Genomic DNA, 50,670 nt, shown 5'->3' on the forward strand with positions numbered 1-50,670 from the left:
CAATGTCCGCGACATGGCGATCGAGCTCACCGGGCTGAAGACGCTGAGCGCCAGCGACTTCGTGCTCTGATCCGACACGGCGGGCGCCGAATGCGGCGCCCGTCCCTTCACCGCGGCGGCACCGCCCCCTGCGCTACGGCCAGGAACTCCGGCCGCCGTGCGGCGAAATCCGCCACTTCGCCGACACAGACCGTGGTGGTGCGGCCGCGCGGTGTCTGGACGATGACGAAGAGGGTGCGGATCTCCTGCGCCCTTGCAGGCAGGCCGTCACGCGGGCGGATCATGCCCTCCAGCAGCAATCCCACCAGCTCGCCCTGCCGGTAGCTCTCATGATGCTGGATGTCGTAGATCGGCGACATCGCGCGGATCGCCGTCTCGCGCCAAAGGGGGCTCTGGATCGTCTCGTTCAGCTGCGCCTGGCTCAGGCTGGCGGTCACCGGGTCCTCGGCGAAGCTCACCCGGCAGCCGGTATCCTCGTCCGATGGTCGTCGCACGCTGAAGATGGTGGCGTAGGGCGGGCGAGGGGGCAGGGGGCTGGCCTCGTAGCCCGGCGGAGCCACCACGGAGAGGCCCGCACCCGGCTCGGGCACCGCCTTGGCCATCGCCACGCCTGCCAGCGCGCAAAGCGCCGCCACCATCGTCGCCGTCCGCATCGTCCTGTCCCGTCCTGCCACAAGGCAGAGATCGCCACAGCGCCGCTGGCGTTGCGTGGCGCCACGGAACGTGAAGCGCAGCCTCAGACCGGGGCGAGGCCCACCGTCAGCCCACCGCAGACATAGAGCACCTGGCCGGTCACGAAGCCGCTGCGCGCATCGAGGAAGAAATCCACCGCATTCGCCACATCCTCCGGCGTGCCAAGCCGCTTCACCGGCACCCCCTCGATGATCGCGCGGGTGCGCGGGCTGTTGTCCGGATTGGCGCGCTGGAACAACTCGGTCGCGATCGGCCCGGGCCCGATGGCATTCACCGTGATGCCATCGGCGGCCAACTCCAGCGCCCAGGTCCGCGCCAGCCCGATCAGCCCGGCCTTGGAGGCGCCATAGGCGCTGCGCAATTCCTTCCCCAGTGCGGCGCGGGAGGCGATGTTGACGATGCGCCCGAAGCCCGCGGCGCGCATTGCCGGCAGCAGCGCCTGCGCCGCCAGCACCGCGCTGCGCAGGTTCACATCCATGACGGTGGCGAGGTCCTCGACCGAGGTTTCCTCCAGCGCGGCCGGCTTCACCACGCCGACATTGTTCACCAGCCGCGTCGGCGCGTGTCGCGCCGCGACCCGGGCCAGGACGTCGCGCGCCTGGGCCAGGTCAGCAAAGTCGCAGGCGAAAAAATCCTCGGTGGGCAGCGGCGTTGCCGGCGCGCGCAGGTCGAGGTTCACCACGCGCCAGCCGGCCGCCGCCGCGCGCTGCGCGATGGCCCGGCCGATGCCGCCCGAACCGCCGGTCACCAGTACCGTGTCATTCACCTGAAGGTTTCCTCCAGCCATCCCGCCAGGCGATCCGCCAGGGCTTCCCAGCCCAGGTCGAGCATCATCGCATGGCCCATGCCGTCCAGCAGCGCGAAGGGCGCGGCGTGCCAGGCGGCGGTGCGCACCACGGCATCGGGCGGCACCAGAGGGTCCCGCCTTCCGCCGAAGACCACCATGGGCCGGCCGAGGCCCCAGGCCGGCGGCACCGGCTGCGGCGCCTGGGCCTCCAGCAGCGCCAGGCGGCTTTCCGCGCCCATCCGCGCCAGGTGGTGCAGCGCCACCGCCTCCGCCATGCCGGGGCCGAAGAGGGCGCGGCGCAGCAGCGTGGCCTCCGCCGCGGTGCCGCCCGGCTCCGTCATCCGCGCCACGGCGCGCCAAAGCGGCGGATCGGCCATGGCAAGACGCCAATTCGCCCAGGCCAGGCCCTCCGGCGGCGCCGAGGCGAGCAGGGCGAGGCCCGCGACTTCCGGCGCATCCAGCAGCCGCTGCGCCACCAGCCCGCCCAGCGAATGGCCCAGCAGCACCACGCGGCGTTGCAGCGCCGCCATCGCGGCCCGGGCATCGGCGGCATAATCGGCCAGTCCGGCGGGGCGGTCGGGCGTGCCGCGGTTGAAGCCGGGGGCGAAGACGGCGTGGCCCGCCGCCGCCAGCCGCGCGCCGAATCCCTCGGCCCAGACCCAGCTGCCGCAGGCCGCGCCGTGCAGCAGCAGCAGGGCCGGCGCATCGGGCGGGGCGGCGGGCGGGTCCCAGGCCAGCATGCGGCCGCGGGCGAAATGCATCTCGGTGGGGTCGGGCGCGCGCATCGCCTGCCATGGTGGCAAGCCGCGGGCGTGGCGACAACTGTTCCAAGGCCCGCGGGCCGCCGCTATAGATGTTGCCATGCCGCACGGACCAGATCCCATGCTGGCGACGATCGTCGCCTGCATCCTGCTTGCCTTCGTCATGGGGTCCCTGGCGCGGATGCTGCGGCTGCCGGCGCTGATCGGCTATATCGCCGCGGGCATCCTGATCGGCCCCTATCTGCCCGGCGCGGTGGCGGAGCGCGGCATGGTCAGCGCCATGGCCGAGATCGGCGTGGCGCTGCTGCTGTTCAGCATCGGCCTGCATTTCCGGGCGGCGGACCTGCTGGCGGTCTGGCGGGTGGCGGTGCCGGGGGCGGTGGCGCAGATCGCGGTGGCCGGGCTGGCAGGCGCCCTGGTGGGGCAGGCGCTGCTCGGCCTGGCGCCGGGCATGTCCTTCGCCTTCGGCCTGGCGCTGGCCATCTCCTCCACCGCCGTGGCCACCAAGTCGCTGGAGGAGCGCGGCAAGCTGGGCGGCGCGGCGGGGCGGCTGGCGCTGGGCTGGCTGGTGATGCAGGACCTGGTCGTGGTCTTCGCCCTGGTGCTGCTGCCGGCCGTGGCCGGCGGGGCGGGGGGCGGGGCCGCTTCCATGCTCTGGGGTCTCGGCCAGGCGGCGCTCTCCCTGGCTGCCTTCGTGCTGCTGATGGTGGTGGTCGGCCGCCGCGCACTGCCCTGGGCGCTGACGCGCGTGGCGCGCGGCGGGTCGCGCGAATTGTTCACCCTGGCGGTGCTGGCCGCGGCGCTCGGGGTTGCCGCGATCGCCTCCTCCCTGTTTGGCGTCTCCTTCGCGCTGGGGGCCTTCTTCGCCGGCGTCCTGCTGGGGGAGAGCGACCTGGGCCACCAGGCGGCGGCGGAGGCGACACCGCTGACGCGCATCTTCTCCGCCATCTTCTTCGTCTCGGTGGGCCTGCTGCTGGATCTGGGGCAGGTCGGCGGCACGCCGCTGGCGGCGCTGGCGGCCACGCTCTCCGTCATCCTGGCGATCGGCGGCAGCGTGCTGGCGCTGCTGCTGCTGTTCGGCGTGCCGGCGCGCACCGCGCTGCTGGTGGCCGCCGGCCTGTCGCAGATCGGCGAATTCTCCTTCCTGCTGACCGAGGTTTCGATCCGCCAGGGCCTGCTGCCGGAGGGGGTGCGCGGCCCGGTGCTGATGGCTGCCATCGGCAGCATCATCGCCACCCCGCTGCTGCTGAAGGCGGCGGAGGCGGTGGCCCCGGCGCTGGAACGGCGGATTGCGGCGCGCGCCGCCCGTCGCCCCGGCGGCGCGGCCACGCGCCAGGCGCCGCCGCCGGTGCCCTGGCCGCTGCTGGAGAACCACGCCATCGTCGTCGGCGCCGGCCGTGTCGGCGCCACCATCATCGGCGCGCTGCGCCGCCACCACCTGCCCCTGATCGTGATGGAGGAGGATCGCGCCGCCGCCGAGCGCCTGACGGCAGAGGGCATTCCCGCCATCTGGGGCGATGCGACGCGGCCGGAGGTGCTGGCCGCCGCCCATCCCGAGCGCGCCCGGATCCTGATCCTGGCCCTGCCCGGCGCGCTGGAGGCGCGGGAGGTGCTGCGCCTGGCACGCCAGGCCAATCCCGCCATCCAGACCGTGGTGCGCAGCCATTCGGAGACCGAGACCAGCTGGCTGGAGGCCGAGGCCGAGGTCGGGCTGGTGATGATGGGCGAGCGCGAGATCGCCCTCGGCATGGCCGATTTCGCCATGCAGCGGCTGGGCATCGCGGCCAGTACGGCGCAGGCCACCGTCGATGTGCTGCGCCGCCGCCGGATGCCGGATGCCGTCGGGTGACGTTTTGTGGCTGCACCGCCTGGACGGTTGACGAACCGTCCGGACGGTATAGCTACTGCGCATGACCGACGCAGCCCCCGTGACAGGCGATGCCCGCAGCCGGATCCTCGATGCCGCCGAGGCCATCGTGCAGGCACGCGGCGTGCCGGCCCTGACGCTCGAGTCCGCGGCGCGGGCGGCCGGCGTCTCGAAGGGCGGCCTGCTCTATCATTTCGCCAGCAAGGAAGCCCTGCTGAACGGCCTGCTGACCCGCCTGGCGCAGGCCATGTCGGCGGATTTCGACCGGGCCATGGAACGGGAGCCGGAAGGGCCGGGCCGGGTCGCGCGCGCCATGCTGGGCTGGGCCTTCAGCGACCAGATGCCGGGCCGCGACATGCACGACCGCGCCGCCGCCGTCTTCCTCGCCGCCTTCCACCACGACCCGGCGCTGCTCGACCCGGTGCGGGAGCTGATCGCCGCCATGCGTGTCGCCATGGCCGCGGACGGCCTTCCGCCGGGCGTCGCCCAGGCCATCATGTGCGCGACCGATGGGTTGTTCATGTCCCATGTCTTCGGCCTGTATCGGATGACGCCGGTGGAGCTGGCGGAGGTGCGCGGCGTGCTCACGCGCCTTGTGGAGAGGGTGGCATGACCTTGCGCGGCAAGCTGATCGGCCTGGCGGTCCTGCTCTTGTCGGGGGGTGGCGCCTATGTCGCGCTCGGCGGCGGCGCCCCACCGGCCGCGACGCCTGCGGCGGTGGCGCCCGCCGCGCCGGCCGGGGTCGGCGCCCTGGGCCGGGTGGAACCGGCCTCCCGCATCCGCCGCCTCGCCCCGGGCAATGGGCAGGAGGGCACGCGCATCGCCCGGATGCTGGTGGCTGAGGGCGCGGTGGTGCAGGCCGGCCAGGTGGTGGCCGAGTTCAACGACGCGACACTGAAGGATGCCGCCCTGGCCCAGGCGGAGGCACAGCTGGCCCAGGCGCGCGCGCGCCTCGACCGCACCCGCGCCGCCGGCCGCCCCAGCGAGGTCGCCGCCCAGCGCGCCCGCGTCGATGCGCTGGGCAATGCCGAGGCCAGCGCGCGGCGTGAGGCGGAGCGCGCCGAGCGGCTGGAGCGCAGCGGCGCCGGCGCCGAGGCGGTGGCCGAGCGCAACCGCTTCGCCGCCAACCGCGCCCGCGCCGAACGCGCCGAGGCCGAGGCCGCGCTGGAGACGCTGCTGAGCCCGCGCGCGGAGGACCTGGCCCTGGCCGAGGCCGAGCTCGCCGCCGCCGAGGCCGCCGTGACCCGTGCCCGCGCCGAGGCCGCGCTGGCCCGGCTGCGCGCCCCGATCGATGGCACGGTGCTGCGCGTGCTGGCCCGGGCGGGGGAGGCGGTGGGCAGCGACGGCGTGCTGGAGATGGCCGACCTGACCGCCATGGACGTGGTGGCGGAGGTCTTCGAGACCGACCTTCCCCGGCTGCGTCCCGGCGCGACGGCGGAGGTGATCGTGCCCGGCGAGCCGCACCGCTACGCCGCCACGCTGCGCGAGATCGGCTGGCTGGTGCGCCGCACCACCCAGGCCGGCACCGACCCCGTCGCCGCCGTGGATGCCCGCACCGTGGAGGTGCGGCTGACCCTGGATGCGGCCGGTGTCGCGGCGCTGGCGCGGCGGTCCAATATGCAGGTGCAGGTGGCGATCCGGCCATGAGCGGCGCCGCCACCGTGGAACGTCGCGCCCCGGCCGCGCCGGCAGCCGCGCTGCTGGCGCTGCGCCTCGCCTGGCGGCAATTGTGGTCGGAGAAGGCGCGGCTGGCTTCCGCCATCGCCGGCGTCATGTTCGCCTGCGTGCTGGTCTTCATGCAGCTGGGCTTCCGGGCCGCGCTGTTCGACAGCGCGACGGCGCTGATTGGCGCCATGCGGGGCGACCTGTTCCTGATGCATCCGCTGACCACCGCGAGCTTCCGGCCCGAACCCATGCCGCGCGTGCGCGCCTACCAGGCGCTGGCGCTGCCGGAGGTGGAGCGCACCGTGCCGATCTACCTGGCCCAGGCCACCTGGCGGAATCCGGAGGATGGCTCGCGCCGCGCCATCCAGCTGATCGGCGTGGATACCGATGCGGGCGTGCTGGATTTTCCCGGGTTGGCGCCGATCCTCGACCAGCTGAAGCGCGCCGATACTATCGCCTTCGACACCCGATCCCGCCCCGAATTCGGCGCGGTGGCGCGGCTGCTGGCGGAACGCGGTCCCTTCGACGTGCAGGTCGGCAACCGGGACATGCAGGTGGTGGGGCTGATCGAGATCGGTCCCTCCTTCGGCGCCGACGGGAATATCGTGCTGTCGGACGTGAATTTCCGGCGCGTGGTGAAGGAAAGGCTGGTCTCCTCCATCGACCTGGTCGCGATCCGCCTGCGCCCCGGCAGCGACGTGGCGGCGGTGCAGCAGCGGCTGATCCAGGTGCTGCCGCCCGATGTGATGGTGCTGACCCAGGCCCAGCTGAATGCGCATGAGCGCGCCTATTGGGAGGAGGCGACGCCGATCGGCTTCATCTTCTCCTTCGGCAGCCTGATGGGATTGGTCGTCGGCATGGTCATCGTCTACCAGATCCTGTTCAGCGACATCGCCGGCCACCTGAAGGAATACGCGACGCTGAAGGCCATGGGCTATTCCAATGCCTATCTCGGCCAGGTGGTGCTGGGGGCGGCGCTGATCCTCGCGGTGGCGGGCTTCATCCCGGGCTTCATCGTCTCCGCCTTGCTGTACGACGTGGTGGGCGGCGCCACCTTCCTGCCGCTGGCCATGGACCTTGCACGCGCCGCCACGGTGTTCGTGATGATCTTCACCATGTGCGCGGTCGCCGGGCTGCTGGCGATGCGCAAGCTGCGCGATGCCAATCCGGCGGATATGTTCTGATGGACAGGCCGGTGGATCTGCGCGGCATCACCTTCGCCTATGGGGAGGGCGAGCTGCGCAAGGCGGTGCTGCGCGATGTGGACCTGACGGTTGCGCCGGGCGAGATCGTGCTGCTGACCGGCCCCTCCGGCAGCGGCAAGACCACGCTGCTGACCCTGATCGGCGCGCTGCGCGCGATGCAGGAGGGCAGCGCCCGTGTGCTGGGGCAGGAGCTGCGCGGCGCCAATGAGGCCGCCCGTGTGCGCCTGCGCCGCAGCATCGGCTTCATCTTCCAGAGCCACAACCTGCTGGGCTTTCTCACCGCGCGGCAGAACGTGGCCATGGCGCTGGAGATGGATGCGCGCCTGTCGGAGCGCGAGCGCCTGGACCGCGCGGCGGAGCTTCTGACGCAGGTCGGGCTGGCGGAGCACCTGGACAAGGTGCCGGCGCAGCTTTCCGGCGGGCAGCGGCAGCGCGTTTCCGTGGCCCGCGCGCTGGCCGCCGAGCCCGGCCTGGTGCTGGCGGACGAGCCCACCGCGGCGCTGGACAAGGCCAGCGGCCAGGAGGTGGTGACGCTGCTGCGCAACCTGGCGAAATCCCGCGGCGTGCCGATCCTGCTGGTGACGCACGACCCGCGCATCCTGGACATCGCGGACCGCGTAGTGGCGATGGAGGACGGACGGATCGTCGGCGCGAGCAGCCAGGCCAATGCCGCCGTCTGAGATCGCGCCGCAGGAAGGACCCGCCATGCGCTTCACCTATACCGCCGCACCGATGCGCGTCGTCTTCGGCGCCGGGCGGCTGGCCGAGCTGGGGGCGGAGGTGGAGCGGCTCGGCATCCGGCGCGCCGTGCTGCTGGTCACGCCATCCCAGCAAGCGCGCGGCGAAGCCCTGGCCGCCCAGCTCGGCCCGCGTGGCGCCGGCTGCATTCCGCTGGCGGCGATGCACACGCCGGTCGAGGTGACGGAGCAGGCGCTGGCGACGCTGCGGCGGCTGCAGGGCGACGGGCTGGTGGCGGTGGGCGGCGGCAGCGCCATCGGCCTCGGCAAGGCGCTCGCGCTCCGCACCGGCCTGCCGCAGATCGCCGTGCCGACCACCTATGCGGGGTCCGAGATGACGCCGATCCTCGGCCAGACCGAGGCCGGGCGGAAGCTGACCATCCGCTCGGCGGAGGCGCTGCCGGAGGTGGTGATCTACGACGTCGACCTCACCCTCGGCCTGCCGGCGGCGCTCAGCGCCACCAGCGGGCTGAACGCCATGGCGCATGCGGTGGAGGCGCTCTACGCGCCCGACGCCAATCCCGTCACCAGTCTCCAGGCCGAGGAATCGATCCGCGCCCTGGCTGCCGCCTTGCCGGTGGTGGTTGCCACGCCGCGCGACGGGGCGGCGCGGGCCGAGGCCTTGCAGGGCGCCTGGCTGGCCGGGGTCTGCCTCGGCGCCGTCAATGTCTCGCTGCACCACAAGCTGTGCCACGTGCTCGGCGGCAGCTTCGGCCTGCCGCATGCGGAGACCCATGCGGTGGTGCTGCCCCATGCCATGGCCTTCAACGCGCCCGCGGCGCCGGGGGCGATGGCGCGGGTGGCGCGGGCGCTGGGGGTGGCGGACCCGGTGGCGGGGCTGTTCGACCTCGCGCGCCGCATCGGCGCGCCCCGGAGCCTGGCGGAGCTTGGCCTGCGGGAGGCGGATCTGGACCGCGCGGCGGAAATCGCGACCGCCAGCCCCTATCCCAATCCGCGCCCGGTGACGCGGGACGCGATCCGCGCGCTGCTCGGCGCCGCCTTCGCGGGCGCGTAGCGCGCCCGGCCTCGGGGCGAGGCTTGCGGGGGCTACGGCAGGTGGGGAATCCAGTCCTGCAGGTTCTGCAGCAGGCCGAATTCGGCGATCTGGGCCTCCGTCGCCTCACCGAATTCCATCAGCCGCTGCAGCCCGGTCAGCAGCGCGATGCGGTCGCGGTCCAGGCGAAGCCCGGTCAGCGCCTCGTACTGCGCCATCATGCGGCGGGTCAGGTCGGGCGCGATGAAGCTCGGCGCCAGGAAGTCGCGGTGCAGGGGGCCGAAGCCGCTGGTGCCGAAGTCGAAGACGCCATGCAGCCGGCCTGCCGCGTGATCGAAGGCCAGGTTCCAGCCATGCGTGTCGAAATGGCCGAAGACCAGGCCGCCCGGGTCCGGCGGCAGGGCCGCGCAATCCCCGGCGAGGCGCGTGGCCGCCCTGCGCAGCCCGGCTGGCAGCCGCGGCAGGGCCTGCTGCAGGATCGCCCCCGGCGCCGGCCATTCCCACAGCGGCCCGACACCGGCCTGGCGAAGCAGCGCGGGATCCAGGCGATGCAGCGCGGCCTGGAAGCCGGCGAGATCCTCCGCCAGGCGCTGTCGCGCGGCCTCGGGCAGACGCGCATAGCCGGCCGCCAGCAGGCTGGTGCCCGGCAGCTTGGCGTGCCAGGCGAAGCAGGGCGGGCCGGGATGGAAGCGGGTGCGGGGGACTGCGACCGGCAGCGCGGGGCCGATCACCGCCAGCAGCCGCGCTTCGCGCTGCAGCGCGGCGACGCCGCGTTCGAAGCGCGGAAAGCGGAAGATCAGCCGGTCGTCGACATCGACGGCCTGGCTTTCCCAGCCATCGGTCAGCAGGGTGAAGCGGGCGTCGGCGAGGTCCGGGAAGGCGGCGAGGATGGCGGCGCGCAGCGCCGTCAGGCCCGCCTCGGCCATCAATCCGCCTTGGCGCTGGCCTCGGACCGCGTGGTGCCGACGCGCTGCGCCAGGGCCGCGGCCATGAAGTCGTCGATCTCGCCATCCAGCACGGCGGCGGGGTTGCCCTTTTCCACGCCGGTGCGCAGGTCCTTCACCATCTGGTAGGGCTGCAGAACATAGCTGCGGATCTGGTGGCCCCAGCCGATATCGGTCTTGCCGGCCTCCACCGCGTCGCTGATCGCCTCGCGCTTGCGCAGCTCCAGCTCGTAGAGCCGGGCCTTCAGCATCTCCATGGCGATGGCGCGGTTCTTGTGCTGGCTGCGGTCCTGGGTGGAGGCCGCGACCACGCCGGTCGGGATATGCGTGAAGCGCACGCCCGATTCCGTCTTGTTCACATGCTGCCCACCGGCGCCCGAAGCGCGAAACGTGTCGGTCTTCAGGTCGGCCGGGTTGATCTCGATCTCGATCCGGTCGTCGATCACCGGATAGACATAGACGCTCGCAAAACTGGTCTGCCGGCGCGCGGCGGCGTCGAAGGGGCTGATGCGGACCAGGCGGTGCACGCCGGTCTCGGTCTTCAGCCAGCCATAGGCATTGTCGCCGGTCACCTGGATGGTGGCGGACTTGATGCCGGCCTGCTCGCCCTCGGATTGTTCGGTCAGGCTCAGCTTGTAGCCGCGCTTCTCGGCCCAGCGCGTGTACATGCGCAAAAGCATCTCGGCCCAGTCCTGGGCCTCCGTGCCGCCGGCGCCGGCATTCACTTCCAGATAGGCGTCGTTCTGGTCGGCCTCGCCGGAGAGCAGGCTCTCCGTCTCGCGGTGCTTCACCTCGGCGGCGTAGGTCTTGAGGTCGGCGACGGCAGCATCAGCGACGGCGACATCGCCCTCCGCCTCGGCCAGCTCGATCATCTCCAGCGCATCGGCGACATTGCGCTCCAGCGCCTGCACACCCTCGATCTGCGCGGCCAGGCGGTTGCGCTCGCGCATCAGGGCCTGGGCGGCCTCCGCCTTGTTCCAGAGGTCCGGGTCCTCGGACCGGGCATTCAGCTCCTCCAGCCGCCGCAGCGCCTCATCCCAGTTGAGATGGGCGCGCAGCAGGGCGAGGCCCTCGGCGATCTGGGTCTTCAGGTTCTCGGCATCGGCGCGCATGGCGGCCTACCTAGTGCCGGGCCGGGCGGCTGTCGAGACAGCAGGCGCAGGCCGGCCGGCCGCCGGTCCCGAAGCCGGCGGCCGGGGGCGGTCAGTAAAGCCCGCCCAGGTTGCTGTCGACGCTGGCCGCCGCCGTGCCGGGCTCCGTCGCCAGCGGATCGACCGGCGGGCGGGCGCTGTTTTCCGTGCCGGGCTTGAAGGCCTCCAGGATGGTCTGGCCGTTCGGCAGCTGCAGGCGGACCAGCGCCACGCCCGGGGGGGCGCGGAAGGGCAGGGCCGGGCTGTCGCCCAGCGCGGCCGCCACCACGTCGCGGAAAATCGGCGCGGCATTGCTGCCGCCGGTCTCGTTCGGGCCCAGGCTGCGCGGCTCGTCGAAGCCGACCCAGACGGCCACCACCAGGTCCGGCGTGAAGCCGACGAACCAGTTGTCCTTGTAGTCGTCCGTCGTGCCGGTCTTGCCCGCCACCGGGCGGTTCAGCCCGGCGCCGGCCCGGGTGCCGGTGCCGCGCTGCACCACGCCCTGCAGCATGCTGGTCATCTGGAAGGCGGAGACCGGGTCCGTCACCTGCCGGCGCGTCTCGGTCAGCGCCGGGGGGCGGCCGGTCGGGTCGCTGTCGCAGGCGGTGCATTCGCGCGCATCGGTGCGCCAGACAAGCCTTCCCTGGCGGTCCTGCACGCTGTCGATCAGCGTCGGCGTCACCTGGCGGCCGCCATTCACGAAGCTGGCATAGCCGGCTGCCTGGCGCAGCACCGTCGTCTCCCCGGCGCCGAGCGACATGGCCAGCACGCGGGGCATGTTCGGGATCACGCCGAAGCGCGCCGCCACCTCCGCCACCGCCGGCATGCCGACCTGCTGGGCGAGGCGCACCGTCACCAGGTTCAGGCTGCGCTCCAGCGCGCTGCGCATCGTCACCCAGCCCTGCGGGGCACCGCCGCCGTAATTGCCCGGGCGCCACAGGCCCTGCGGCGTCATGATCTCCACCGGCCCGTCCAGCAGCAGCTGGTTCGGCGGGATGCCGGCCTCCAGCCCCGCCAGGTAGACATAGGGCTTGAAGGAGGAGCCGGGCTGGCGCAGGGCCTGGCTGGCGCGGTTGAACCAGGACCGCTCGAAGGACCAGCCGCCGACCATGGCGAGCACGCGGCCGGTATTCGGGTCCATCGCCACCACGGCGCCCTCCACCTCCGGCATCTGCCGCAGGGCGAGGCGTTCCGGCTGGGCGGGGGTGCGGCCCTGGGCCGCGGTGGCGGGCAGGGTTTCCACCAGCACCACGTCGCCGGGGGCCAGCACGTCCTGCATGCGCCGCGGCGCGCCGCCGACGCGGCCATCCCGCACCGGGCGGGCCCAGCCGGAGACATCGGCGAAATTCAGCGTGCCGGTGCGCGGCTGCGGCGCGGTGCGGCCATCTGGGCGCTCCAGCCAGGCCATCCGCGCCTCCCGGTCCCGCACCTCCAGTGCCACGGCCAGGCGCCATTCCGGCAGCGCGCCGGGCGGGCGGGCCTGGGCCTGCAGCGCGGGGAGCCATTCCGTGGGATTGGCGGAAATCCGCGCCACCGGGCCGCGCCAGCCGCCGCGGCGGCGGTCATAGGCCAGCAGCCCGTTGCGCAGCGCCGCCTCGGCCTCGCCCTGCAGCACCGGATCCAGCGAGGTGCGCACCACCAGCCCGCCCATCGTGGTCTGGTCGGCGCCGAAGCGGGCCACCAGCTCGCGCCGCACTTCCTCCGTGAAATACTGGCCGACCGGCACCACGTCCGGGCGACGCTGCGGGCGGGGGATCAGCGGCTCGGCCTGGGCCCGGGTGGCCTCGGCCACCGTGATGGCGCCGTCCTCGGCCATGCGGCCGATCACCCAGTCCCGCCGGCCGCGCGCAGCCTCGGGGAAGCGGGAGGGGTTGTAGTTGTTCGGCGCCTTGGGCAGGGCGGCGAGGAAAGCCGCCTCCGACACCGTCAGCTCATCCAGCGACTTGTTGAAGTAGTTCTGCGCCGCGGCGGCCACGCCATAGGCCTGCTGGCCCAGGAAGATCTCGTTCAGATAGATCTCGAGGATGCGCGACTTCGGCATCGCCTGCTCGATGCGCAGCGCGAGGATGGCTTCGCGGACCTTGCGCATCAAAGTGCGGTCGTTGCCGACCAGCATGTTCTTGGCGACCTGCTGGGTGATGGTGGAGGCACCCGCCATGCGCCGGCCGGAGCCAAGCTGCTCCAGGTTCGTCACCATGGTGCGGGCGATGCCCATGGGGTCGATGCCGTAATGGGTCCAGAAGCGCTGGTCCTCGGCGGCGATGAAGGCCTGCTGCACGCGGAGTGGAATCGCCTCGATCGGCACGAAGACCCGGCGTTCCTGGGCGAGCTCCGCCATCAGCCGGCTGTCGCCAGCATAGATCCGGCTCATCTGCGGGGCCTGGTAGTCGGCCAGCCAGCGATAATCCGGCAGCTCCGCCGAGGCGGAGCGATACAGCGCGAAGGCGGCGACCGCGCCGGTCACCCCGACGGCCACCACCAGGATGAGCACGGTCCTGGCCAGCAGGCCCATGGTGCCGAAGAGCCAGCGGCGCCGGCGGGGCTGCCGCGGCGGGCGGGCGGCCTTGGGCGGGCGGGGCGGCTGGCCGCCGGCATCGGGGCTCGCGCCTTCGGGCGCTGCCGGGCGGCTGCCCACCATCGGGCCATCAGCGCGGAGGTCGTGGGTGTCCATGGGCTTCCCATACACTGTCCGGCCGCAGGGGGCATATGCCGGCCGCATGAGGCAGCCCTGCGCCCGCGCAGACGTGTCCCGCATCTTGGGTGCCGGGCAGGGCGCTGCCAGGGCGCCTGGCGCCCCCGCGCCGGCTGGCGGTCAGCCGAAGGCCGTCGCCACGTCCCGCCCCTGCGCCAGCCAGCCATGGATCGCCCGGCCCATGGCGCGGGCCAGCTTGGCGCGGTGGTCGGCGCGGCGCAGCGCCGCCTCGTCCCGCGGGTCGGACAGGAAGCCCATCTCGACCAGCACTGCCGGCACGTCGGGCGCCTTCAGCACCACGAAGCCGGCCTGGCGATGGGCATTGTTCAGCATCGGCACATCCTCGCCCAGCTCCGCCACCACCTGCTGCGCCATGCGGGCGCTGCCGATGCGGGTCTCGGCGCGGATCAGGGACATCAGGATGGCCTGCACCTCGGGCGAGACCGAGGGCAGGCGCAGGCCGCCGGCGCGGTCCGCCAGGTTCTCCCGCCGCGCCAGGGCGCCGGCGAGGGAGTCGGAGCTTTCACCCAGCGTATAGACACTCGCGCCGCGCGCCCCCGGGGCGCTGTCCGCATGCAGGGAGACGAAGAGCGCGGCCTGGCGGCGGCGGGCGAATTCCACCCGGTCGCCGAGCGCCACGAAGCGGTCGTTGCTGCGGGTCAGCGCCACCCGGCAATGGCCGCCGGCTTCCAGCACCCTTTGCAATTGCAGCGCGGCGGCCAGCACCACGCGCTTTTCCTGCGTGCCGCTGGCGCCGATGGCGCCGGGGTCGCGCCCGCCATGGCCGGGGTCGAGCACCACCAGCGGCAGGCTGGCGCTGCGGCCGGGTGCGCCGCCGCCCTCCGCCATGGTGCCGCTGCCGCCGGCCAGCCGGGCGAAGGGCGCGGCCGCGCCGGGCTCCACCTCGATCACCAGCTGGCCACCGCTGGCCTCCGCCCGGCGCAGGGCGACGGGGCCGGAGAGATCCAGCCGCAGCCGCCCGCCTTCCATGCGGGCGGCGCGCACGGGGCCGGCGCCGCGCAGCCGGGTGGCGGCGCGCCAGGGCTGGCCAGGCACTTCCAGCAGCAGGCGGTTCGGGCTGCGCGCGGCGCGCAGCCGCCAGCGGGCGCCGGCGGGCAGCCGCAGGGTGAGGCGCGCGCCGGGGCCCGTGGCCTCCAGCGTCGCGCCGGTGACGGCGGCCAGGGCTTCGCGCGGCCTGGGCAAAGCCGCCAGGCCGAGCAGAAGGCTCGCCAAGGCACGGCGTCCGAGCATGGGCTGGGATCCCCTCATGGTTCGGGCGGCGCCAACCGATCGGCCGCTGGCCGCCGCATGGCAGGCCGCGCAGGCCCCCCCGTCGCGGCAGGCGGCACCATCCCCCGATGCCGGCCATGCCGGGAGAATGCCACAATCCGCCCGGCACTTGCCAGCGCCGGTTGAGAATCAGCTTGAGATTCGCGCCGGTGGTGTGGTCTGGCGTGGCCAGGGCCCTGCCAGGCTTTTTCAGGAGGGCCGCCGCGCCGCCTTGTGGTGGCGGAACGGGCCGCCTATGGTGACCTGCCCCGGTGGCAACCGCCGCCGGCTGGGTTTGCGTGTCGCGCGGCCGCCTGGTCCCGCATCCGCCCGCGCTGTCGCGGTGGACGGTTCACCGGGTTCATGGCCGAAGTCCTGGCATGGTGGAAGGGTTTTGGCCCACGCCGTGTTTCGCCAGGTGCCGCGATGCAGTTCCGGCCGGCGCGGTGCCTGTGCGGCCATCCCGTTCCCTTCGGTGGACCAGGATGCGCCCGCAGGCCTGCCGCCCGCCCGATTGCGCCTGCGACCGGCGCCCCTGCTGCATGGGGCATCCGATTGAAGGGTTTCCGGGGCAGCGCGAGGCGCGCCCGCCGGGACCGGTCTGCCTGGAATGCTCCAGGTGCATCGGCCCCACTGAACCCAACAGGGTCTGCCCCCGGGGTCCCACCCCAGGGCCGGCCCGCCGCGACAAGGACCGGATCGCCGCCGCATGGACGATTTCCTGCCGCCGATCCGTCGTGTCTCGGGCCCCGCCACCCCCTGTCGCCGCAGCCGGCCCACCGGTGATCCCCCTGGGCAGCGCGGTGCGGAGTCCCCTCCTCCATGACCAAGCGCATGCTGATCGACGCATCCCACCCCGAAGAGACACGGGTGGTGGTGCTGGATGGCAACCGGCTCGAGGCCTTCGATATCGAGTCGGCCAACAAGATGCCCCTGAAGGGCAATATCTACCTGGCCCGCGTCGTGCGGGTCGAACCCAGCCTGCAGGCCGCCTTCGTCGAATATGGCGGCAACCGGCACGGCTTCCTCGCCTTCAGCGAGATCCACCCCGACTACTACCAGCTGCCCGTCGCCGACCGGCAGCGCCTGATCGAGATGCAGGCGGCCGAGGCGCGCGAGGAGCAGGAGCGGGAGGAGGCCGAGGAGGCCGCCCGCGACGGCGACGAGGCCCTGACCGGCGCCCTGGCCGCGGCCATCGAGGGCGGCGCCGAGGCTGACGAATTTGCCCGCGACGATTTCGAGCAGGGCCCGTCCGACCAGGCCGAATCTGACCAGCCCGAATCCGAGCAGGGCCAGTCCGACGAAAGCGAGCCGGGCCGGGGTGCCGCCATGCCGATGGCGATGGAGGTGGAGCGCATCTCCGCCCCCGTGACGCCGGAGGGCGAGGCCGCCGAACCGGCGCCCCAGGACGCCGCCGCCGAGCAGCGCGCGCAGGAGGCGGCGGAGGACGCCGCCCTCGACGCCGAGGCGCGCGAGAATGCCGAGGCCGCGGCCGACCAGGCGCAGGCGCTGGCCGACGAGGGCGCCGAGGACGACGCCGGCCAGGTCGGCGACGCGCACCGCTTCTCCTACGACGCCGGCTCCAGCGAGTCCGATGCCGGTGAGACCGACTCCGGCGAGACCCAATCCGGCGACGAGGCCGGCGCGACCGAGGCCGGCGCCGCCCGCCGCCATGGCCGGCCGCGCCAGGATCGCGGTGGCCGGGGCCGCGGCCGGGATCGCGAGCGCGGTGGCGACCGGGATCGCGGTGGCGACCGCGACCGCGACCGGGGCCGCCAGGACGACGATGTGGAAAGCGTCGGCAATTCCGAGGCGCCGCCGCCCGAGATGGTCGGCGGCAGCACCGAGGACGATGCGCGCGAGCGCCGCATCCCGCCGCGCTTCCTGCGCCACTACAAGATCCAGGAGGTCATCAAGCGCCGCCAGATCATGCTGATCCAGGTGGTGAAGGAGGAGCGCGGCGGAAAGGGTGCCGCGCTGACCACCTATATCTCGCTGGCCGGCCGCTTCTCCGTCCTGATGCCGAACAGCCCGCGCGGCGGCGGCATCTCCCGCAAGATCACCTCGGCCGGCGACCGCAAGCGCCTGCGCGAGATCATCGACGAGCAGCAGCTGCCCCAGGGCATGTCGCTGATCGTCCGCACCGCCGGCGCGCAGCGGCCGAAGCCCGAGATCAAGCGGGACTGCGAATACCTGCTGCGCCTCTGGGACGGCATCCGCGAGCGCACTTTTGCCAGCACCGCGCCTGCCCTCATCTACGAGGAAGCCGACCTCATCAAGCGCTCCATCCGCGACGTCTACGGCAAGGACGTCGAGGAGGTGCATGTGGAGGGCGATGAGGCCTACCAGGATGCGCGCGAATTCATGCGCATGCTGATGCCCGCGCATGTGAACAAGGTGAAGCCGGTGCGCGACGGCGTGCCGCTGTTTGCCCGCTATGGCGTGGATGCCCAGCTGGACGCCATGCACAGCCCGAATGTGCAGCTGAAGTCCGGCGGCTATATCGTCATCAACCAGACCGAGGCGCTGGTTTCCATCGACGTGAACTCGGGCCGCGCCACCCGCGACCGGCATATCGAGGACACCGCGCTGCGCACCAATCTGGAGGCGGCCGACGAGGTCGCGCGCCAGCTGCGCCTGCGCGATCTCGCCGGGCTGATCGTCATCGACTTCATCGACATGGAATCGTCGCGCAACGACGCCATGGTCGAACGCCGGCTGAAGGAAGCCCTGAAGCAGGACCGCGCGCGCATCCAGGTGGGCCGGATCAGCCATTTCGGCCTGTTGGAGATGTCCCGCCAGCGGCTGCGGCCCTCGGTGGTCGAGCACGCCTATGTCGCCTGCCCGCATTGCCAGGGCCGCGGCCTGGTGCGCAGCGTGGAGAGCAGCGGCCTGCAGGTGCTGCGCGCGATCGAGGAGGAAGGCGCCAAGCGCCGCGCCGCCGAGATCGTGGTGCATGTCGCCATGCCGGTGATGCTCTGGCTGCTGAACCAGAAGCGGGAGCGGCTGGGCCAGATCGAGCAGCGCTTCGGCATGCGCGTTCTGGTGCAGCCGGACGATACGCTGATCCCGCCGGCGCTGCGCATCGAGCGCACCCGTGCCGCCAATCCGGACGCGCTGCCCGAGCGCCCCTCCGCGCTGCGGATGGATTACGCGCCGGAGCCCGAGGCCGATGAGGCGCCGGAGGCCGAGGAGCTGGAGGCCGAGCCCGCCCCGCAGGCCGAACCGCGGCCCCGGGCCGAGATCCCGGGCGAGAAGCCCGTCGATGGGGCCGAGGGCGAGGCCGGCCGCCGTCGCCGTCGCCGTCGCCGGCGTGGCGGGCGCCGCGATGGCCTGGAGGGCCAGGCGGGCGATGCCGGCACGGCCGAGGATGGCAACGCCGAGGAAGGCGGCGCCGACGAGGAGGCCGAGGAGGGCGAGGAGACGTCCGAACTGACCGCGGAGATGCCCGAGGCCGGCGAGCCGGTCGCGGAGGCCGCGCCGTCGGCTGGCGAGATGCCCGAGGCGGAGGCCGAGGAGGGGCCCGAGGATGAGGCGGCGCGCCGCCGCCGCCGCGGCCGCCGCGGTGGCCGCCGCCGGCGTGAGGAGGGTGAGCAGCCGTCCGAACTGGTCGCCGCCTCGCCCAGCCCGACCCTGCCCCAGGCCCCCCCGCCGGCGCGCCGTGCGCCGACGCCGGCCGATCCCTTCGCTGGGCATATGGACGACATCTTCATGGCGATGGAGGCGGCCGAGCAGGCGGCCGAGCGCGCCGTGACGACCCGCCGCACCACCCCGGCCCCGCAGCCGCAGGAAGCTGTGGCGGCGCCCATGCCGGCGCCGGAGGCCGCGCCCGCGGAACTGCCGCAGCCCGAGGCTCCGGAGGCCTCGCCCGTGGTGGCGCAGGAACCGGTCGCCGTGCCAGCGCCGGCGGAGCCGGCGGTGCCCGCCGACTCGGCACTCGCGGAGCCGCCTGCCGCTGCCGTGCCGGCCGCCCCGGCGCCGGAGCCGGAGCCGGCGCAGCCCGTCGCCAAGCCGGAGGAGCCGGTGGCGGCCCCGCCGGTGGCGCCGATCGTGCTGGGGGAGGGGGCCGTGGCCGATCTGCCGCGCAAGCGCGGCTGGTGGCGCGCCTGACGCCTGGGCAGCCGGGCCGGGCCTGAACCGGCCCGGCTGCATGGCTGCCTTCGCGCCCGGTCCGGTTGCCGCCGGGCGCGGCAGCGGCGAGGATGCCGCCCGATCCGCAACCGGGGGCAGCCCGGAGCGGCGGGAGGGAGACAAGGCGTGGCGCAACTGACGGTCCTCGAGCCCGAGGGAATGTATCCGGACACGCTGCTGGAGCAGGAGATCCTCGGCGCTGGAGTCGAGATCCTGCATGGCGGCGCGCCCCATACCGGCACGCTGGATGCGCTGCCGGACGCGGTCTGCGCCAAGGTCGATGGCCTGCTGATCTTCCGGCACTGGCTGCGCGCCGCGGACATCGCCCGCTTCCCCAAGCTGCGCGTCGTGGTCCGCATGGGCGTCGGCTATGACCGGCTGGACCGCGCCACCTGCGCCGCGCGCGGCATCACCGTCTGCAACGTGCCCGACTATGGCACGCAGGAGGTGGCCGACCATGCCATCTCGCTGGCCCTGGCGCTGCGCCGCGGCATCATCCTACACCACGACCTGCAGCGGGCCGACCCGCCCGCCCCCTGGCGCTATGCCGACAGCCCGCTGATCCGCAGGGCGGAGGTGCAGGGCTTCGGCATCGTCGGCCTCGGCCGCATCGGCACCGCCGTGGCGCTGCGGGCGAAGGCCTTCGGCTTCAAGGTCCGATTCTACGACCCGCACCTGCCGAATGGCGTGGACCGCGCGCTCGGCATCACCCGCGCCCGCACGCTCGAAGAATTGATGCGTGGTGCGGACGTGCTCTCGATCCACGCGCCGGACACGCGGGAGACGCGCGGGATGATCGGTGCGCGCGAGCTCGCCTGGCTGCCGGAGGCTGCGGTGGTGGTGAATACCGCGCGCGGCACCAGCCTCGATATCGACGCGCTGGAAGCTGGCCTGCGGTCAGGTCATATCGCCGGCGCGGGCCTCGATGTGATCCCGGTGGAGCCGCCGGTGGAGCCCATTCCAGGCCTGCTGGCCGCCTATCGGGCGCGGGAGCCCTGGCTGCGGGGCCGCGTGGTGATCACCCCGCACAGCGCCTTCCATACGCCGGAAGCCTGGCTGGACATCCGCCGCAAGAGCGCCGAGACCATGCGCGACGTGCTGCTGCAGGGGTTGTCGACCAACGTTATCCACCCGGAACAGGGGTAGGGGCGTGGCGGGTCACACACGCAGCAGGCGAATGTTCCAAAAGTGTTGAAAAAAAGAGATTGACCTTCAGCTTAATTTAACACAGGATTGTGAGGCCTTTCGCGGCCTCCGTCGCGACATTATTGCGGTGCACGCTAAGGAGATCAACGTGTTGCACCGCCACCGGGTGATGTTGGACCTCTGGCGGCCCCCCGTGATGCGAGGAGATTGCTAGGCGTGCATGTCTTCCTGGACATCTCCCGGCTCCTGACGGTTGCACACCGCTCGGCCCCGTCCGGTATCGACAGGGTTGAGTTGGCCTATGCCCGGCACTGGGCGACGAATGACCCGGCGAACTGCACCTTCGTCGCGGAGGTGCCGTTGCTGGGCTTCGCCGCGCTGCCCACCGCCCTGGTGCGGGAGCTGGTGGTGGCATTGGAGGAATCCTGGGAGAGCGGCACCCGGCTGGCATCCGGCGCCGCCCGGCGGGCGCGGCTGTCGCTGCCCTTCGGCCGCCCCGCGCTGAACGAGGCGCTGCGCCGGCCAGGCCCGAAATGCTTCCTGCTGGTCTCGCACCGGGCGCTGGAGCGGCCGGGGCGGATCTCCTCGATGCGGCGCAATGGCTGCCACTTCGTGCCGCTGATCCATGACCTGATCCCGCTGCACCATCCGGAATTCGCCCGCGCCGGCCAGGCTGAGAAGCACCGGCGCCGCATCATCACCACGGCCGCCATGGCAGACGCCATCATCGTCAATTCCGCGGCCACAGCGGCGGAGCTTTCGCCCTGGCTGGCGGCGCGGCCGGACCGGCCGCTGGTCGCCGTCGCGCCGCTCGGCGTCACGCCGTCGGTGGTGGAGGCGCCGCCGGTGGCGCTGCGCCCCTATTTCGTGGCGCTCGGCACCATCGAGCCGCGCAAGAACCACCTGCTGCTGCTGAACCTGTGGCGCCAGTTCGCCGCCAGCATGGGCGGTGCCGCGCCGCGCCTGGTTGTGGTCGGCCGCCGCGGCTGGGAGAATGAGAACGTGCTGGACATGCTGGAGCGGTGTTCCGCGCTGGATGGGCTGGTGCGCGAATCCGGCTCCCTGCCGGACCGGGAGGTCGCCTCCCTGCTGCGCGGCGCCCGCGCCCTGCTCTTCCCCTCCTTCGCCGAGGGTTTCGGCCTGCCGCTGGCCGAAAGCCTGGCGCTCGGCGTGCCCGCCCTGGCCTCGGACCTGCCGGCGCTGCGCGAGGTGGGCCGGCAGGTGCCGGACTATCTGGATCCGCTCGACGGCATGGCCTGGCGCAGCGCCGTACTGGATTATGCCCGCCCCGACAGCGGCAGCCGGCGCGCCCAGCTGAGCCGCATGAATGGCTGGAAGCCGCCAAGCTGGGATGCCCATTTCGTCGAGGTGGAGCGCCTGTTTCGCGATCTTCTGAAGCGCCCGGCCGAGGCCCTGACGGCGCCCCCGGCCCTGGCGGAACGCGCCGCCGAACGGCCGCTGGCCATGCCCGGCGCCCAGCGGCGCGACGAGAGCGCGCCATGAGCGCCGCCCCCTGCCATGCGAGCCGGCGCTGAGGGCGACCGCCGCATGAACCCCGCCCGCCCCCGAAGGGCGGCTGCCCGTCGCTCCGCCATGCCCATCGCCATCCTCGGCGCGGGCTGCCGGCTGCCGGGCGCCGCCAATATCCAGGCCCTCTGGTCGCTGCTGGAATCAGGCACCGACGCCGTCTCCACCGTGCCGGCCGACCGCTTCAACCAGGCCGCCTTCCTGCATCCGCGGCGCAGCGAGCCGGGCCGGTCCTATACCTTCGCCGCCGGCACGCTGGGCGACGTGCGCGGCTTCGATGCCGGCGCCTTCGGCATTTCCCCGCGCGAGGCCGCGGAGATGGACCCGCAGCAGCGCCTGCTGCTGGAGGTGACGCTGGCGGCGATGGAGGATGCGGGGCAGCGCCCCTCCGCCCTCGCCGGGCGCGATATCGGCGTCTTCGTCGGCGGGTCCTCGACCGATTACGGCGACCTCCGGCTGCTCGATCACAGCGGCGGCGACCGGTACTTCATGACCGGCAATGCGCTGTCGATCCTGTCCAACCGCCTGACCAATGTCTTCGACCTGCGCGGCGCGGCCGAGACCATCGACACCGCCTGCGCCTCCTCCCTCGTCGCGCTCCATGCCGCCTGCCAGTCCCTGGCGGAGGGGCGGCTGGAGGCGGCGGTGGTGGCGGGGGTGCAAATGCTGCTCTCGCCCTTTCCCTTCGTCGGCTTCTCCCGCGCCGGCATGCTCTCCCCCACCGGCCGCTGCCGCGCCTTCGCGGCGGAGGCCGATGGCTATGTGCGGGCGGAGGGCGCGGCCGCCTTCCTGCTGAAGCCGCTGGATGCGGCACTCGCCGCGGGCGATCCGATCCGCGGCGTGATCCTGGCAAGTGGCGTCAGCGCCGTCGGCCGTTCCATCGGCCTGTCCCTGCCGAACCGGGATGCGCAGGCGAAGCTGATCCGCCAGGTGATGGAAGCGGCCGAGGTCACGGGCGACCGGCTGGCCTATTTCGAGGCACATGGCACCGGCACCCAGGCCGGCGACCCGGCGGAGGCCTGGGCGATCGGCCAGGCGGCGGCCGGGCGCGCGTCGCCGCTGCCGGTGGGTTCGATCAAGACCAATATCGGCCATCTGGAGCCGGCCTCCGGCGTCGCCGGCCTGCTGAAGGCGATGCTGGTGCTGGAGAAGCGCCAGGTGCCGCCGACCCTGCACCAGGGCAATCCGAACCCGAACATCGATTTTTCCGGGTTGAACATCCGCGTCCCGGCGGCGCTGGAGCCGCTGGCGGATCACCCTGCGCCGGTTGTCGGCGTGAACTCCTTCGGCTTCGGCGGCACCAATGCTTCCGTCCTGCTTGGCCCGGCCCCGCCGCCGCGCCGGGTGGTGGGGCAGGCGAAGGGCGCGCCTGCGCCGCCGCTGCTGCTGTCCGCGCGGTCCGCCGCCGCGCTGGGCGCGCTGGCGGCGGAATGGGAAACCCGCCTGGCCCAGGCGACGCCGGCCGAGACCGCGGCCCTGGCGCGCGGCGCGGCGCGGCATCGCGACCTGCATCCGCATCGCCTGGCGCTGCGCGGGGCGGAGGGTCCGGCCCTGGCCGCCGCGCTCGCGGCCTGGCGGCGTGGGGAGGCGCGGCCGGGTGCTGCACCCGCCACGGGTGTCGCCGGCGCCTCCGGCGGGCTCTGCTTCGTCTTCAGCGGCAATGGCGCGCAATTCGCGGGCATGGGGCGCAATGCGCTCGCCACCTCCGCCCCCTTCCGCGCCGGCCTTCTCGCCGCCGGTGCGGCGCTGGCGCCGCTGCTCGGCTGGTCGCCGCGGGAGATGGTGGAGGCCGGCGTCACGGCGGAACAGCTCGCCGCCACGGATATTGCCCAGCCGCTGCTCTTTGCCATCCAGGTGGCCAGCCTGCAGGCCTTGGCGGCCGAGGGGCTGCGGCCGGACATGGTGCTCGGTCATTCGGTGGGGGAGGTGGCGGCGGCCCATGCCGCGGGCCTGCTCGACCTGCACGCCGCCGCGCGGCTGGTGGTCGCGCGCTCCCGCCAGCAGCACCGCACGCGTGGCCAGGGCCGCATGGCAGCCCTCGGCGCGACGCCGTCCGAGGCCGCCGCGCTGATCGCCACCGCCGGGTTGGATGGCCGCATCGAGATCGCCGCGCTGAACGGCCCCGCCGCCGTCACCCTGGCGGGGCCGGAGGCGGAGTTGGACCGGCTGCGCCAGGCGGCGGAGGCCAGGCGCCTCGCCTATGTGCCGCTCGACCTCGACTATGCCTTCCACAGCGCTGCCATGGACCCGGTGCGGGATGGGCTGCTGGAGGAGCTGATCGGCCTGGCAGGCCAGCCGGGCCAGGTGCCCATGGTCTCCACCGTCACGGGCGAGCTGCTGGAAGGCGATGCGCTGGGCCCGGTCTATTGGTGGCGCAACCTGCGCCAGCCGGTGAAGTTCGAGCCGGCGCTGCGCACCGCCATCGCCCGCGGCGCCCGGCTTTTCCTGGAAGTCGGCCCCAATCCGGTGCTGCAATCCTATCTGCGGGAGACGGCGCGCGCGGCGGGGGTGGAGGCGGCGAATCTCGTCAGCCTCAGCAAGCGCGATGTGGATGGCGCGGACCCTTTCCCCGCCATCGCCGACCGCGCCTTCGCCGCCGGCGCCGATCCGCGCGAAGGGCCCGCCTTCGCCGGCCCAACGGAGCACCGCCTGCCGCTGACGCCCTTCGACCGCAAGCCGGTCTGGCAGCCGGAGACGGTGGAGGCCAGCCACCTGGTCAATGCCGTCCAGGACCACCCGCTGCTCGGCATCCGTCGCGGCGCGGAGCCGGGGGTCTGGACCAAGTCGCTGGATACGGAACAGTCACCCTGGCTGGCCGATCATCGCCTCGGCCCGGATGCGGTGCTGCCGGCTGCCGGCATGCTGGACATGGCCCTGGCCGCCGCCCGCACCCGCTACCCGGAGGCCGCGGCGCTGGAAGTGGCGGAATTCCGCATCCTCCGCGCGGTGACGCTGGAGCATGGCCGGGCGCGCGAGCTGCGCTGCACGCTGGATGCCGCCACCGGCCTTTTTCGCATCGAGGGCCGCCGGCGCCTGTCCGAGGAAGCCTGGGCGTTGCATGCGGAAGGTGAGTTGCGTGCCGCCACCGTCGCTGCGCTGAGCCCGCCCCCTGCCGTGGCGCCCGGACCGGGCGGGACGCCGGCCGCGATGGATGGCGCCAGCCTGCGCGCCATCGCCGCGGGGCTCGGCCTGACCTATGGCCCGGCCTTCGCGGCCGTGGACTCCGTGGCGCCAACCTCCGTGCCAGGCCAGGTCCGCGTGCGGCTGGCACTCCCCGAGGCCGCGCCGCCCGACGAGGGCTACCTGCTGCACCCCTCGCGCCTGGATGGCGCCATGCAGGGGCTCTTCGGCCTGCTCGCCGATTCCCCGCCGCCGCCCGGCACCGGCCTGGTGCCGGTGCGCTTCGGACGGCTGGTGGCGCAGCCCGGCGCCGCCGCCGCCGTGATGGCGGAGGTGACGCTGACCCGCCGCGGCATGCGGTCGGCCACCGCGCGGATGGTGCTGCGCGATGCGGTGGGCCGGATCGTTGCCCGCATCGAGGATGCCGTCTTCCAGCGCTTCGCCCTGCCGGGCGCGGCCGCCGCGCTGGAGGCCGCCTATCGCATCGGCCTGGCCCCGGCGGCGGAGGGCGCGCCCCCCGCGCCCGCCCTGGCACCGGCCCTGGACGCCGCCCGCGCGGCGGCCGCGGGCCTCGACCTGACGGAAGCCGCGCTGCTGCTGGAGGCGCATGTCGCCGCCGCCGCCCAGGGGCTCTATGCCACCGAGCCCGCGCTGCACGAGGCTGCGCCCGAGGCCTCCGCCTATGAGGCCTTCCTGCGCCGCGCCCTCGTGGAGGATGGCGCGGCGGAACCGGTGCAGAAGGGCACGCCCGGCGGCATCCGCCTGCTGTCGGAGGGTGCGTTGCCGGAGGCGGGCGAGATCTGGCGCTCCGTCCTGGCGGAACAGCCCGCGCTCGCGCTCGACCTCGCCTGGGTGGCGGAGGCGGCGGAGCGGCTGCCGGAGGCGCTCGCCGGCCAGGCCCGCGACCCGCAGCCGCCGCCCGCCCAGGGCGAGGCCATGGCGCGGCTGGCGGAGGCGCTGGCCGCCGCGGTGGGCGCGCTGGCCGCCGCCTGGCCGGAAACCCGGCCGCTCCGTATCCTGGAAGTGGGGGCCGCCGGTGGCGTGCTGGCGCGGCGCGTGCTGGCGCGGCTGGCGCCGCTGGGCCGCGCCCTGGTCTATGTCGCCGCCGGCGAAGGCCGCGTGCCGCTGCCCGAATTGCCGGAGGGCATGGCCGCCGGCAGCGAGATCCGCGGCGTGGTCTGGAATCCCCTTGGGGACCCGCTGGGCACCGCCGCGCCGCCGCTGGTGGCGGACCTCGTCATCGGCCTGGCGCCCGCTGCCCGGGCGAAGGCGGGCTCCGCGCTCGCCGCCGCGCTGCGCCCGGCGCTGGCGGAGGGGGGCGCGCTGCTGCTGGTGGAGCCGCTGCCCGGCCGCGTCTGGACCTTCGTGTGTGGCCAGGACCCGGCCTGGTGGACCGGCCTGGGGCCGGATGCGGTGGGCGGTTCCGCCGGGGGCGCGCTGCCGGATGAGGCGCTCTGGCTCGGGCGCCTGTCGGAGGCCGGGTTCCGCGCCATTGTGGCGGAGCCGCTGGGCTGCGCGCCCTGGCCGGCCCTGCTGCTGGCGGCGGAACAGCCGCCGCCGCCCGCCGCCGCCCCGCCCGCCCCGCCGCGCAGCCTGATCCTGACCGATGCCGCCTCCGCCCCGCTGGCCGAGGCGCTGGCGGCGCGGCTGCAAAGGCGCGGGGCGGAGGTGGCCCGGGTGCCGCTCGGCGAATTGCCGGCGCCCGGCCAACTGCGCGGCGCCCGCATCCTGGCGCTGGCCGCACCGGCGGAAGCGGCGCTGGCCGAAACGCTCGCCGCCGTCACCCGCCTGGCCGAGGCCGCTTCCGGCACGGCGGCGGGCTTCGTCCTGGTGACCCAGGGCGGGCTGCAGCCGGCCGAGGGGCGCCATGTGCCCGAGGCCGCCGCGCTGCTCGGCCTGATGCGCGTGCTCGCGAACGAAATGCCGGCGCTGCGGCCGCGCCGGATCGACCTGGCGCCTGGCATGGCGCCGGAAGCCGCAGCGCGCCGCCTCGCCGCCGAGCTCGGCCAGGCGGCGCCGGAGCCGGAGGTGACGCTGGGCGCGGATGCACGGCTGGTACCGCGCCTGCAGCAGGGCCTGACGACGCCCGCCCCGGGCGGCCCCCTGGCGCTCGGCATCGGCCAGCCGGGCCGGCTCGGCACCCTGCGCTGGGAGGCCGCCGCGACCCGCGCGCCGGGTCCCGGCGAGGTGGCGCTGCGCGTCGAGGCCGCGGGCCTCAATTTCCGCGACCTGATGTGGGCGCAGGGCCTGTTGCCCGAGGAAGTGCTGGAGGCCGGCTTCGCCGGCCCGACGCTCGGCATGGAATGCGCCGGCGTGGTGGAGCAGGCCGGGCCGGGCGTTGCGCTGCGCCCCGGCACGCGCGTCTTCGGCTTCGCCCCGGGGGCGCTTGCCGCCCGCGTCATCACCCGCGTGGAGGCGATCGCGCCGCTGCCGGAGGGGCTGGACCCGGTGCAGGCCGCGACCATCCCCGTGGCCTTCATGACCGCGATGCATGCGCTGGAGACCTGCGCCGACCTGCAGGCGGGCGAGACGGTGCTGATCCATGGCGGCGCCGGCGCCGTGGGCCTGGCCGCGCTGCAGGTGGCGCAGGCGATCGGCGCCCGCATCGCCATGACCGCGGGCAGCCCCGCCAAGCGCGCCTTTCTGCGCGCCGCCGGCGCCGAACTGCTGCTGGACAGCCGCGACCCCGGCTTTGCCGACGCGCTGCGTGCCGCCTGGCCCGAGGGCGTGGACGTCGTCCTCAATTCCCTGGCCGGCGAGGCCATGGAGCGCTCGCTGGGACTGGTAAAACCCTTCGGGCGCTTCGTGGAGCTGGGCAAGCGCGATTATGTGGAAAACCGCCGCGCGCCGATCCGGCCGCTGCGGCGCAATGCCAGCTACTTCGCGGTGGATGTGGATGAGCTGCCGCGCGCCCGGCCGGGCCAGGCCGCGCGGCTGCTGGGCCAGGTGCGGGACCGGTTGCAGGATGGCACGCTGCGGCCGCTGCCGCATGCGCTGTTCGGGCCGGAGGAGGTGGAGGCCGCCTTCCGCACGCTGCAGGCCTCCGCCCATATCGGCAAGCTGGTGATCCGCCCGCCGGCGGAACGTCCGGCCGCCGCCGCTGCCTGGGCGCCGCCGGCCGACCGGACCATCGTGGAGGTCGGCGGCACGCGCGGCTTCGGCCTGGCCACGGCGCGCTGGCTGGTGGGTCAGGGTGCCAAGCACCTCGCGCTGATCGGCCGCCGGGGCGGGGAGGAAGCCGCCGCCGCGCTGCGCGAGCTATCGGCGCTGGGCGCCCGCCCGGCGCTGCACCTCTGCGATGCGACGGACGCCGCCGCGTTGCAGGCGACACTGACGAAAATCCGGGCGGCGCGGCCGATCGGGGGCGTGGTGCATGCGGCCGCGGTGCTGGATGACGGCGCCGCCACGGCCATGGATGCGGCGCGCTTCCAGCGCGTGCTGGCGCCGAAACTGCGGGCGGCGGAGAATCTGGACCGGCTGACGGCGGCGGACCCGCTCTCCCTGTTCCTGCTGTTCAGCTCTGCCACCACCGCCTTCGGCAATCCCGGCCAGGCGAACTACGTCGCCGCCAATGCGGCGCTGGAGGCCCTGGCCCGCCGGCGGCGCTCCGCCGGGCGCCCGGCGCTCGCCATCTGCTGGGGCCCGATCGCCGATGTCGGCATGCTGGCCGATGACCGGGAGAAGGCGGAAAAGCTGAACCGCCGCCTGGGGGTTGCCGCCATGACGGCTGACGAGTCGCTCTCCGCCCTGCCGGCGCTGCTGGCATCCGCCGATGCCGCCCCGCTGCTGGTGCGGCTGGCGACGGGGGAGGGGCGGCTCGCCCTGCCGATGATGGCGGAGCCGATGCTGGCGGTGCTGGCCGGATCGGAGGCGCCCGCCGCCGGGGAGGATCTGCGCGCCCGCCTGCCGACACTGCCGCGGCCGGAGGCGGAGGCGCTGATCCTGCGGCTGGTGACGGAGGAGATCGCCCGCATCCTGCGCCTGCCTCCGGATGCGGTGGCGGCGGAGGCCGCGGTGACCGGCCTCGGCCTCGACAGCCTCGGCGCGCTGGAGTTGCGCGGCGGGCTGGAACAGCGCCTTGGGCTGCAGGTCGCGCTGGCGGCGCTTACGGAGGAGTTGACTGTAGGTGCCCTGGCGCGCCAGATCGCCGATGCGGCGCTGGCGCCGGCGGGCGATGAAGTCACCATCTCCACGCTGATGGAATCCTTCGAACCCAGCACGCAGACGATCCGCGCCGCCGAATAGGATGGGCGGACGGCAGGGCAGGGGGTTCGGCGGGCCAGTATGATTCGCGGTCAAGGGTTCGGGCTTTCCAACGCCGCCCGCATGGCGCTGGTGCAACGCCTGGCACGGCGGCGCGAGGGGCAGGAAGCGCAGGCGGCCTCCGACCAGCGCGGCTTCGGCGCCATCCAGGGCCTGCGCGACTGGGGCCTGATGCGGGAGGCGATGGGCGCGCTGTCCATCGAAAGCCCCTTCTTCCGGGCGCATGAAGGGCGGGCCGGCGCGCATAGCCTGATCGGCAATCGCGACATCATCAATTTCGGCTCCTACGACTATCTCGGCCTGAATGGCGATGCGCGGCTGCACCAGGCGGCGGCGGAGGCCATGGCGCGCTACGGCATCTCCGCCAGCGCCTCGCGCCTCGTCTCCGGCGAAAGGCCGGTGCATGGGGAGCTGGAGCGGCGGCTGGCGGCGCATTACGGGCAGCAGGCCGCGCTTGCCTTCGTCAGCGGCCATGCGACCAATGTGACCGTCATCGGCCATCTGATGGGGCCGCGCGACGTGATCGTGCACGACGCCGCCATCCACAATTCCTGCGTCGAGGGCGCCAAGCTTTCCGGCGCGCGCCGCGTCTCCTTCGCCCATAACGATGCGCGCGCCGCGGAGCGGGAGCTCGCGGCCGTGCGGCGCAGCGCCGGGCGGGCGCTGCTGCTGGTGGAGGGGCACTATTCCATGGACGGCGACGTCCCCGACCTGGCCGCGCTGCTGCAGATCGCCCGCAAGCACGATGCCTGGCTGATGGTGGATGACGCGCATGGCCTGGGCTGCGTCGGCGCCACCGGCAAGGGCGTCTTCGAGGCGGCGGGGGTCGATCCCGGCGAGATCGATATCTGGATGGGCACCCTGTCCAAGACGCTCTGCGCCGCCGGCGGCTATATCGCGGCGCGCGCCGACCTGATCGACTGGATGCGCCATACCGTGCCGGGCTTCGTCTACTCCGTGGGCCTCTCGCCGCCGCTCGCCGCCTCCGCCGCGGCGGCCATGGACATCATGGCGGCGGAGCCCTGGCGGGTGGCGAAGCTGCAGGCCAATTCACGCCTGTTCCGCGACCTGTGCCGGGCGCATGGCTTCGATACCGGCAACTCGGAGGGGCTGGGCATCGTGCCCGTCGTGCTGGGCAGTTCGGTGCGCGCCATCCGCGTCTCCGCGGCGCTGCTCGAGCATGGCGTGAACGCGCTGCCCATCGTCTTCCCGGCGGTGCCGGAGAAGCTGGCGCGGCTGCGCTTCTTCCTCTCGGCCGAACACTCCGAGCAGGATGTACGCGACGCCGTGGTGGCCCTGGTGGCGGCGACCGATGGCGTTGCCCCGGCCGACCTGGCCGGGTGAGCCTGCGCACAGCACCCGTCCTCACCGGCGCCGAGGCACGGGCCTTCCACGCGCTGCCGGCGCGGCTGCGGGGCCTCGGCTGGTCGGTCCCGCTGCGCTGGGAGGAGGCGCGGATGTTCGATCCGGCCTTCTTCGGCTTTCTGCGGGATCACGCGGTGGCGCGGTTCCTGGCCTGGCGGGATGGCACCGTGGTTGGCCGAATCGCCGCCTGCGTGCCGCATGATGCGGCCGCGCCGGCCAGCTTCGGCTTCCTGTGCACGGAACGGGACCCGGCGGTGGTCGAGGCCCTGCTGGCAGCCGTGCGCCGCTTCATCGCCGCGGCCGGCCGGGCGGATATGACCGGGCCGCTGTCATTCACCATCAACCATGAGGTAGGCGCGCAGCTTGGCTTCCACGACCGGCCGCCGATGCTGCGCATGCCCGGTACGCCGGACTGGCTGCCGGGGATGCTGGAGGCGGCGGGCCTCGCCCCTGTCCAGGATGTGGTGGCCTGCACCCTGGATGTGCCGGCGGAGCGGCATTCGGCGCGCTTCGCCGCGCTGGCACTGAAGCGCCCGGCGGAGCTGGCGCGGCTGCGCCTGCGGGTGATGGACCGCCGCGACTATGCGGCCGAGGTCGTGCGCATCGCCGCGCTCTACAACGACGCCTGGGGCGCCAATTGGGGCGCGGTGGCCCTGCGGCCGGCGGAGGTGGCGAGCCTCGGCCGGCTGCTGCGCCCGCTGCTCTTCACGGGGGAGGTGGTCTTCGCCGAATGGGACCGCCAGCCGGTCGGGCTGGTGGCCGTGGTGCCCAACCTGGCGGAGGCGATGCCCGCGGATGGCCGGCTGCTGCCCTTCGGCTGGGTCAGGCTGGCCGGCGCCCTGGCCGGGCGGGTGGGATCGGCGCGGGTGCCCATGCTCGGCATCACCCAGGCCTTCCGCGGCCACCCCGCCTCCGCGCTCGCCATGGGCGCGCTGCTGCGGGAGGCGATCGGGCTGGCCGGACGGCGCGGCTGGAACAGCCTGGAAATCTCCTGGATCCTCGAAGGCAATGCGGCCATGCGCAATGCCATGGCGCGGCTGCCGGCCCCGGTGACCGGCCGCTGGCGGATCTGGCAGGGCACGGTGCTGTGAAACGCGCCGAAACCGCGCGGGCCGGCGGCGGGATTGACAGTTCCGGGCCGCTTGGTGGCTATGGGCCATTCATGTCGCCGCCAGATCCCATCACCGCCGTGCCGGACCCCGCTCCGGGACCGGAGGGTCGCCTGCCCGCCGGCCCGCCGCCCGATGCCGGAAGCGGCGACCGCCCCCTGCAGGGGCCTCGCCCGGGGCCGCGCCGCTTCCTGTTCCTCCAGGGGCCGATCAGTCCGGTCTTCGCCGAGGTGGCAGCCGGGCTGGCGCGTCTGGGCCACGAGGTGCACCGCATCAACCTCTCGCTGGGCGACCGCCTGTTCTGGCGGCAGCAGCCCGGCATGCGGAAGGCGGTGGATTTCGGGGGGCGGGAGGCGGCCTGGCCGGACTTCATCGGCAGCTACCTGGACCGGCACCGCATCACGGATATCCTGCTTCTGGGGGAGCAGCGCGCTTATCACCGCGCGGCCATCGCCGCGGCGCATCGGCGCGGCATTGCGGTGGCGGTGACGGATTTCGGCTATTTCCGGCCCGACTGGGTGACGCTGGAGCGCGACGGGATGGGCGGCGACAGCCATTTCCCGCGTGACCCGGCGGCGATCCGCGCCCTGGCCGCGGGCCTGCCGCCGGCCGACCTGACGGAGCGCTACCGCGACGACTTCCGTCTGCAGGCCATGTGGGACGTGGCCTATCACCTGGCGAACCTGGCGCCCTGGCCCTTCGCGCATTACCGCAGCCACCAGCTGCACCACCCCGTCTCCACCTATGCGGGCATCGCCCTGCGGCTGCTGCGGCGGCGCGCGGAATTTGCGGAAGGGGAGCGGGCCCTGGCCCGGATCGGCACGGCGCCCTTCTGGCTTTTCGCCATGCAGATGGAGACCGATTTCTCCGTCCGCGCCTATTCGCCCTATCCGGACCTCGATACGCCGATCGCGGAGGTCATGGACAGCTTCGCCCGCATGGCGCCGGCCGGGGCGCATCTGCTGGTGAAGGTGCATCCGCTGGATCCCTGCGTGAAGCGTTGGACCCGGCGCGTGGCGGCGATGGCCGCGCGTGCCGGGGTCGCCGGCCGGGTGCATGTGGCGCATCACGGGCCGCTCGATGCCATGCTGCAGCGGGCACGCGGGCTGGTGACCATCAACAGCACCGTCGGGCTGCGCGCCCTGGCGCTGGGCCGGCCGGCCAAGGCGCTGGGCCAGGCGGTGTGGAACGTGCCGGGCCTCGCGCATCAGGGCCCGCTCGACCGCTTCTGGGCGGAGGCGGCGCTGCCCGATCTCGGTCTGCGGGACGCCTTCCTGGCCGCCCTGCAGGGCACGACGCAATTGCGCGGCGTGTTCTATGGGCGGGACGGCCGGGCGGCCGCGGTGCAGGCCATCGTGCAGACGCTGGATGCCGACCGGGTGGGCCCGCGCCTGCCGGAGGCGGCATCCGGCCCGCCGGGCACCATGGCGCCGCAGGCCACGGGCTAAGGGCCGCGCTTGCGGTCGCAGGCGGATGTTTACGCGCGCCGGCGCCTCTCGTTACTGTTTCGTCAGCTGGGGCCGGAGAGCCCCGACGGGATGGGAGGAAGGTTCGATGCATATCTCACGACGCAGCCTGATGGCCACGGTCGCGGTGCCCGGTGTGTCCCTGGCGCAGGGCACCTGGCCCAACCAGGCGGTGCGCTTCATCACGCCCTTCGCCCCCGGCGGCGGCGTGGATACGCTGGTGCGCCTGGTCTGCGCCAAGCTGGGCGAGCTCACCGGCCAGTCCTTCGTGGTGGAGAACCGGGCCGGGGCGGGCGGCAATATCGGCATGACGGCCATCGCGCGCGCACCGGCCGATGGCACGGTGATCGGCCTCGGCTCCGTCTCCTCGCTGGCCATCTCGCCGACGCTGCGGCCGAACATGGCCTTCGATGTGGAGCGGGACTTCACCTATATCGGCGGGCTCTGGCAGCTGCCGAACCTGCTGATCGTCAACAAGGACGTGCCGGCGCAGACGGTGCCGGAGCTGATCGCGCTGATCCGCGCCAATCCCGGCCGCTATACCTTCGCCAGCCCCGGCTCCGGCACCACGGTCCATCTGGCGGGCGAGATGTTCAGGCAGATGGCCGGGCTGGAGATGGTGCATGTGCCCTATCGCGGTGGTGCGGCGGCGCAGCTGGATGTGCAGGCCGGGCGGGTGCACATGATCTTCGACAATATCCCGCAGAGCCTGGCCAGCGCGCGCGGCGGCCAGGCCCGGGCGCTGGCCGTCACCGGCCTGGCGCGCAGCCCGCAGGCGCCGGAGGTGCCGGCCATGGCCGAATTCCTGCCGGGCTTCGAGGTCACCTCCTGGGCCGGGATCGTCGCGCCGGCGGCGCTGCCGCGCGCCATGGTGGAGCGGCTGTCGGAGCTGACGCGCCAGGCGCTGGCCAGCCCCGACCTGCAGGCGAAGTTCCAGGAGAATGGCGCGACGCCCTGGCCGATGGGGCCCGAGGCGCTGTTCGACTTCCGCCGCGCTAGCGCCGCCCAGCTGGCCCCGGTGATCCGCGCCTCGGGCGCGGTGGTGGAGTGACCGTCACCCCTCCGGGCTGACCCGGAAGCGCATGCGCCGCACCGCCCAATCGCCCAGGCGGGGCGGCAGAAGCGCCAGAAGCCGCAGGCCGAGCGCCAGCGGCCAGGGGAAGGCGGCGCGCGGCGCGCCGGCGGCCAGGGCGCGGCAGACACGGTCCGCCGCTTGGTCCTGGCTGAGCACAAGCATGCGCCGGCCATGGAAGCGGGCGCCCATGGCGCTTTCGAAGAAGCCGGGCGTGACCACCGTGACGCGGATGCCGGCCGGGCCGAGCTGGGCGCGCAGCGCCTCCCCCCAGCCGATCAGCCCGGCCTTGCTGGCGCAATAGCCCGGGAAGTCCGGCAGGCCGCGCAGCCCGGCGACCGAGGCGATCAGCCCGATGCGCCCGGCCCGCCGCGCCCGCATGCCCGGCAACAGCGGGCCCACCAGGTTTATGGCGCCGATCAGGTTCACCGCCACCTGCCGCGCGGCGGCCACCGCATCCTCCGGCGTGCCATCCGGCGTGGTGCCGGCAGAGGTGCCGGCATTGGCGATGACGAGATCGACCGGCCCCGCCGCCTCGAAGGCCGCCAGCGCCGCGGCCAGCATCGCGGCCTCGGTGATGTCGCAGGCGAGGGTGGTGACGGCGGCGCCCTGCGCGCGGCAGGCCTCCGCCACCGCCTCCAGCGCCGCGGCGGACCGCGCGGTCAGCAGCAGCCGCGCGCCCGGCCTGGCGTGGCGCCGGGCCAGCGCCGCGCCGAGGCCGCGGGAGGCACCGCTGATGACGATCCCGCTCATCGCCAGCCCCGCATCCAGGCGATGGCGCGCGTGACAAGGCCCTGGGCGGCGCGCAGCCGGGCGCGGCGGCCGGGGGGGAAGAGGTCGGGGCGGTCCATGCGGTCCAGCAGCACCTCCGGCGGGCAGGGCAGCAGGGTGAGCGGGTCGATGCAGCGCGGATAGAGGATCAGCGCGCCGGCCACCAGTTCGTCCAAGGTCAGGCGGCGCGTCCTTGGTGGTGTCGCAATCGGGCCGCGATCCGTGGTCAGGCCCCAGCCGGCATAGAAGGGCGTGCCCCAGCAGGTCACGGGCAGGCCGCGCAGCAGCGCCTCGAAGCCGGTGAGGGAGGTGATGGTATGGACCTCGTCCACAAGGCCAAACAGCGGCGCCATGGGCGCGCCGCGCAGCACCTGGTCGGCCAGGCCTTCCAGGTTCCGGGTGGCGATGCGGCCGCGCCGGAATCCGGCCTCGATATCCGGATGCGGCTTGTAGACCAGCCAGGCCTCGGGCGCCGCCGCGCGCACCGCGCGCAGCAGGTCCAGGTTGCGGCGGATGGCGCCGCCGCCCTGGCGGATGGAGGCATCGTCCTCCACCTGGCCCGGCACAAGGATGCGCCGCCGGCCCGGCGGGGCGCCGATGACCGGCGCCGCGCCGCCCAGATTGTACTTGGTGACCCCGCGCGCCACCACGGCCCGGCGCAGGGCGCGGGCACGGGCCAGCAGGGCCGGCGGGAAGGGTTCGGTCGCCAGCAGCCGGGCCAGGTCGCTCTCCCGCGCCGGGTCGTAATAGGGGCCGTGCCGGTCCAGCGCGAAGGAGGCGCCGGCCCGAAAGGCCGCGCCGAGGCCGGCGGAGCGGATGAAGCCGTCCTCCAGCCAGGCCAGGGGCACGCCGGCCTCGGCACAGCGTGCCGGCAGATCCTCCGGTGCGCTGGCGGACCAGGCCAGCAGCGCGCCGCCCCGGCGCTGCGCCAGGGCGATGGCCGGCGCCGGGCGGGCCGCGAAGGCGGGCGGCGGCCCGGCGGAGGCCAGAAGCTGGCGCAGCCGGTCGCGCTTGTAGGGATGCACGCCGAGGCAGGCGGCGATGCCGCGCGACTCCGCCTCCCGCACCCGCCACAGCGCCAGCAGGTCCAACGCCGCCTCGACGCTGCAGGGAACCGCGCGAAAGGGGTCGACGGCGCGCGTCGCGGCGAGGATCGCGGCCCAGCTGGCGGCGGGGTCGGCACCGGCCAGCGGCCCATCGGCCAGCGTCACGCCGGCAGCCAAGGCGAGCAGGGCGAGGTCGCGGCTGGCGCCGTGCAGCGGCAGGCGAGTCTCCAGCAGCCGCCAGGGGTCGGTGGCCGGCAGGCTGCCCGGCAGCACCGGGGCGCCCATGGCAAAGGGGTCGCGCAGCAGCAGCGGCCTGCCACCGATGGCCTGGAGCTGGCGCAGCCTGGCTTCGGCCGCAGGCCGCGCCTGCGGGTCGCAGGGGTCGAGCAGGATGCAGTCGGCGGCACCGGCGGCCAGGGGCAGGTCCGGCAGGCCAGGTGGCGCGCCGAGCCTTCCCCCGGCCATTGCCGCCATCACCCTCAGGGCAAGGTCCAGATCCGGCTGGGCCGGTGCGGCGGCCAGGGCACTGGCCACCGGGTCCGGCCCCGCACCCACTACCAGCAGCACCGGCACCTGCCGCGCGCCGAGGCGGGGGGGGCGGAAGGGGCCGGGCGTGTAGCGCAGCAGGGCGGTGCCCGGCGCGCCAGGCGGCAGCGCCGCGGCCACCGCCGGCTCCGTCACCAATCGGTGATCCGGGAAGAAGGCCGGCAGATGCGGCAGGGCCGCGAGCTCAACCGGATCCAGCCGCAGCAGCGGCGGCAGGGGCAAGCGGCCTCCGTCCTGCAAAGCCCGCTCCTGCAAAGGTCGCTGCATATTTTTGCATTTTGCCTAAGCGCGGGGGTTCGGCTAGTGTGCCACGTCATGATGCATCGCAAACAGGCCCCGGTCCCACCGGCTGGCTCGCTTCCCGGTCGCCTGCCCCTGCGCGCATCGGTTGCGCTGCTGGGCCTGCTCGCCCTGGCGGGATGTGCCCGGAGCGGGGGCGAGGGGTTGTTCTCGGGCCCCGCGGCGGCACCGGCGGGCGTTCCAGCCTCGACCGACCCGGTTGTAATCTTCGCCGGCCAGGCCCAGCCCGGCAGCTCCCAGCGCATCGTGCTACCCGATGGCCAGACCGCACAGGTGCGTGTGGTGCGCGCCTATAACGCCGCCAGCGGGCGCGAATGCCGCGAAGTGCTGGTCGGCTCCGGCATGGTCGAACGCTCCCGCCTGGTCTGCGCCGTGCCCGGCGGCTGGGTCGAGGCCCGGCCGCTGCTGCGGGGCGGCGGGACCGCAAGGCCGTGAGTGCCGCCACCGGCGGCTCCGGCGGCCTGCCGGGGGATCTGCCGGAGCGCAGAAGCGAATTCGACCGCACGATCGAGGGTCTGCGGGTCCAGAGGCGGGTCATCCACGCGCTGCTGCTGCGGGAATTGCAGACGCGATTCGGCCGCGGCCACCTCGGCTTCCTCTGGCTGTTCCTGGAGCCGCTGCTGCTGGCCGGCACCATCGGCATGCTGAAGACGCTGCTGCATTCGCGGGAGATGGGCAATGTGCCGCCCTTCCTCTTCGTCGTCGTCGGCTACGCGCCCTACTTCGCCTTCCGCGCCATCATCAACCGCGCCACCACGGCCTTCCAGGCCAATATGACGCTGATGTACCACCGCCAGGTGCGGCTGCTCGATATCATGCTGGCGCGCAACCTGCTGGAGATGGGGGCGGTGACCTGCGTGCTGCTGATCGTCCTGTCGGGCACCTCCTGGGTCACCGGCTTCAGCCCGCATTCCATCCCGACCATGGTCTTCGCGCTGCTGCTGCTCTTCGCCCTGGCCAATGGCCTGGCCCTGCTGGTCGCCGCCGGCGCCGCGCGGTGGGAGGTGGTGGACCGCATCGTGCACCCGCTGACCTATATCTCGCTGCCCTTCTCCGGCGCGCTCTTCGCCCTGCATTACCTGCCGACGAAGTGGCGCGAGGTGCTGCTGTGGAACCCGCAGGCCAATCTGCACGAGATGCTGCGCGACGGCATGTTCGGCGACCAGATCCCGGCCTACTACGACGTGCATTACGTGCTGGCCTGCGTCGTCATCATCAACCTGCTCGGTATCGCCGCGGTGCGCGCGGTGCGCGCCAAGCTCGAATTCTGAGGCGCGGGCGGTGATCTACTTCGACCGGGTCTCGAAGCACTACGAACTGCGCGGCGGCGGCAAGAAGCATGTGCTGCGCAATGTCTCGGGCATCATCCGGCCGGGCGACGCGGTGGGCATCCTGGGCCGCAACGGCGCCGGCAAGTCCACCCTGGTGCGCATGCTGGCCGGCGTCGAGCATCCCAATTCCGGCCGCATCGAGCGGCGCATGACCGTGTCCTGGCCGCTGGCGCATGGCGTCGGGCTGCAGAATTCCATGTCGGGCGCCGATAACGCCCGCTTCATCGCCCGCATCTACAACCAGCCGATCAAGAAGGTGCTGGACTTCGTCGAGGAATTCGCCGAACTCGGGCCGTACATGGACATGCCGGCCAAGACCTATTCGGTCGGCATGATGGGACGGCTGCTGCTGGGCCTGTCCTTCGCGGTGGATTTCGACTGCTACCTGATCGACGAGGTGACGGCGACCGGCGACCAGCGCTTCGTGGCCCGGGCCCAGGCGCTGCTGGCGGAAAAGACCCGCGGCCGGTCCCTGGTGCTCGTCACCCACGTGCCCGACCACCTGAAAATGTATTGCCGCACTGCAGCGGTGCTGAATGAAGGCAGCCTGACCTTCTTCGAGGATGTCGATGAAGCTGTCGCCACCTATAAGGCCCTCTGAGGCTGTCTCCACCACGGGCGTGGAGGCGCTGCCGCGCCCGCGCGTCCAGCCGCGCCGCAGCCTCTTCGCCCGGCTGCGGCCGAAGAGCGCGATGGGCTGGTATGTGCTGCTGGTCCTGCTGCCCACCGCGCTCGTCGGCCTCTACTACGCGACCTATGCGGCCGATATGTACGAGGCCGAGGCGCGCATCCTGGTGCGCGGCCGGCCGGGGGCGAGCGGGTCGGGCGCCGGCGGCATCGCCAGCATCCTCGGTGCCACCGCCGGGTCGATGCGCACCGGGGCGGAGGAGGCACAGGCGGTCACCGCCTTCGTCGACAGCCTGGATGCCGTGAACGGTCTCAGCCAGCGGCTGAACCTGGCCGAGATCTGGCGCCGGCCCGAGGCCGACCGGATCTCCCGCCTCTGGTACGAGGAGCCGGAGGCCGAGCGGCTGCTGCGCTACTACCGGCGCCGGGTGACGGTGGAATACGACCTGGAGACCGGCCTCATCACGCTGAAGGTGCTGTCCTATCGCCCGGAGGATTCGCGCGCCATCGCCGAGGCACTGCTCGAACTGTCCGAGGGGCTGGTGAACCGCTTCTCCGCCCGCACCTCCCAGGACACGCTGCGGGTGGGCCGGGAGGAGGTGCAGATCGCCGAGCGCCGCGTGGTGGCGGCGCGCGAGGCCCTGACCGCCTTCCGCGAGCGCGAGCAGACGCTGGACCCGACCGCCGCCGCCGGCTCGGCGGTCGAGACCATCGGCCGCCTGGAAGGCGCCCTGGCGCAGGCGCGGGCGGAGCTGCAGGAAAAGCAGGCCTTCATGCGGCGCGACAATCCGCAGATCCAGGTGCTGCACAACCGCATCGCGGCGCTGCAGGCGCAGATCGGTGTGGAACGGGCGCGGCGCACCCGCGGCGAGGAGAACCTGACCCAGCAGCTCTCGGGCTATGAGCGCCTGACGCTGGAGCGCGAATTCGCCGAGCGCGTCTATGCCTCCGCCATCGGGTCGCTGGAAGCCGCGCGGGCCGATGCGCAGCGCCAGCAGGTCTTCCTGATGCGGGTGGTGGAGCCCAATCTGCCGGAGCGCGCCACCTTCCCGAAGGCGATGTTCAACACCATCACGCTGCTGGTGGCGCTGACCGTCCTGTTTGCCATCGGCTGGCTCATCATGGCGGGCGCGCGCGAGCACGCGAGCTGAAGCGGCCGCGCCGGCTCCGGTTGCGCCCCTCCAGGCGCGGTCCGGACCGGCCGGAGGTGCCGCCGGGTGATGACCCGCTGCAACAGCTTGCGGGCAATCCCTCTCTCCTGGCCTGAACAGCATGGCATTTTGTGCGAGGACAGGACAATTTCACGCCGGCCAGCGGTTTGCCGGCCCTAGCTTCCGGATAGCGCCCGACATGCACCACCTCGTCCGCCGCCCGACCGCAATCCTGCGCTGCCTGGCCCTGCTGCTCGCGCTGCTGCTGCCGGTTGCGGCCGGCGCACAGGTGCAGCCGCCCGGCCTGGCCGGCCAGGCCGGGCCGCGGGGCCCCGCCGTGGGCACGCTGCCGACCCTGCTGGGCGCCGCGGCCGATACCATCACCACCTCCCGCGCCGGCTCCGCCACCGCGGCGGAAGGCGGGCCGACCGCGGTGGGCCCGATCGGCGACCCCGCGCGCGCCGCCGGCCCCGCGACGGTGGTGTTCGGCGCGGCGCTGTTCACCCGGGCACCGCCCTCGGCGACCGATACGCCCAATCCGAACTACGTGATCCGCCCGGGCGACCGCGTCTCCGTCACCATCTGGGGCTTCATCGAGGCCTCGGCCGTGGGCGTGGTGGATCCCGAGGGCAATCTCTTCCTGCCGCAGATCGGCCCGATCCGCCTGGCCGGCACCCGCGCCGGCGATGTGCAGCGGGTGGTCGAGGCCGAGGTGCGCCGCGTCTACTCGCAGCAGGTGCAGGTCTATGCCGTGCTGCTGAACGCCAGCCAGGTCGGCGTCTTCGTCACCGGCCCGGTGCGCGCGCCGGGCCGCCATCTGGGCGCCGGTTCCGACAGCGTGCTGGACTACCTGACGCGCGCCGGCGGCGTGGACCCGGGCCGCGGCTCCTATCGCGACATCTCCGTGAACCGGGGCGGCCGCACGGTGGTGCGGATCGACCTCTACCGCTTCCTGCTGACGGGCCAGTTGCCCAACATCACCCTGCAGGAAGGCGACACCATCGTGGTGGCGCCGCAGGGCGCGATGGTCGGGGCCGATGGCGCCGTGCGGAACAACTTCCTGTTCGAGGTGAATGGCCGCTCCATGCCCGGCCGTGAGCTGCTGAGCCTGGCCTCGCCGCTGCCGTCTGCCACCAATGCCGTGATCCGCGGCAGCCGCGGCGGCCAGCCCTTCGCGCGCTATGCCACGGTGCAGGAGCTGGGCAACCTGCAGCTGCAGGACCAGGATACCGTCACCTTCATCACCGACAGCCCGGCGCCCACGGTTCGCGTCAGCATCGAGGGCAGCCGAATCGGCCCCTCCGTGCTGATCGCGGATCGCGACACCACGCTCTGCACGCTGCTCGACTATGTGGCGGTGGACCCGGTGCTGGCCAATCCGGCCGGCGTCTTCCTGCTGCGCCCCTCGGTCGCGGCGCAGCAGACGCGGGTGATCAACGAGGCGATGGACCGGCTGGAGCGCCAGCTGTTCATGTCTGTCTCCAGCACCACCGGCGTCGCCGAGATCCGCGCGGTGGAGGCCAACCTGGTTTCCACCTATATCCAGCGCGCCCGCCGCACCCGGCCGGAAGGCCGCCTTGTGGTGATGGACCGCGCCGGCCGCTGCGCCGATGTGCGGCTGGAGGATGGCGATACGGTCGTCATTCCGGAGCGGGTGCAGACGGTGCTCGTCTCGGGCGAGGTCTCGGTGCCGCAGGCGGTGGTCTGGCGCCCCGACATGCGCATCCCGGACTATGTGCGCGCGGCCGGCGGCTTCGCCGAGCGTGGCGTGGAAAGCCAGGTGATGATCCGCAAGGCCTCGGGCGAGCTGATCCTGGAGCCGACGGAAGGCCCGGCGCCGGGGGATGAGCTGATCGCCCTGCCGCGGCTGGATCCGAAGAATTTCCAGATCGCCCGCGACCTGCTGAACCTGATCTTCCAGTCCGCCCTCTCGGCCCGCGTCTTCATGAACTGACGCACGCGCGGGCGTGATGCCCGGCGCGCCGCGGCGGCTGCCATCCCCCTGTCCTGGCGATTGCGGCGCGCCGCGCGCCGCGATACCAGGATGGGGTACGACCGGCCAAAGGCCGGCAGCTGGCAGGGAGGCCGCATCGCAGTGACCCATACCCCCATTGCGTCCATCGGACGCCGCACCGCCCTCGGCCTCGGCGCCACCCTTCTGGGCGCGCCCGCCGTCTGGGGGCAGGACCGCTACCCGAACCGGCCGATCCGCATGCTGGTGCCCTGGGCCGCGGGCGGCACCACGGATATCCAGATGCGCGCGCTGGCGGACCAGGCCTCCCGCCGCCTGGGCCAGCCGATCGTGGTGGAGAACCGCGCCGGGGCGGGCGGCATCCTGGGGCCGCAGCAGCTGCTGAACGAGCGGCCGGACGGCTATGTCATCAGCCAGATGCCGATCAGCGTCCTCCGCCACCCGCAGATGGCCCCCCGCGCGCTGTTCAATCCGCTGGAGGATTTCAGCTACGTCATCCACCTGACCGGCTATCTCTTCGGCATCGTGGTGAATGCCGAGAGCCCATGGCAGAATCTCACGCAGTTCCTGGATTATGCGAAGGCCAATCCGGGTCGGGTGAATTACGGCACGCCGGGCGTCGGCACCTCGCTGCACATCACCATGGAGCAGATCGCGGGCCAGCGCGGCATCGAATGGACGCATGTGCCCTTCCGCGGCTGGGCGGAGAACAGCCAGGCGCTGCTCGGCAACCAGATCCAGGCCAGCGCCGATAGCTCCGGCTGGTCGGAGCTCGTGCAATCCGGCCGCATGCGGCTGCTGGTGACCTGGACGGCGGAGCGTGCCAAGCGCTTCCCCAATGTGCCGACGCTGAAGGAAAGCGGCATCGATATCGTCTCCGCCTCTCCCTACGGGCTGGCGGGGCCGAAGGGGATGAACCCGGACCATGTGAAGGTGCTGCACGACGCTTTCCGGGAGGCGCTGTTCGACCCCGCCCATATCGCCATCCTGGACCGCTTCGACATGGCGCCCTTCCACCTGGGCCCGGACGACTATGCCGCCTTCATCCGCCGGCAATATGCCGAGGAGGGCGAGATGATCCGCCGGCTGGGGCTGCGCTTGTAGACTTCTCGCGCCGCCGCTGCGGATATGCCATCCGGGGGCATGACCTCCACCGCCCATATCCGCTGCGGCGACGACCTGCGCGACCTGCTGCCCCGGGCGGGCTGGGCGGGAAGCTATCTGCCGATCGCCGATCCGGTCTGCGTCGGCGCCGTCTCCGATGACGAGCTGATGGCCTATCTCGGCCAGCGCGCCCGTGTTGTCGCGCTGCATGCCGGGGTGGATGCGCAGGAGGCGCGGCTGCGGCTGGGGCGCGAATACATGGCGCTGAACGCGCTGGACCGCTTCGACCTCGTGCTGCTGTGGTTCGAGCACGATCTGTGGGACCAGGCCTGCCTGATCCGGGTGCTGTCGCTGCTGGCTGGGCGGGCGCCGCTGCAGGGCCGGCTGTTCCTGATGCCGGCGGATGGCCGGCGGCCCTTCGCGCATCTGCCGGCGGAGGAGCTGGCGGCGCTGGTGCCGCAGCCGCTTGGTTCCCTGGCACTGGAAGCGGGTGCCGAGGCCTGGGCCGCCTTCGCCAGTCCCGACCCCACGGCGCTGGATCGGCTGAGCCGCCGTCGCCTGCCGCTGCCGCACCTGGCCGCCGCCATGCGCCGCCATCTGCAGGACCTGCCCTGGCGCGGCGATGGCCTGGGCCTGACCGAGCGGCGGCTGCTGCGGGCGGTGGCGGAGGGGGCGGGGGATGAGGCCAGCCTGCTGCGCGCCCTGCTCGCCGCCGACCCGGTCTTCCAGGTCACCGACCTGATCCTGCGGGAGGTGGCGCAGCGCCTGTCCGCGCTGCCGCAGCGGCTGGTCACGCGTCAGCGACCCTGGCGGCTGACGGAGCGGGGCGCCGCGGTGCTGGCCGGCACCGCGCGCTATCGCCCGCCGCCGCGCTTCCAGGGCGGGGGTGATGGTGCGGCCCGATCCCGCCTGGTGGTGGGACCCGCGGGCGGCGGGCGTGCATGCCGCCGCTTGACGGTTGAGCGGGCGGCCGCGCCGCGCCATGCTCGCCGTCGGGAAACGTCAGGACAAATACCATGCGGATGCGACGGATCGCGGCGGCGCTGGTGCTGCTCGGAGGGGTGGCGGGCGGGCTGCCGGCGGCGGCGCAGGAGGCCTGGCCGAACCGCCCGCTGCGGCTGGTGGTGGGCTTCCCGGCCGGCGGCCCCACCGATATCCCGGCCCGCATCATCGCGGAGAAGCTGCGCGGCCAGCTCAGCCAACCCATCGTGGTGGAGAATCGCAGCGGCGCCGGTGGCCGGATCGCGCTGGACCATGTGCTGGCGCAGCCGCGGGACGGCCATACGCTGCTGATCTGCACCTATATCGACGCGCTGAATTCGATGAGCGCGACGCGGCCCTATGCGCTGGGCGAGATGGCGCCGATCTCCCAGATCACGCGGGCCTATTACGCGCTGGTGGTGCCGAATGCCCTGCCGGCCGCGAATGTCGCCGAATTCGTCGCGCTGGCCAGGGCGCGGCCGGAGGGGATGGCTTTCGGCCATGTCGGCCCGGCCTCGATGCCCAATCTGGTGGCGCGGATGTTCGAAGGCGCGGCCGGCCTGACCATGGTTGAGGTGCCCTATCGCGGCACGCCGCCGGTGCTGCAGGACCTGATCGCCGGGCGGCTGCAGCTTTTTGTCGGCCCGCTGGTCAATACCATGCCGCTGGCCCAGGCCGGGCAGGTGCGGGCGATCGGCGTCACCAGCCCGCAGCGCCTGGCCGTGGCGCCGGAGGTGCCGACCCTGGCGGAGCAGGGCATGGAGGTGGTCGCCTTCGGCTGGCTTGGCCTCTGCGCCGCCGCCGGCACGCCGCCCGCGGTGGTGCGGCGGATGAACGAGCTGGTGGTCGCCGCCGTCGCCTCCCCCGAATACCGCCTGGCAGTGGAAGGCACCGGGGCCGCGGCCGTCTCCTCGACGCCGGCGGAGCTGGAGCGACTGATGCAGGAGACGGTCGCGCAATACGGCGCGGTGATCCGGCGGTTCAATATCCCGATGGATTGAGGGTCAGCGCAGTGCGGCGAAGAACCCGCGCAGCAGCGCCGCGGCCTCACTCTCCCGCACCCCGCCCACCACCTCCGGCGCGTGGTGGCAGGTGGGCTGGGTGAAGATGCGCGGGCCGTGCTCCACCCCGCCGCCCTTCGGGTCATAGGCACCGAAGACCAGGCGCTTCACCCGGAAATGCGCGATCGCCTGAGCGCACATGGCGCAGGGCTCCAGCGTCACCCAGAGCGTCGCCTCGGGCAGCAGCTTGTCGCCCAGCGCCGCGGCGGCGGCGCGCAGCGCCAGCATCTCGGCATGGGCGGAGGGGTCGCGCCGCGCCTCCACCTCATTGCCCGCGCGGGACAGCACCCGGCCGGCGGCATCCGTCACCACGGCGCCCACCGGCACCTCGCCACGCGCGGCGGCGGCGGCGGCTTCCTGAAGGGCGATCTCCATGGGCGACATGGCGCCTGCTTTGCCCCGGCCGGCGCGGCCGGTCGAGCGGTTTCGGCGCGCAATCCGCGCCTTCGGGCGTGCCGGAATGGGCAAAGGTGCTATAGCGGCCGCATGAACAGACGCCCCGTCATCGGCGTGACCCTGGATGCGGAACCGGCCGGTGGCTGGTCGAAGCTGCCCTGGTACGCGCTCCGCCAGAACTATTTCGCCAGCATCGTCGCGGCCGGCGGCCTGCCCGTCGCGCTGCCGCATCATCCCGAGTTGGCGGTCGACTACCTCGACGTCATCGATGGGCTGCTCGTCACGGGTGGGGCCTTCGATGTCGACCCGGCGCTCTGGGGCGGCGGCGCGCCGCATCCGAAGGTGACGCTGAAGCCCGGCCGCACCGATTTCGAACTGGCCGCGACCCGCGCCGCCCTGAACCGGGACATGCCCGTGCTCGGCATCTGCGGCGGCCAGCAATTGCTGGCGGTGGCCCTGGGCGGGACGCTCATTCAGCATATTCCGGACGAGGTACCGGGCGCCCTGGCGCATGAACAGCCCAATCCCCGCACGGAGCCGGGGCATGAGGTGGCGATCACGCCGGATACGCTGCTGGCCAGCATCGTCGGCGGCAGCCGCATGGCGGTGAATTCCGCGCATCACCAGGCGGTGGCCACGGCGGGTTCAGGCGTGGTGAATGCCGTGGCGCCGGATGGGGTGGTGGAAGGAATCGAGCTGCCGGGCCACCGCTTCGCGCTCGGCGTGCAATGGCACCCGGAATATGCCGTGGACCCGCGGGACCCGGATATCCTCGCAGCCTTCGTGGAAGCGGCGCGTCGATGACCGATGAGATCGAGGACAGCCCGGAACGCGGCGAACGCATCGCCAAGTTCCTGGCCCGCGCCGGCATCGCCTCGCGCCGCGATGCGGAGAAGCTGATCGCCGAGGGCGTGGTGAAGCTGAACGGCAAGAAGGTGGAGGGGCCCGCCACCTTCGTGCAGCCCGGCGACCGTGTTTCCGTCTCCGGCAAGACGGTCGCGATGCCCGAACGCACGCGGCTGTTCCGCCACCACAAGCCGGATGGCGTGGTCACCACCCACAAGGACCCGCAAGGCCGGCCCACGGTCTTCGAACGCCTGCCGCCGGCGCTCGGCCGGGTCATCTCGATCGGCCGGCTGGACCTGACCAGCGAGGGGCTGCTGCTGCTGACCAATGACGGCGCCCTGGCCCGCAAGCTGGAACTGCCGAGCAATGGCTGGCTGCGGCGCTACCGCGTGCGGGTCTTCGGCCATGTGGATGAGCGCGCCTTCGCCGCGCTGTCGCGCGGCATCACCATCGATGGCGTCGCCTATGGCCCCATCGAATGCGGGCTGGACAGCCGGCAGGGTGGCATCGCCTGGCTGACCGTCAGCCTGAAGGAGGGCAAGAACCGCGAGATCCGCCGCGTGATGGCGCATCTCGGCCTGCAGGTCACCCGCCTGATCCGCACCGCCTATGGCCCCTTCCAGCTCGGCACCCTGCCCAAGGGCGCGGTGGAGGAGGTGCATCCCAAGGTGATGCGCGAACAGCTCGGCATCGGGGAGGCGCCGGCCAAGCGCCGCCGGCGCGAGGTGGCAGAGGCCGAGGCAGCGGCCGCCGCCGCGCCGCCGCCGGAAGCCGCCGCGCCGGTCTCCAAGCGTCCGCCGCGGCCGGGCAATATCCCCCGCGCCCGCAACGCCGAACCGAAGAGGCCGCCCCGTGCTGCGACTCGTCGCCGGACACCACCGCGGGCGTAGGCTCGCCGCCCCGCCGGGCGAGACCACGCGGCCGACCAGCGACCGCGTTCGCCAGGCACTGTTCGACATGCTCTGGCACGCCCCCTGGGCGGGGCGGGCGGCGGTGGAAGAGCAGCGTGTGCTGGACGCCTTTGCCGGCTCCGGTGCGCTGGGGCTGGAGGCGCTGTCGCGCGGGGCGGCCCATGCCAGTTTCCTGGAGAGCGACCGCGTCGCGCTGGCCGTGCTGCGCCAGAACGTGGCGACCCTGAAGGAGGAGGCGCGCTGCAGCGTGCTCGGCGGGGATGTGCTGCGGCCGCGGCGGGCGCCCTTGCCCTGCGGCCTGGTCTTCCTCGACCCGCCCTATGGGCGGGAACTGGTGCCGAAGGCCCTGGCCGCGCTGGCGGAGGCCGGCTGGCTGGCCCCTCAGGCGCTGGTGGTGGCGGAGCTGGGGCGGGAGGAGGCGCTGGAGGTGTCGGGTTTCGTGGAGCAGGCGACGCGGGAACATGGCGCCGCCCGGCTGGTCTTCCTGCGGGCCGTCTGAGCAGCGCGCCGCGGGACGGGGGCGGGCGTGGCTCTCGAATGTAAGGACATGTCGTGCGCCAGGGGAATCGCGGCCCTGTTCACGAACTCCTGGTAGATCCCGGCGTAGTAGACAGTCGGCCTCCCCCCGGGCCCACCCGTTCCTGGACCGCTGTCATGCCCGAGACCGCCACGGCCTGCACCGCCTGCCGCGCCGCCAGGCCGCCCTTTCCCTTCACGATGGCCTTCCAGCCGGTGGTGGATCTGCAGGAGGCGCGGATCGAGGCGCATGAGGCGCTGGTGCGCGGCCCAGGCGGCGAGGGGGCGGGAACGGTCCTGGCCCAGGTGAATGCGGACAACCTCTATGCCTTCGACCAGGCCTGCCGGGTCAAGGCCATCGAATTGGCCACCCGCCTCGGCATCGACTGCCAGCTCAATATCAATTTCCTCCCGAATGCGGTCTATGAGCCGAGCGCCTGCATCAGGCAGACCCTGAAGGCGGCCCATCGCTGCGGCCTGCCCCCGAATCGCCTGACCTTCGAATTGACGGAGGGCGAGCAGGTGGTGGACCTGCGGCACACCAGGGGCATCTTCGAGGAATATCGCCGGCAGGGTTTCCAGGTTGCGCTGGACGATTTCGCCACCGGCTATTCCGGCCTGTCGCGGCTCGCCGATCTGCGCCCGGATATCATCAAGATCGACCGCGCCCTGGTGCAGGATTGCGACCGCGACCGGGTGCGGCTGGCCATCATGGCGAGCCTGGTGCAACTCGGCCGCGAGATCGGCATCAAGGTGGTGGCGGAGGGGGTGGAGCGCCGCGAGGAGGTCGAGGCCCTGCGGGAAACCGGCCTGCGCTACATGCAGGGCTTCTACTTCGCGCGCCCGGTCTTCGAGGGGTTGGCGCCGGCGGAACAGGCACTGGCGGGCCTGCGCGCCCCTGCCTGAGGCGCGGCGGGGCGGGTTCCTGCCCCGGTTCCTGCGCCGGCCGGCTGCCGCAATGCCGGGGTAACCTTCATCTGGCACCCTGCGCGCCCCAACGGACGGCAAGAGGGCCCTCGATGTTAGGCTACAAGCTGCGAAAAGCGGAGGTGCCCGGCACCCGTGCCTTGGACGCGCTGCGCACCAATGTGATGATCGCCGACAAGGACCTGAACATCACCTACATGAACGCGGCGGCCATGGTCCTGATGCGCGAGGCCGAGGCCGATCTGCGCGCGGAGCTGCCGCAGTTCAGCGTGGACCGCCTGATCGGCAGCAATATCGACATCTTTCACAAGTCCCCATCGCATCAGCGCCGCATGCTGGCTGCGCTGGAGGCGCCGCATGCCGCCACCATCCGGGTCGGCAGCCGTGCCTTCGACCTGCTGGTGACTCCGCTGCGGGAGGGCGGTCACCGTGCCGGCTTCGTGGTCGAATGGGCCGATGCCAAGCACCGCCTGCAGAACCTGGACTACGAGGAGCAGCTGGCCGCCATCAGCCGGTCCCAGGCCGTGATCGAATTCTCCACCGACGGCACGGTGCTGGGCGCCAACGACAATTTCCTGAAGGCGCTTGGCTATCGGCTGGAGGAGGTGGTGGGCCAGAACCACCGCATCTTCGTCGACCCGGCGGATATGGATGCCGCGCGCTACAAGGCCTTCTGGGAGGCGCTGCGGCGTGGCGAGTATCAGGCGGCGCAGTTCCGGCGCATCGGCAAGGGTGGCCGCGAGGTCTGGATCGAGGCCGCCTACAACCCGATCCTGGGCGCCGATGGCAAAGTTGCAAAGGTGGTGAAATTCGCCACCGACATCACCCCGCAGGTCAATCTGCTGACCAACCTCAAGACGATGATCGACCGCAACTTCGGCGAGATCGACGAGGCCATCCGCAATTCCACGGCGGAGGCCGATGCGGCCTCGGCCGCCGCCGGCGAGACGGCGAGCAATGTGCAGCTGGTCGCCGCCGCCTCGGAGGAGCTGGCCGCCTCCATCGGCGAAATCTCCCGCAGCATGGCGAATTCGCGCGCCGCCACGGATTCGGCCTTCGACCAGACCGTGAGCGTGGCGCATAGCACGGAGGCGCTGGCCAATGCGGCGCAGGCGATGACCAGCATCGTCGGCCTGATCCGCAATGTCGCGAGCCAGATCAACCTGCTGGCGCTGAACGCGACGATCGAGGCGGCGCGGGCGGGGGAGGCCGGCAAGGGCTTCGCCGTGGTGGCCAGCGAGGTGAAGAACCTGGCCGTGCAGGCGGCGCAGGCGACGCAGCAGATCTCCGGAGAGATCGATGGCATCCAGGCCACCTCCGCCGCCGTGGCGGAAGCCCTCGGCACCATCCGCGACGCCGTCACCACCGTGCGCGAAAGCGTCACCCAGACCGCCGCGGCGGTGGAGGAGCAGAGCGTGGTGACGCGCAGCATGTCCGGCAATATGAACGGCGCCTCCAGCGCCGTGACCACGGTGTCCAACAGCGTGGCCGGCATCTCCAACGCCGTGCTGAGGGCGGCGGAAGCGGTGGCGACCACGCGGCAGGCCGCGGAAGTGCTGGTGCGCTGAGGCGGGGCGTCCCGGCGCCAGGAGGAGATCAGCCGCCGAGGCGGATGCCGAGCTTCGCGTACATCTCGGTCAGCCGCTGGCCGTAATGCGCGGCATCGAAGAGCACGGCCTGGCGCGGGCCGCGGGCGGCAAGCTCCGCGCGCAGCTCGTCCTGGCCGTCCAGCGCCTGGATCGCCTCGGCCATCGCCCTAGTGTCATAGGGGTCGACGGTCAGTGCCGCCTCGCCCACCACCTCGGGCAGGGAGGAGGTCTTGCTGGTCATCACCGGCGTGCCCAGCAGCATCGCCTCCAGCGCCGGCAGGCCGAAGCCCTCGTATAGCGAGGGAAACAGCAGCGCGCGGGCGCCGCGGATCAGGCTGACCAGCAGGCGGAAGGGCGCGTAGTCCAGCAGGATCACGCGGTCGCGCAGCTTGCGGGTCAGGGACTGCACGCCGTCGAAGGGGCCGGGATCGGCCATGATCCGCTGATCGTCGTCGTAGATTAGGCCGAGCTCCTGGCGCATCTGCCAGGCCTGCTTGCCGCAGATCACCAGCGGCCTGGTGCTGCCGGAGGCGAGATAGGCCTCGATCAGCCGGCCGACATTCTTCTTCGGCTCGATCGCGCCGAAGAACAGCCAGTACTCGCCCCAGTCCAGGCCGAAGGCGCCCTTCACCTCGGCGCGCGCCAGGTTCTC

The 50,670-nt window shown here is 73.1% G+C and carries 37 protein-coding genes and 1 pseudogene; 27 read left to right on the forward strand and 11 right to left on the reverse strand.

The window, feature by feature from the left end; all coding sequences use genetic code 11:
- Positions 1 to 107: 107 nt before the first annotated feature.
- From ACTIF1_RS22450 to ACTIF1_RS22460, 3 genes are all read right to left on the reverse strand, one after another.
- Entirely contained in the window at positions 108 to 653 is a 546-nt protein-coding gene (locus ACTIF1_RS22450) for a hypothetical protein (protein ID WP_439598682.1), read from the reverse strand.
- A gap of 83 nt (positions 654 to 736) precedes the next feature.
- On the reverse strand, positions 737 to 1,459 hold the full coding sequence (locus ACTIF1_RS22455) for an SDR family oxidoreductase (protein WP_439598683.1): 723 nt from the start codon (positions 1,457 to 1,459) through the stop codon (positions 737 to 739).
- Positions 1,456 to 2,265 carry an alpha/beta hydrolase gene (locus ACTIF1_RS22460; protein WP_439598684.1) on the reverse strand — a complete coding sequence of 270 codons (810 nt, stop codon included), beginning with the start codon at positions 2,263 to 2,265 and terminating at the stop codon, positions 1,456 to 1,458. Before ACTIF1_RS22460 ends, ACTIF1_RS22455 begins: the two co-directional genes overlap by 4 nt.
- A 97-nt stretch (positions 2,266 to 2,362) precedes the next feature.
- On the opposite strand from ACTIF1_RS22460, the gene ACTIF1_RS22465 reads away from it, so the two are divergent.
- The 6 genes from ACTIF1_RS22465 to ACTIF1_RS22490 all read left to right on the forward strand — a co-directional run bounded on the left by ACTIF1_RS22465 (position 2,363) and on the right by ACTIF1_RS22490 (position 8,730).
- A complete protein-coding gene (locus ACTIF1_RS22465) occupies positions 2,363 to 4,090 on the forward strand; it encodes a cation:proton antiporter (protein ID WP_439598685.1) in 1,728 nt (575 codons plus the stop codon).
- 61 nt (positions 4,091 to 4,151) lie between these two features.
- On the forward strand, positions 4,152 to 4,721 hold the full coding sequence (locus ACTIF1_RS22470) for a TetR/AcrR family transcriptional regulator (protein ID WP_439598686.1): 570 nt from the start codon (positions 4,152 to 4,154) through the stop codon (positions 4,719 to 4,721).
- Complete coding sequence (locus tag ACTIF1_RS22475; protein WP_439598687.1) at positions 4,718 to 5,755, forward strand: HlyD family efflux transporter periplasmic adaptor subunit; 1,038 nt, start codon at positions 4,718 to 4,720, stop codon at positions 5,753 to 5,755. The genes ACTIF1_RS22470 and ACTIF1_RS22475 overlap by 4 nt, the downstream gene beginning before the upstream one ends.
- Positions 5,752 to 6,957 carry an ABC transporter permease DevC gene (gene devC / locus ACTIF1_RS22480; protein WP_439598688.1) on the forward strand — a complete coding sequence of 402 codons (1,206 nt, stop codon included), beginning with the start codon at positions 5,752 to 5,754 and terminating at the stop codon, positions 6,955 to 6,957. The genes ACTIF1_RS22475 and devC overlap by 4 nt, the downstream gene beginning before the upstream one ends.
- A complete protein-coding gene (locus ACTIF1_RS22485) occupies positions 6,957 to 7,658 on the forward strand; it encodes an ATP-binding cassette domain-containing protein (RefSeq protein ID WP_439598689.1) in 702 nt (233 codons plus the stop codon). The genes devC and ACTIF1_RS22485 overlap by 1 nt, the downstream gene beginning before the upstream one ends.
- Before the next feature lie 25 nt (positions 7,659 to 7,683).
- On the forward strand, positions 7,684 to 8,730 hold the full coding sequence (locus ACTIF1_RS22490) for a maleylacetate reductase (protein ID WP_439598690.1): 1,047 nt from the start codon (positions 7,684 to 7,686) through the stop codon (positions 8,728 to 8,730).
- A gap of 32 nt (positions 8,731 to 8,762) precedes the next feature.
- Here ACTIF1_RS22490 and ACTIF1_RS22495 read toward each other — a convergent pair whose 3' ends face one another.
- From ACTIF1_RS22495 to ACTIF1_RS22510, 4 genes are all read right to left on the reverse strand, one after another.
- Positions 8,763 to 9,635: a phosphotransferase family protein gene (locus ACTIF1_RS22495; RefSeq protein WP_439598691.1), complete on the reverse strand. Its 873-nt coding sequence runs from the start codon at positions 9,633 to 9,635 to the stop codon at positions 8,763 to 8,765.
- Entirely contained in the window at positions 9,635 to 10,765 is a 1,131-nt protein-coding gene (gene prfB / locus ACTIF1_RS22500) for a peptide chain release factor 2 (protein WP_439598692.1), read from the reverse strand. The genes ACTIF1_RS22495 and prfB overlap by 1 nt, the downstream gene beginning before the upstream one ends.
- 91 nt (positions 10,766 to 10,856) lie before the next feature.
- The gene (locus ACTIF1_RS22505; RefSeq protein WP_439598693.1) at positions 10,857 to 13,454 is read right to left on the reverse strand and encodes a penicillin-binding protein 1A; all 2,598 of its coding nucleotides are present in this window, start codon (positions 13,452 to 13,454) and stop codon (positions 10,857 to 10,859) included.
- Positions 13,455 to 13,595: 141 nt separating this feature from the next.
- The gene (locus ACTIF1_RS22510; RefSeq protein WP_439598694.1) at positions 13,596 to 14,726 is read right to left on the reverse strand and encodes an N-acetylmuramoyl-L-alanine amidase family protein; all 1,131 of its coding nucleotides are present in this window, start codon (positions 14,724 to 14,726) and stop codon (positions 13,596 to 13,598) included.
- 840 nt (positions 14,727 to 15,566) lie between these two features.
- Between ACTIF1_RS22510 and ACTIF1_RS22515 the strand changes: the two genes are divergently transcribed.
- The 8 genes from ACTIF1_RS22515 (at position 15,567) to ACTIF1_RS22550 (ending at position 33,922) form a co-directional block, all read left to right on the forward strand.
- Positions 15,567 to 18,854: an Rne/Rng family ribonuclease gene (locus tag ACTIF1_RS22515; RefSeq protein WP_439598695.1), complete on the forward strand. Its 3,288-nt coding sequence runs from the start codon at positions 15,567 to 15,569 to the stop codon at positions 18,852 to 18,854.
- A 147-nt stretch (positions 18,855 to 19,001) separates the two neighbouring features.
- A complete protein-coding gene (locus ACTIF1_RS22520; RefSeq protein WP_439598696.1) occupies positions 19,002 to 20,021 on the forward strand; it encodes a C-terminal binding protein in 1,020 nt (339 codons plus the stop codon).
- A gap of 294 nt (positions 20,022 to 20,315) precedes the next feature.
- Positions 20,316 to 21,524 carry a glycosyltransferase family 4 protein gene (locus ACTIF1_RS22525; protein WP_439598697.1) on the forward strand — a complete coding sequence of 403 codons (1,209 nt, stop codon included), beginning with the start codon at positions 20,316 to 20,318 and terminating at the stop codon, positions 21,522 to 21,524.
- A gap of 90 nt (positions 21,525 to 21,614) precedes the next feature.
- Positions 21,615 to 28,913 (forward strand): SDR family NAD(P)-dependent oxidoreductase, encoded by a 7,299-nt coding sequence (locus ACTIF1_RS22530; protein WP_439598698.1) that lies wholly within the window; start codon positions 21,615 to 21,617, stop codon positions 28,911 to 28,913.
- Positions 28,914 to 28,994: 81 nt separating this feature from the next.
- Complete coding sequence (locus ACTIF1_RS22535) at positions 28,995 to 30,275, forward strand: aminotransferase class I/II-fold pyridoxal phosphate-dependent enzyme (protein ID WP_439598699.1); 1,281 nt, start codon at positions 28,995 to 28,997, stop codon at positions 30,273 to 30,275.
- Positions 30,272 to 31,387: a hypothetical protein gene (locus tag ACTIF1_RS22540; RefSeq protein ID WP_439598700.1), complete on the forward strand. Its 1,116-nt coding sequence runs from the start codon at positions 30,272 to 30,274 to the stop codon at positions 31,385 to 31,387. Before ACTIF1_RS22535 ends, ACTIF1_RS22540 begins: the two co-directional genes overlap by 4 nt.
- A gap of 71 nt (positions 31,388 to 31,458) precedes the next feature.
- The gene (locus tag ACTIF1_RS22545) at positions 31,459 to 32,853 is read left to right on the forward strand and encodes a capsule biosynthesis protein (RefSeq protein ID WP_439598701.1); all 1,395 of its coding nucleotides are present in this window, start codon (positions 31,459 to 31,461) and stop codon (positions 32,851 to 32,853) included.
- 106 nt (positions 32,854 to 32,959) lie between these two features.
- On the forward strand, positions 32,960 to 33,922 hold the full coding sequence (locus ACTIF1_RS22550; protein ID WP_439598702.1) for a Bug family tripartite tricarboxylate transporter substrate binding protein: 963 nt from the start codon (positions 32,960 to 32,962) through the stop codon (positions 33,920 to 33,922).
- A 3-nt stretch (positions 33,923 to 33,925) separates the two neighbouring features.
- Here ACTIF1_RS22550 and ACTIF1_RS22555 read toward each other — a convergent pair whose 3' ends face one another.
- Positions 33,926 to 34,696, reverse strand: a complete 771-nt coding sequence (locus tag ACTIF1_RS22555) for an SDR family NAD(P)-dependent oxidoreductase (RefSeq protein ID WP_439598703.1) — start codon at positions 34,694 to 34,696, stop codon at positions 33,926 to 33,928.
- On the reverse strand, positions 34,693 to 36,528 hold the full coding sequence (locus ACTIF1_RS22560) for a capsular polysaccharide export protein, LipB/KpsS family (protein WP_439598704.1): 1,836 nt from the start codon (positions 36,526 to 36,528) through the stop codon (positions 34,693 to 34,695). Before ACTIF1_RS22560 ends, ACTIF1_RS22555 begins: the two co-directional genes overlap by 4 nt.
- 222 nt (positions 36,529 to 36,750) lie before the next feature.
- Here ACTIF1_RS22560 and ACTIF1_RS22565 point away from each other — a divergent pair, with 222 nt between their 5' ends.
- From ACTIF1_RS22565 to ACTIF1_RS22600, 8 genes are all read left to right on the forward strand, one after another.
- Complete coding sequence (locus ACTIF1_RS22565) at positions 36,751 to 37,041, forward strand: hypothetical protein (RefSeq protein ID WP_439598705.1); 291 nt, start codon at positions 36,751 to 36,753, stop codon at positions 37,039 to 37,041.
- Positions 37,038 to 37,877, forward strand: coding sequence for an ABC transporter permease (locus tag ACTIF1_RS22570; protein ID WP_439598706.1), 840 nt, complete (start codon positions 37,038 to 37,040; stop codon positions 37,875 to 37,877). The genes ACTIF1_RS22565 and ACTIF1_RS22570 overlap by 4 nt, the downstream gene beginning before the upstream one ends.
- 10 nt (positions 37,878 to 37,887) lie before the next feature.
- Complete coding sequence (locus tag ACTIF1_RS22575) at positions 37,888 to 38,538, forward strand: ABC transporter ATP-binding protein (RefSeq protein ID WP_439598707.1); 651 nt, start codon at positions 37,888 to 37,890, stop codon at positions 38,536 to 38,538.
- The gene (locus tag ACTIF1_RS22580) at positions 38,501 to 39,715 is read left to right on the forward strand and encodes a capsule biosynthesis protein (protein WP_439598708.1); all 1,215 of its coding nucleotides are present in this window, start codon (positions 38,501 to 38,503) and stop codon (positions 39,713 to 39,715) included. Before ACTIF1_RS22575 ends, ACTIF1_RS22580 begins: the two co-directional genes overlap by 38 nt.
- A gap of 199 nt (positions 39,716 to 39,914) precedes the next feature.
- Positions 39,915 to 41,669 (forward strand): polysaccharide biosynthesis/export family protein, encoded by a 1,755-nt coding sequence (locus ACTIF1_RS22585; protein WP_439598709.1) that lies wholly within the window; start codon positions 39,915 to 39,917, stop codon positions 41,667 to 41,669.
- Between the two features lie 141 nt (positions 41,670 to 41,810).
- Positions 41,811 to 42,791 carry a tripartite tricarboxylate transporter substrate binding protein gene (locus tag ACTIF1_RS22590; protein ID WP_439598710.1) on the forward strand — a complete coding sequence of 327 codons (981 nt, stop codon included), beginning with the start codon at positions 41,811 to 41,813 and terminating at the stop codon, positions 42,789 to 42,791.
- A gap of 39 nt (positions 42,792 to 42,830) precedes the next feature.
- The gene (locus ACTIF1_RS22595; protein WP_439598711.1) at positions 42,831 to 44,084 is read left to right on the forward strand and encodes a hypothetical protein; all 1,254 of its coding nucleotides are present in this window, start codon (positions 42,831 to 42,833) and stop codon (positions 44,082 to 44,084) included.
- Positions 44,000 to 44,773 (forward strand): Bug family tripartite tricarboxylate transporter substrate binding protein, encoded by a 774-nt coding sequence (locus ACTIF1_RS22600; RefSeq protein WP_439598712.1) that lies wholly within the window; start codon positions 44,000 to 44,002, stop codon positions 44,771 to 44,773. Before ACTIF1_RS22595 ends, ACTIF1_RS22600 begins: the two co-directional genes overlap by 85 nt.
- A 3-nt stretch (positions 44,774 to 44,776) precedes the next feature.
- On the opposite strand, the gene ACTIF1_RS22605 is transcribed toward ACTIF1_RS22600, so the two are convergent.
- A complete protein-coding gene (locus tag ACTIF1_RS22605; protein WP_439598713.1) occupies positions 44,777 to 45,208 on the reverse strand; it encodes a nucleoside deaminase in 432 nt (143 codons plus the stop codon).
- Positions 45,209 to 45,319: 111 nt separating this feature from the next.
- Between ACTIF1_RS22605 and ACTIF1_RS22610 the strand changes: the two genes are divergently transcribed.
- The 5 genes and pseudogenes from ACTIF1_RS22610 to ACTIF1_RS22630 all read left to right on the forward strand — a co-directional run bounded on the left by ACTIF1_RS22610 (position 45,320) and on the right by ACTIF1_RS22630 (position 49,997).
- Positions 45,320 to 46,033, forward strand: a complete 714-nt coding sequence (locus tag ACTIF1_RS22610) for a gamma-glutamyl-gamma-aminobutyrate hydrolase family protein (RefSeq protein ID WP_439598714.1) — start codon at positions 45,320 to 45,322, stop codon at positions 46,031 to 46,033.
- Positions 46,030 to 46,791 (forward strand): annotated as a pseudogene (locus ACTIF1_RS22615) (pseudouridine synthase); the annotation flags it as partial. The gene ACTIF1_RS22610 and the pseudogene ACTIF1_RS22615, both read left to right, overlap by 4 nt.
- A gap of 136 nt (positions 46,792 to 46,927) precedes the next feature.
- On the forward strand, positions 46,928 to 47,485 hold the full coding sequence (rsmD, locus tag ACTIF1_RS22620) for a 16S rRNA (guanine(966)-N(2))-methyltransferase RsmD (protein ID WP_439598715.1): 558 nt from the start codon (positions 46,928 to 46,930) through the stop codon (positions 47,483 to 47,485).
- A gap of 155 nt (positions 47,486 to 47,640) precedes the next feature.
- Positions 47,641 to 48,408, forward strand: a complete 768-nt coding sequence (locus ACTIF1_RS22625; RefSeq protein ID WP_439598716.1) for an EAL domain-containing protein — start codon at positions 47,641 to 47,643, stop codon at positions 48,406 to 48,408.
- 143 nt (positions 48,409 to 48,551) lie between these two features.
- Positions 48,552 to 49,997 carry a methyl-accepting chemotaxis protein gene (locus ACTIF1_RS22630; protein WP_439598717.1) on the forward strand — a complete coding sequence of 482 codons (1,446 nt, stop codon included), beginning with the start codon at positions 48,552 to 48,554 and terminating at the stop codon, positions 49,995 to 49,997.
- A gap of 28 nt (positions 49,998 to 50,025) precedes the next feature.
- Here ACTIF1_RS22630 and ACTIF1_RS22635 read toward each other — a convergent pair.
- Positions 50,026 to 50,670 (reverse strand): glycosyltransferase family 4 protein (locus tag ACTIF1_RS22635; RefSeq protein ID WP_439598718.1); only part of this gene is annotated, 645 nt, incomplete at its 5' end.

The sequence above is a fragment of the Falsiroseomonas sp. genome (assembly GCF_051860665.1).
Lineage (GTDB): Bacteria > Pseudomonadota > Alphaproteobacteria > Acetobacterales > Acetobacteraceae > Falsiroseomonas.

Bases quoted from the DNA above. Each gene is read 5' to 3' on its own strand.
- ACTIF1_RS22460 (WP_439598684.1), bottom strand. From the start codon at position 2,265: ATGCGCGCGCCCGACCCCACCGAGATGCATTTCGCCCGCGGCCGCATG.
- ACTIF1_RS22605 (WP_439598713.1), bottom strand. From the start codon at position 45,208: ATGGAGATCGCCCTTCAGGAAGCCGCCGCCGCCGCCGCGCGTGGCGAG.
- prfB (WP_439598692.1), bottom strand. From the start codon at position 10,765: ATGCGCGCCGATGCCGAGAACCTGAAGACCCAGATCGCCGAGGGCCTC.
- ACTIF1_RS22625 (WP_439598716.1), top strand. From the start codon at position 47,641: ATGCCCGAGACCGCCACGGCCTGCACCGCCTGCCGCGCCGCCAGGCCG.
- ACTIF1_RS22465 (WP_439598685.1), top strand. From the start codon at position 2,363: ATGCTGGCGACGATCGTCGCCTGCATCCTGCTTGCCTTCGTCATGGGG.
- ACTIF1_RS22550 (WP_439598702.1), top strand. From the start codon at position 32,960: ATGCATATCTCACGACGCAGCCTGATGGCCACGGTCGCGGTGCCCGGT.
- ACTIF1_RS22510 (WP_439598694.1), bottom strand. From the start codon at position 14,726: ATGCTCGGACGCCGTGCCTTGGCGAGCCTTCTGCTCGGCCTGGCGGCT.
- ACTIF1_RS22450 (WP_439598682.1), bottom strand. From the start codon at position 653: ATGCGGACGGCGACGATGGTGGCGGCGCTTTGCGCGCTGGCAGGCGTG.
- ACTIF1_RS22545 (WP_439598701.1), top strand. From the start codon at position 31,459: ATGTCGCCGCCAGATCCCATCACCGCCGTGCCGGACCCCGCTCCGGGA.
- ACTIF1_RS22490 (WP_439598690.1), top strand. From the start codon at position 7,684: ATGCGCTTCACCTATACCGCCGCACCGATGCGCGTCGTCTTCGGCGCC.
- ACTIF1_RS22585 (WP_439598709.1), top strand. From the start codon at position 39,915: ATGCACCACCTCGTCCGCCGCCCGACCGCAATCCTGCGCTGCCTGGCC.
- ACTIF1_RS22580 (WP_439598708.1), top strand. From the start codon at position 38,501: ATGTCGATGAAGCTGTCGCCACCTATAAGGCCCTCTGAGGCTGTCTCC.
- ACTIF1_RS22485 (WP_439598689.1), top strand. From the start codon at position 6,957: ATGGACAGGCCGGTGGATCTGCGCGGCATCACCTTCGCCTATGGGGAG.
- ACTIF1_RS22475 (WP_439598687.1), top strand. From the start codon at position 4,718: ATGACCTTGCGCGGCAAGCTGATCGGCCTGGCGGTCCTGCTCTTGTCG.
- ACTIF1_RS22595 (WP_439598711.1), top strand. From the start codon at position 42,831: ATGACCTCCACCGCCCATATCCGCTGCGGCGACGACCTGCGCGACCTG.
- ACTIF1_RS22530 (WP_439598698.1), top strand. From the start codon at position 21,615: ATGCCCATCGCCATCCTCGGCGCGGGCTGCCGGCTGCCGGGCGCCGCC.
- ACTIF1_RS22610 (WP_439598714.1), top strand. From the start codon at position 45,320: ATGAACAGACGCCCCGTCATCGGCGTGACCCTGGATGCGGAACCGGCC.
- ACTIF1_RS22515 (WP_439598695.1), top strand. From the start codon at position 15,567: ATGACCAAGCGCATGCTGATCGACGCATCCCACCCCGAAGAGACACGG.
- ACTIF1_RS22555 (WP_439598703.1), bottom strand. From the start codon at position 34,696: ATGAGCGGGATCGTCATCAGCGGTGCCTCCCGCGGCCTCGGCGCGGCG.
- ACTIF1_RS22505 (WP_439598693.1), bottom strand. From the start codon at position 13,454: ATGGACACCCACGACCTCCGCGCTGATGGCCCGATGGTGGGCAGCCGC.
- devC (WP_439598688.1), top strand. From the start codon at position 5,752: ATGAGCGGCGCCGCCACCGTGGAACGTCGCGCCCCGGCCGCGCCGGCA.
- ACTIF1_RS22495 (WP_439598691.1), bottom strand. From the start codon at position 9,635: ATGGCCGAGGCGGGCCTGACGGCGCTGCGCGCCGCCATCCTCGCCGCC.
- ACTIF1_RS22535 (WP_439598699.1), top strand. From the start codon at position 28,995: ATGGCGCTGGTGCAACGCCTGGCACGGCGGCGCGAGGGGCAGGAAGCG.
- ACTIF1_RS22470 (WP_439598686.1), top strand. From the start codon at position 4,152: ATGACCGACGCAGCCCCCGTGACAGGCGATGCCCGCAGCCGGATCCTC.